The 57,671-nt window shown below is 47.0% G+C and carries 33 protein-coding genes (2 of these 33 only partly in view); 21 read left to right on the top strand and 12 right to left on the bottom strand.

All coding sequences use genetic code 11. The features are described from left to right. The 9 genes from RIG68_RS18550 to RIG68_RS18510 form a co-directional block, all read left to right on the top strand. Window positions 1-3,704: the 3' portion of an MBG domain-containing protein gene (locus RIG68_RS18550; protein ID WP_350125599.1), read on the top strand. It extends 1,723 nt beyond the left edge of the window; the window shows 3,704 of its 5,427 coding nt (coding positions 1,724-5,427); its start codon lies off the left edge, out of view; it ends in the stop codon at window positions 3,702-3,704. Between the two features lie 326 nt (window positions 3,705-4,030). Further along, window positions 4,031-4,927 (top strand): Ig-like domain-containing protein, encoded by an 897-nt coding sequence (locus RIG68_RS18545; RefSeq protein ID WP_350125596.1) that lies wholly within the window; start codon window positions 4,031-4,033, stop codon window positions 4,925-4,927. A 173-nt stretch (window positions 4,928-5,100) separates the two neighbouring features. After that, window positions 5,101-5,199, top strand: coding sequence for an MBG domain-containing protein (locus tag RIG68_RS18540; RefSeq protein ID WP_350125593.1), 99 nt, complete (start codon window positions 5,101-5,103; stop codon window positions 5,197-5,199). Between the two features lie 256 nt (window positions 5,200-5,455). Further along, window positions 5,456-7,006, top strand: a complete 1,551-nt coding sequence (locus tag RIG68_RS18535) for a tetratricopeptide repeat protein (RefSeq protein WP_350125590.1) — start codon at window positions 5,456-5,458, stop codon at window positions 7,004-7,006. A 130-nt stretch (window positions 7,007-7,136) separates the two neighbouring features. Continuing rightward, window positions 7,137-14,669: an Ig-like domain-containing protein gene (locus RIG68_RS18530; RefSeq protein ID WP_350125587.1), complete on the top strand. Its 7,533-nt coding sequence runs from the start codon at window positions 7,137-7,139 to the stop codon at window positions 14,667-14,669. 155 nt (window positions 14,670-14,824) lie between these two features. After that, a complete protein-coding gene (locus RIG68_RS18525; protein WP_350125584.1) occupies window positions 14,825-16,357 on the top strand; it encodes a tetratricopeptide repeat protein in 1,533 nt (510 codons plus the stop codon). 703 nt (window positions 16,358-17,060) lie between these two features. Further along, window positions 17,061-19,937 (top strand): hybrid sensor histidine kinase/response regulator transcription factor, encoded by a 2,877-nt coding sequence (locus RIG68_RS18520; protein WP_350125581.1) that lies wholly within the window; start codon window positions 17,061-17,063, stop codon window positions 19,935-19,937. Between the two features lie 156 nt (window positions 19,938-20,093). Further along, complete coding sequence (locus RIG68_RS18515; RefSeq protein WP_350125578.1) at window positions 20,094-25,820, top strand: putative Ig domain-containing protein; 5,727 nt, start codon at window positions 20,094-20,096, stop codon at window positions 25,818-25,820. Between the two features lie 19 nt (window positions 25,821-25,839). Next, complete coding sequence (locus RIG68_RS18510; protein WP_350125575.1) at window positions 25,840-26,892, top strand: TIGR03032 family protein; 1,053 nt, start codon at window positions 25,840-25,842, stop codon at window positions 26,890-26,892. 53 nt (window positions 26,893-26,945) lie between these two features. On the opposite strand, the gene RIG68_RS18505 is transcribed toward RIG68_RS18510, so the two are convergent. Next, entirely contained in the window at window positions 26,946-28,160 is a 1,215-nt protein-coding gene (locus RIG68_RS18505) for a cytochrome P450 (RefSeq protein WP_350125572.1), read from the bottom strand. Then, complete coding sequence (locus RIG68_RS18500; protein WP_350125570.1) at window positions 28,147-28,398, bottom strand: acyl carrier protein; 252 nt, start codon at window positions 28,396-28,398, stop codon at window positions 28,147-28,149. The genes RIG68_RS18505 and RIG68_RS18500 overlap by 14 nt, the downstream gene beginning before the upstream one ends. 236 nt (window positions 28,399-28,634) lie before the next feature. On the opposite strand from RIG68_RS18500, the gene RIG68_RS18495 reads away from it, so the two are divergent. From RIG68_RS18495 to RIG68_RS18475, 5 genes are all read left to right on the top strand, one after another. Then, entirely contained in the window at window positions 28,635-30,077 is a 1,443-nt protein-coding gene (locus RIG68_RS18495) for an MBOAT family O-acyltransferase (protein ID WP_350125567.1), read from the top strand. Beyond that, complete coding sequence (locus tag RIG68_RS18490) at window positions 30,037-31,035, top strand: hypothetical protein (protein ID WP_350125564.1); 999 nt, start codon at window positions 30,037-30,039, stop codon at window positions 31,033-31,035. Before RIG68_RS18495 ends, RIG68_RS18490 begins: the two co-directional genes overlap by 41 nt. A gap of 170 nt (window positions 31,036-31,205) precedes the next feature. Next, window positions 31,206-34,313 (top strand): PVC-type heme-binding CxxCH protein, encoded by a 3,108-nt coding sequence (locus RIG68_RS18485; protein ID WP_350125561.1) that lies wholly within the window; start codon window positions 31,206-31,208, stop codon window positions 34,311-34,313. Between the two features lie 237 nt (window positions 34,314-34,550). Next, the gene (locus RIG68_RS18480; protein ID WP_350125558.1) at window positions 34,551-35,732 is read left to right on the top strand and encodes an FG-GAP repeat domain-containing protein; all 1,182 of its coding nucleotides are present in this window, start codon (window positions 34,551-34,553) and stop codon (window positions 35,730-35,732) included. A 45-nt stretch (window positions 35,733-35,777) separates the two neighbouring features. After that, entirely contained in the window at window positions 35,778-36,137 is a 360-nt protein-coding gene (locus tag RIG68_RS18475; protein WP_350125555.1) for a hypothetical protein, read from the top strand. Between the two features lie 84 nt (window positions 36,138-36,221). On the opposite strand, the gene RIG68_RS18470 is transcribed toward RIG68_RS18475, so the two are convergent. From RIG68_RS18470 to RIG68_RS18445, 6 genes are all read right to left on the bottom strand, one after another. Then, a complete protein-coding gene (locus RIG68_RS18470) occupies window positions 36,222-36,935 on the bottom strand; it encodes a 3-keto-disaccharide hydrolase (protein ID WP_350125552.1) in 714 nt (237 codons plus the stop codon). Window positions 36,936-37,027: 92 nt separating this feature from the next. Continuing rightward, entirely contained in the window at window positions 37,028-37,804 is a 777-nt protein-coding gene (locus RIG68_RS18465; protein ID WP_350125549.1) for a 3-ketoacyl-ACP reductase, read from the bottom strand. A gap of 1 nt (window position 37,805) precedes the next feature. Beyond that, a complete protein-coding gene (locus RIG68_RS18460) occupies window positions 37,806-39,251 on the bottom strand; it encodes an oxidoreductase (RefSeq protein WP_350125546.1) in 1,446 nt (481 codons plus the stop codon). 5 nt (window positions 39,252-39,256) lie between these two features. Further along, window positions 39,257-40,618: a glycosyl hydrolase gene (locus RIG68_RS18455; protein WP_350125543.1), complete on the bottom strand. Its 1,362-nt coding sequence runs from the start codon at window positions 40,616-40,618 to the stop codon at window positions 39,257-39,259. 102 nt (window positions 40,619-40,720) lie between these two features. After that, entirely contained in the window at window positions 40,721-42,109 is a 1,389-nt protein-coding gene (locus tag RIG68_RS18450) for a sodium:solute symporter family transporter (RefSeq protein ID WP_350125540.1), read from the bottom strand. Between the two features lies 1 nt (window position 42,110). Then, on the bottom strand, window positions 42,111-42,317 hold the full coding sequence (locus tag RIG68_RS18445) for a hypothetical protein (RefSeq protein WP_350125537.1): 207 nt from the start codon (window positions 42,315-42,317) through the stop codon (window positions 42,111-42,113). Window positions 42,318-42,457: 140 nt separating this feature from the next. On the opposite strand from RIG68_RS18445, the gene RIG68_RS18440 reads away from it, so the two are divergent. Together RIG68_RS18440 and RIG68_RS18435 are read left to right on the top strand one after the other, a co-directional pair. Next, window positions 42,458-42,784: a PadR family transcriptional regulator gene (locus tag RIG68_RS18440; protein ID WP_350094585.1), complete on the top strand. Its 327-nt coding sequence runs from the start codon at window positions 42,458-42,460 to the stop codon at window positions 42,782-42,784. Between the two features lie 4 nt (window positions 42,785-42,788). Beyond that, a complete protein-coding gene (locus RIG68_RS18435) occupies window positions 42,789-45,512 on the top strand; it encodes an ABC transporter permease (protein WP_350125533.1) in 2,724 nt (907 codons plus the stop codon). Window positions 45,513-45,584: 72 nt separating this feature from the next. Here the strand turns inward: RIG68_RS18435 and RIG68_RS18430 are convergent, their stop codons facing one another. Together RIG68_RS18430 and RIG68_RS18425 are read right to left on the bottom strand one after the other, a co-directional pair. Next, the gene (locus RIG68_RS18430) at window positions 45,585-45,986 is read right to left on the bottom strand and encodes a putative toxin-antitoxin system toxin component, PIN family (RefSeq protein WP_350119875.1); all 402 of its coding nucleotides are present in this window, start codon (window positions 45,984-45,986) and stop codon (window positions 45,585-45,587) included. Then, window positions 45,987-46,196 carry a hypothetical protein gene (locus tag RIG68_RS18425; protein WP_350074412.1) on the bottom strand — a complete coding sequence of 70 codons (210 nt, stop codon included), beginning with the start codon at window positions 46,194-46,196 and terminating at the stop codon, window positions 45,987-45,989. It abuts the gene before it with no gap. A gap of 24 nt (window positions 46,197-46,220) precedes the next feature. On the opposite strand from RIG68_RS18425, the gene RIG68_RS18420 reads away from it, so the two are divergent. The 4 genes from RIG68_RS18420 to RIG68_RS18405 all read left to right on the top strand — a co-directional run bounded on the left by RIG68_RS18420 (window position 46,221) and on the right by RIG68_RS18405 (window position 53,980). Beyond that, complete coding sequence (locus RIG68_RS18420) at window positions 46,221-48,857, top strand: ABC transporter permease (protein WP_350125529.1); 2,637 nt, start codon at window positions 46,221-46,223, stop codon at window positions 48,855-48,857. A gap of 50 nt (window positions 48,858-48,907) precedes the next feature. Next, window positions 48,908-50,017 (top strand): GTP-binding protein, encoded by a 1,110-nt coding sequence (locus tag RIG68_RS18415; RefSeq protein WP_350125526.1) that lies wholly within the window; start codon window positions 48,908-48,910, stop codon window positions 50,015-50,017. Between the two features lie 281 nt (window positions 50,018-50,298). Beyond that, window positions 50,299-51,459, top strand: coding sequence for a trans-sulfuration enzyme family protein (locus RIG68_RS18410; protein ID WP_350074422.1), 1,161 nt, complete (start codon window positions 50,299-50,301; stop codon window positions 51,457-51,459). Then, window positions 51,446-53,980 (top strand): DUF5686 and carboxypeptidase regulatory-like domain-containing protein, encoded by a 2,535-nt coding sequence (locus RIG68_RS18405; RefSeq protein ID WP_350125524.1) that lies wholly within the window; start codon window positions 51,446-51,448, stop codon window positions 53,978-53,980. Before RIG68_RS18410 ends, RIG68_RS18405 begins: the two co-directional genes overlap by 14 nt. On the opposite strand, the gene RIG68_RS18400 is transcribed toward RIG68_RS18405, so the two are convergent. Both RIG68_RS18400 and RIG68_RS18395 read right to left on the bottom strand, forming a co-directional pair. Further along, a complete protein-coding gene (locus RIG68_RS18400; protein ID WP_350125521.1) occupies window positions 53,981-56,560 on the bottom strand; it encodes a T9SS type B sorting domain-containing protein in 2,580 nt (859 codons plus the stop codon). A gap of 114 nt (window positions 56,561-56,674) precedes the next feature. Beyond that, entirely contained in the window at window positions 56,675-56,899 is a 225-nt protein-coding gene (locus RIG68_RS18395; protein ID WP_151997280.1) for a hypothetical protein, read from the bottom strand. A gap of 179 nt (window positions 56,900-57,078) precedes the next feature. Here RIG68_RS18395 and RIG68_RS18390 point away from each other — a divergent pair, with 179 nt between their 5' ends. Beyond that, on the top strand, window positions 57,079-57,671 hold the beginning of the coding sequence (locus RIG68_RS18390; protein WP_350125518.1) for a S9 family peptidase. It continues 1,654 nt past the right edge of the window; only the first 593 of its 2,247 coding nucleotides appear in the window; the start codon lies at window positions 57,079-57,081; the stop codon falls past the right edge of the window.

The raw sequence follows: 57,671 nt of genomic DNA, 5'->3' as shown, positions 1-57,671 counted from the left end.
GTCTTGATCAATATTCGAGTTGTTCGATTTATACGGGAGTTTGTGAAAATTTGTACTACGAGACCGGTGGTCAAAAGGGCACATCCGTCACTGGGCTTGAGTCCGGTGACGAGGTATTAATAAGATGGTATGGCCCCAACACATTCGACTGGTCTCTCGTTTTGGAAGGTTATGAGGAAGGTGACTATTGTGAAATTGCCAAGGTAGCCGTAGACGGTACAAATGAACTTCCTGCCACAAGCAACCAATACTTTTGGTATAAATATCAGGCTCCTAGAGATGGAAAGTTGGTAATTAGTTCCAGTGTACATAAGTATGTAGATGTTTTGTCGGGTGACTGTGAAAGTTACTATTGGCTGGCCTCGGGATATGAGGACTTAACTGTTCCTGAGGTTTCTGAAGGTGATGAAATGTTTATCAGGTGGTCAGCTAATCCTGGGGGTTTTTCTTGGGATATCTCTGTCGAGGAACCGCAATTGGGAGACAAATGCGCCTTGCCTGCCACAGCTCAAATTGGCATAAATTCTATGCCTGAAATTTCGTCCTACTACTGGTATACCTTCACTGTTGAGGAGGAGGGGATGTTGTCAATTCGCTCTGAAAGTGATGACTATGTAAACGTTTTCTCAAACAATTGTAACAACCAAAATATTTTGGGATATGGATATGGAAATGTTGATGTGGAAAATGTTGAAGTTGGTGAAGAGGTATTAATAAGGTGGAATTACAATTCTGGTGGAGATTTTGACTGGACACTAAGTTACAAATCGCTAACTGACGGGGATATTTGTTCGTTGGCGGTCGAAGCCCAGGAAGGGATCAATTCGATTGCAAATACTTATTCATTTTACAAATGGTATAGTTTTACCATGCCCAGGGATGGTAAACTGACTATTGAATCAAATGCCTACGCTGACATTGCTGTGTACGCTAACTCTTGTGAGGATCTGACCTATAAGGGCAATTATTACTATGGGAAAATATCAGTTCCATCTCTAGAAGAGGGTACGCAGATTTTGCTTCGATGGTCTCTTGGTTATGAAGACGGGTTTAATTGGACACTTGCCGTTGAAGACGATGCGGCTGGGGATAGCTGTGACCTACCAGAGACTGCGATAATCGGGACAAATCACTTGCCAGAATCAAACTTAACCTATTTCTGGTACAATTATATAGCCCCTTCAGCCGGTAAGCTGAAGATATCAAGGGAGGTCTGGGGATCAGTAAATGTTTTTGCTGGTACCTGCCAAAGCCTATCCTATTATGGAGGCGGGTATGGTAACGGAGATCTGCTGGTGCCAGGGTTTAACGAAGGGGATCAGATATCTATTCAATGGTATCAGGCCTCTAATTTCGATTGGAATTTGGAATTTGCACCCTACGAAACGGGCGACTTTTGTACCGATCCACTAGATGCGGTAGAAGGAGCTAATACCACCGATTCAGCTCCTACTTGGTTCAAGTTCACCGTGCCCGCAGAAGGCGACCTCACTATCTCCTCAGTGGGCACCACAACAACCGACACCTACCTGAGGCTTTATCAATCCTGCGGGCTTGGCAGTTTTGCCTCCAACGACGATTTTGGAGGCACCTCTCAAAGTGAGATAACTGTTACCAGTCTTGCCAGAGGAGAAGAAATATGGATGCTGTGGGATGATAGCAACAGTATAGACGGGTTTGACTGGACGATTACCTTCGATTCCAATGTGGAGCCGTTTGATCAGACTATCACTTTCGACGCAATTAGCAACAAAACCTATGGAAGCCAATTCGATATATTGCCTACCAGCGACTCGGACTTGGATGTATTGGTTGAAGTCATCTCGGGCCCTGCCGTTTTGGACGGTTCGTTGCTTACTGTAACCGGGCTGGGAGAAGTTGTCATAGAAGCAAGTCAAGCCGGTGATTATTACTTCAATCCTGCTGCGCCTGTCCAAAGAAGCTTCACAGTTAACCCTGCTCCCCTGGTAGTTAAGGCAGCCAATAAAACTATTACCTATGGTGATCCTTTGCCGAATTTGACATACTCAATAAGTGGGTTTGTTAACGACGAAACGAGCGAAGTTATCACCGGGACAATCTCCATTTCAACCGATGCCAGTGGAACCCCGAATGTGGGTGCTTATGATATAGTTACCAGTGGTGGCGAAGCAGTCAATTACAATATTTCACATGTCAAGGGTACTCTTACCGTTGAAAAACCATCGCAAACACTGACATTTGACCCACTTCCTGAAAAGACATTTGGCGATGGTGTGCTTGAGTTGGTAGCCGTCGGTGGGGCATCGGGAAACCCTGTGGCCTTTTCGAGTGGCAACACTGAAGTAGCGACAGTGGAAGGCAATTTATTGACGATAGCAGGTGCGGGAACAACCACCATTACGGCGTACCAGGAAGGTGGCGATAATTATAAAGATGCCTCAGTCGAAAGGCAGTTGATAGTCAACAAAGCCAGCCAGTCCGTAGAGTTCGCCGAGCTTACCGAAAAAATATTTGGCGATGAGGCTTTTCCCCTCTCGGCGGTCTCTTCCTCAGGATTGACCGTTTCATTTTCAAGTTCGAACACGGCTGTGGCACAGATTGAAAATGGAATGCTAAGTATAAAATCTGCAGGCGAAGCTACTATTACTGCGCTTCAGCCAGGTGATGGTAATTATAACCTGGCGACAGCCACACAACTGCTTGTCATCAATAAGGCATCCCAGGCAATAACCTTTTCAGAAATTGGCCCTACCGTAGGTATATCCAATGGTGCCATAACACTTTCAGCGACAAGTTCGTCGGGATTGGGTGTTTCCTACAAGGTAATGGGCCCTGCTTCTCTTTTAGGCACAGTATTGACATTAACAGCTCCTGGCCAGGTTGAAGTGACGGCAACTCAGGGAGGGAATGTTAACTACCTGCCTGCCGAAGATGTCACGATAGGGTTCGAGGTGATTAATGATACTAATCAGAGAGCGGAGCAAACCATTTCTTTTTCTCCAATTGAAGGCAAAACCTTTAGAGATGATCCATTTGAATTAGAGGCTACGGCTTCCTCAGGCTTGGATATTGTTTTCACAATCGAAAGTGGCCCGGCTACAATTGACGGTTCTGTTGTCACATTAACAGGGGCTGGTAGCGTAACTATTGCTGCTAATCAGGCGGGGGATGAGGAATACGCTCCAGCTTCTGAAATAACCCAATCTTTCTTGGTGGGCAAGGCTACGGCAACCATTGCACTTAGCAACTTGCAGCAGAGAGCTGATGGCGCTCCTAAAACCCCAACAGTTAGTATTGACCCCCCTTTCGTTGACTACGTAATCATATTCGATGGAGGATCTGACGAGCCTGTGGAACCTGGGAGCTATGAGGTAGTAGTGGAAGTTGAGGATACAAACTATCAGGGAAGCGCCAGCGAAACTTTCGTGCTGTCGGAAGCATTGGCAGTGAAAGATGGAGACCTGGATCTAGATGTAAAAGCTTACCCTATTCCCGTTACAGATTACCTTACAGTTGAAATGGCTGGCTCAGCAAGAGCGACACAGGCTACTAACAAGGTCATCAGGCTGATGGATCTGCTGGGACGGGAATCGCACCGAAGTTCTTTTGTCGGGGATAAAACCACAATCGACCTTAAGCATCAGCCAAAGGGCATCTACCTTCTTTTCATAGAAAACGAAAAGGGTGAGGTGCTGAAGAGAGTGAAAGTATGGAAGGAGTAGTAGCTTAAAATTATTCGAATAGTTAGGTACTCGATGCCGGCCAAATCTGGACCAAAATTCTTTGGCACGATGCCGAAGTGTATGTGAGGAGTGGGAGTTTGAAGCGGTTGGGGTAATCCCGTCATCATTTCGACCGACCGACTGCGAGCTTTCCAATAGAGTCGTCTCAGAATAAGATCGTGAAAAAAATACCCGGAAGTGGGCATTGACCGGATCGTATCAATTGCAGTTATTTATAAAACATATTTTTAGATCAAGCAAGAATGATAGTTAACATGAAGAGTGGGGGCCGGTGGAATGTGTTATCGATGTTATTTATCACTTTGATGACAAGCTGTGGACCGGAGGATGGAGACGACGACCTGGATGAGGACCAGGATATAGTACCTGTTGTGCTCTCGTTTGAGCAGCAAAGCATGATTGTTCTGATGGGAGATTCCATTCAACTAGGCTACCAGGTGAAACCAGACACGGCCAATGTATCGGATATGGTATGGACTTCCTCGCATCCTGAAGTGGCTACAGTGGACGCAGGCGGGATGCTCAGAGGTCTGACCCTGGGAGATACGGAAATCAAAGTGAGCAGCGAAAAAGAGAAAGCAGAGGCCTCGCTTAATGTGTCGGTAGTGCCTGTGCCCCTTACTAATATCCTGCTTGAGCCGGATGTAATTATTGCCACGATCGGACAACCTACTACGCTGGATATAACTTTTGACCCACCTAATGCTTCTAACAGATCGGTGGTATGGAGAGTAAATGACCCACAGGTTGCCAGTGTGACGCAGGAGGGTGTTCTAACGGTCCTAAAGCATGGGTTTGTGTGGGTAAGTGCGGAGCAGGGTAACGATTTTTCTGACTACCAAACGGTGATCCCTGTGGCTTCTGGGCAAATCATGGCAGCCAGCCACGTCAACTCCAGTAAGGCAGATGGCAAGCATTATATTGATGTGTTTGTCGGAAGCCTGGCTGAGGCAGTGACTGTGAATGAGATTAAGGTGTATCTGAAGGGGAAGGAGGATCCTGCGACTACCGAGTTGCGCACTGTCATTCCTAACCTGACCTTTGCAGCAGGAGAAGCCGGGGAGATCCCCATAGAGGTAACAGCCACCGAAGCCGATCAGCTTACCTATGGCCGACATGTACGACTCGCCGTGACCACAGCAGGTAAAAGCTACTATGTATATTTGAGTTGGTTCAATGTTTATGAAGAGGTGGAAAGGTAGTAAGGACTCCTGATTACGGTAAGTGCCAGTCAGGCCGGGAATGTGAATTACATTGCAGCGACAGTTTTGATTCTAAACGTCAGTATATCAGAGCGGACGGCAGGCCCATATCGCCCCCAGTCTGACCGATCCGGCCAGACTGGGGGTAGTATTACATTAGTGGAGGGATCAAAGTGCCCTTGGCGACAGGCAGCTATGCGGTGGAGGCCACTATCAACGACGGCAACCACCAAGGTAGTGCCGTAGCCACCTTTGTGGCGTCTGAAGCTTAGGCTGTGAAGCGTGATAAAAGTACACCCAAATCCGTTAAAGATTACCTAACAGTTGAAATGACAGGCTCAGCAAGGGCAACATAGGCTGTTAACAAGGCCATCAGGCAGATACTTGGCCCTCAACGCCTGCAACCAGTAGCTTAGGTGGCGGCTCAATTGTATAGTAGCATTTCCCCAACTTTTCCCTAGTTTTATCAGGTTGACCAACTACTATTTAACTAGCTGCCGATCTCTTATGTGTAAAAAAAGACTTCTGATGCTCGCAGGAATCGCTGGCGTCGTTTGCCTTACGACGCTATTGTCGGTGGCTCAGGTTGCCAGCTTACCCGATACGATAGCAGCGAAACTGGAACGACTGGAATCTGCCGCAGAAAAAGTCACCTACCTCAATGAAGCAGCCTACCAGTTCCGAACCAGCGAACCGGCCCTGGCCCTGACTTTGGCTCGCAAAGCCAAGACACTTTCAGAAGATGACCAACTGCTTGTCGGCAAAACCAATATTACTTTGGCACAGCTGCTGTTGTACACTGGAGAAACCGATTCGGCAGAACTCTTGTTGAAGGAGGCCAGTCGGATATTTCTCACTGTTAACGATAGCGCTCAATTGGCGAAATCGTACTTTGAACTAGGCACACTTTATTATTACGAGTCGAAAGACTCGCTGGCACTGGAAAACTTCTTCAAGGCCCTGCCCATGTTGCAGACAATGAATGACCTGCGGGGTCTGGCATTTTTATACAATAACTTATCGAACCTGGTCAGTTATATGGACGATACCGAAGGTGCTATCGACTATATGCTCAAGGCGATTGACCTGAAAATGCAGCTGGGTGAGGAGGCGCTGCTAGGCACCAGCTACCATAACCTGGGGCGGCTCTATTACCGGCTCGACAATGTGGACATGGCCATCAACTACTTTCGGATGAGCCTGCGGGTGAAGAAAAAACACAATAACATCAAAGGCCTGGCCTCTACCTACAATTCCCTGGCCGGTATTCAGCTAAAGCTTAAACGAAACGACTCCGCCATCTTTTATCACCAGGAGGCAATCGCCATCGACAGGCAGCTGCAGGATATGCCAGGCTTGGCTAACGACGTACTTTCGCTGGCTGATTCTTACTTTGAGTTGGGTAATTTTAAAAAGGCGGCACAGTATAGCCTGGAAGCCCTCACCTATGCGGAGGAACCGAGGCTGATAAGGGACGCCAGGCAGGTAGTGGCTGAAAGTTACCAGAGGATGGGTGACTACCAAAAGGCACTGGAATACTACCAGCTATATATGAGCCTGCATGATTCTCTCACCAATGCCGACAGGCAAGAAAGTATTGACGAGTTAAGGGAGAAGTACGAAACCGAGGAAAAACAAAAGGAGATCATTTTGTTGGCGAGAGAAAACGAAATCGCATTGCTGGAGTTGGACAAAGCCCGTAGTCAGCTTTACCTGGCGCTGGCAGCCGTAGCATTGGTGGTGGGTGGTGCTTTTGTGTTCGTGTGGAATACACAACTGAAACGTAAACTCCTCAATGAAGAAATTACTAATCTGCGGAACCAGCTCAACCTGTTGCTGGCACCAGGAGATAGCCAGGAGGATTTATCCATCGAGGCTGTCAATAGTAAACTGACAGCCCCGCTTACCGAGCGGGAGTTTGAAATACTGCGGCTGGCCGTGTCAGATATGAACAACAAAGAGATAGCAGAGACGGTCTTTTTGTCGGTTCATACCGTTAAGTTCCATCTGAGCAAGATCTACGAAAAGCTGGGAGTGAACGACCGCCAGGCTGCCCTCAAGTTTATAGCAATAAAATAGCCATTTTTAATCACCTCATTTTCAATTACTTGAAAAAACTAGCCACCCGGCTAGTAGGTGTTTCACCCGTGGTGGGTGGGGAGGAAGGGATGGAATAAGAGAAAATTTGGTTTCACAAATCGCTGAAACCATGAAAAAATTATTACTCTTCCTTTTACTGAGCAGTGCTGTTCAAGGCTTTGCGCAAACCCCAGTTTTTAAATCCATTAGCCCACCAATACAGACGAACGGTGGTTTTATAATAATACAAAAGGGTGTGGTGGCCAGCAATGGCGACTACTACATAATCGGAACCTTTAGTGGGCCTGTCGATTTCGATCCGGGGCCTAATGTTGTTAATGCCCCTAATCCTTTTCACACAGAAGGATATTTTGACGCATTCATAGCAAAGTATAGTAGCACAGATGCATTGCTTTGGATGAAAGCGATGTGGACCAGAGGGCCTTTCATTAATCAAGGTAGTGAAAAAGATCCTCATCTAAGATTTAACGATATCACTATTGGAGCCGATGGAAATGTCTATTTTATTGGAGACATATTGGGCACAGCAGATGGGATAGGAGATCAGGTAACTGGTTTTGTTGTTGTAAATGGAGAGTTTCCAAGAGCGTTTGCAAAAGGATTGACCCCTACCGGGGATGTGATTTTTAATGCACGTAATGAACATGGCATTATTCTAAGTGCTTCAACTGGTGAGGGAATAGCAGCTGACGGATCGGGCAATGTATTTATTACAGGGTTTCAGTCTGGTGAGGTCAATGGTATAAGTTCAGGATCTCAACAGCATGCTTACTATGCAAAATTCAATAGCTCGGGAGTGCGTATCAATCAAGGATGGATGATACAAACCTCAACTACTCCCTCGGATTTTAACTCGAACAGACATTCTCGAGGAAACGCCATCGCTGTTGATGGGTCTGGCAATATATACATCACAGGTTTTTTTGGTCAAAGCGCTGACTTTGATCCTGGTGCAGGAACAAATATTATCAATTCAGTAAATCTAAAAGACGCTTTCATCGCCAAATGGACCAGCAGCAATGCCCTCTCCTGGGTAAGGACGTATAGCACGGCTTCCGAGGGAACTGAAATTGAGTTAGATGCCAATGGGAATGTATATGCAGCCGTTGGCAATAATTTTATCAAACTAACCAATGCAGGAGCAGATAGTTGGAATCGCAATTTAGGGTATGCTCATAGTTTTACCATCAATGCCAGCAACGAATTATTGGTAGCACGTACAAATACGGAATTGCGCTTTTTGAAACTTAGTGCAGCCAATGCACTACTGTATGAAATAGCTCCAACTTATGTCTCGGGAAGTTCGACAAACGCCAATAGAAGTTTTGTAGCCGAGTATGGTAATGGAGACGTTCGTTGGATAAATAACTCAGTATCCAATTATGACTATGGCAATGGCCCCAGTGGTGATCTTGCGGATGGCGCTTTCATCAGGTATGGTATAGCCAATACTGCCCCTTCTAATATTATTCTTAGTGCAGCATCCATCAATGAAAACAATGCCGTTAATGCCGTGATTGGAACACTGACCAGCACCGATGCAAACCCTGGTGACAGCCATACATACAGTTTAGTGGCAGGTACAGGAAGCACTGATAATGCAAGTTTCAATATTTCCGGCAATCAACTGAGAGCAAGCGTTGTTTTTAACTACGAAGCCAAGTCAAGCTATAGCGTTAGAGTAAGAACCTTCGACGGCACCGAATCCTACGAAAAGCCCTTCTCAATCAACATTTCCGATGCTAACGATGTGCCCTATAATCTTCTTCTTAGTGCCAATACAGTCAACGAAAATAATGCTTTAGGCACGACAATTGGAACTTTCACTGTGAGCGATACAGACGTTGGGGACACTCATACCTACGGATTGGTGGCAGGAGAGGGCGGCACTGATAATGCAAGCTTCACAATTTTTCAGGGGCAGTTGAAAGCGAATACTGTTTTTGACTACGAGTCGAAAGCCACCTACTACATCAGGGTAAGGGCAAGTGACGGGCAGGCAAGCATAGACTCACAATTTACCATCACCGTCAATGACCTGGTGGATACGGACATTGACGCCCCGGTAGTTGAAAGCCTGAGCCCTGCGGATGGCACAAGCAACGTCCCACTAGATGGTACTTTGGTGGTTACGTTTGATGAGAACATTGACTTGCAAGCAAGCGGTGGCTATGTAAGAGTAAGAAAGCTTTCCAACAATGCAGTTGTGCTTGAAGGAAGACCCCTCTTCGACACCGACATTTTCACAAAAGAAGGGAATACGCTTTCTTTTTCGCTGGCCGATTTTACAGGAACAGCGCCAGCGTATGGTACAAACTACTATGTGACCATTGACGAGCATACCATTGAAGACGAGGCGGGCAATTATTATGACGGATTTGCTGACAATTCCACCTGGGATTTTACAACATCTACCGAGCTCGAAAGTGATGTGACAGCGCCGGTTATCGTGGGGTTTGATCCAATCAGCGGGTCGAGTGATTATCCATATAACAGGGGCACGCTATCGATGACATTCTCAGAACCGGTGGTTGAAAGACCCGATGGTCAAAAGGTGTTTTACCTGAGGAATATTGTTGGCAACACGACCATAGCACAATTTGCCATTGGTACTTCTGATGTAACTATCAGCGGAAATAAGGTCACATTAAACAACGTGCCTGACCTTAATCCGGATATCACATATTGGGTTCAGTGCCCCCTGCTGGATCCTTTTACGGATCTCGCCGGCAATCATTTTGTAGGCTGGAGTGGCAATACTTCTACCTGGCAGTTTACCGCACGATCGGGTGCGGCGGTGATCAGCAGGAGCCCCGCTCATGCCAGCACGAATATACCCACTTACGCCAACGTGGAGATCGTTTTTGATCAGGAGGTTTTTCTGGCTCCGTGGGTGAACCAGTTTGCTTTCATTTCCCTGAACGGCTCGAATGCGTACAATTTCACAGCTTCAGACGAGGGAACGACATGGACAAAAAATGGAAATGCTTTGGTGCTTAATCCATGGTTTGACTTTGCAACCAATGCCACTTACAAAGTAAGGGTTTACGGCCTCGTGAACAGTGCTGGGGAGCCGGTGAAGGCCTCCGAGTATGTGGAATGGGAATTTACCACGGGTACTCAGGTGAACAATGCCCCAACAGGGATTACACTCTCTAAAGATAGAATCACCGAAGGAAATGCGATTGGTGCGGTTGTCGCCAGCCTGTCTTCCGCCGATGCCAACAGCTCCGACGTACATAGCTATAGTTTGGTGAGCGGCCAGGGGGACAGTGGAAACAGTTCATTTACAGTTCTTGGAAACCTGCTGGTGGCGGCTGAATCTTTTGACTATTCTGCACAGGATTCCTATTCGGTCAGGATCAGAACCCTGGATGATAAAGGCGGGTACTTCGAATCCTATTATGGCATTAGTATCAACACGGCGCCCAGTGATATCACTATTACAAACAGCTCAATTAATGAGAACAACTCAGTCGGTGCGATTATTGGCTACCTCGGGACTACGGATCAAAATATCGGGGATACATTTTCTTACAGTTTGGTGGAGGGCGATGGCAGCCACGACAATGGAAGCTTTACGTTAGTAGGCACTACACTGAAGGCCAACGCTGTTTTTGACTATGAGACCAAAAGCAGCTACAGCATACGTGCCCGTACGTTTGATGGTATCGCTTATTTCGAGAAAATTATCACTATCAGTATTAACTACGTAGATACACATGCGCCGACTATCACCGACCGTTGGCCAGTAGACGATGCAACCGGAGTGCCCATTGATGCGGATTTGGTGATGATTTTTAATGAGCCGGTGAAAGCAGGAAATAGCTTCATTTATTTAAAAGAAGTAGGCCAAAGTTTATCTACCCTCTATGGGTTAGTCGAAGAGGGTAGCAGCCTATTTGCGGTTGACGGAAACACGTTAACCATCCATCTGTCTCAATACAATGGCGTCGCTCCTGCTTACAGCACATCCTATTACGTTGAATTTTACTCAGGTGCTATTAAAGACCTGGCAGATAATTCTGCGCAAGGGTTTTCGGATCCTACCGTGTGGAATTTTACCACAATGCCTGAGCCAGACAATGAAGCGCCGACGAGAACGTCACTTTCTCCAACCAACGGTGCAGTTGACGTAGCTAAGAATACCAACCTTGTCATCACTTTCAACGAGGCAATAGCGCTCGGATCAGGAGAAATCAAATTGCTGGATAAATGGGATAACACCATTGAAACCTACTCAGCGTCAGCAAATTCCTCAAGATTGAACTTTTCTGGCAATCAGCTTACGATAGACCCGACAAACGAATTATTGGCCAATCAGGAGTTCTACGTGTTAATTGGTTCCAGTGCCATTGTAGACTTGTCCCAAAATCCGTACGCTGGAATCTCAAGCCAGGCGATCTGGCATTTCACAACACTGCAGGTCGGATTGGCACCGACGGATATATCACTTTCCGCCGATCATTTTGACGAGAGCATTGGCAGTGGGCAGGTAATTGCCACTTTGTCAGCGGTTGATCCGGACGCAAATACCAATACCTTTGAAATGATCTACGTTGAAGAATCAGGAACGGCCTACGACGACTTTTATATTGGAGGCAACCTGCTGTACTCAGGGTTCAACGGATTTGAGTTCACGGAAAAAAGTGAATACGCTTTAAAAATAAAAGCTGTTGATGACGACAACAATGAGTTTATTAAAGACCTGGTAATCTATGTCAACGACAACGAGCCTCCGGTGGAACTTTCCAAAGCTCCCATGGACGACGCAACGGAAGTTGTCGGCGATGCGGTGTTTGTCATTACTTTTGATGAGGCAATCACAATACCAGAAAATGACCAGGCTGTTGTCGTCTACCGGAATGGCTCCCCAGACTTCATCATGGCCAGCGACGATAGCAGGTTGACAATTGACGATAATGAGCTTACGATAGATTTGGGAATTGATCTGGATTCTGAGACAGACTATTACGTTTGGCTAAAAGGGGTGTCGGACCTAAATGACAATTACTTTACACAGTCCAGCCCGGAAACTGACTGGAACTTCACGACCGGTGACTTTCAGGCGCCGCAGATAACAACGTTGTTTCCAGCCAACAATGCCACAGCGGTAGCCATCCAACCCAATCTGCTGATAACCTTTGACGAAGACGTAGAACTGAACATTTCTGCAGCATCAGCTTATTTTCAGATCAGGACTATCTCCGGTAACAGCCTTGTGCAACAAATCAACTGGAACTCTTCTCACGTGGCGGTGGTCGACGGGAACCAAATAAGCATTACAGGCATTGAGCCGCTTCCAGCCAACACTGAGTTCTGGATAAAAGCCTATAGCCTCGACAATGTGTTTGTTACTGATGCTGTGGACAATGAGTTGAGTCCGTGGAACAACGACAATGAAGTTTGGAGGTTCACGACTGACAAACTGGAGCAGTCGATCACATTCCCGGATATAGAGGATAAGCCTTTTGGGGTAGCACCTTTTTCCCTGGGGGCTGAAGCCAGCTCCGGTTTAGAAATTACCTATAATGTGCCGACGAGCAATGCAACGATACTCAACGGTGTGCTTACCGTTGTTAGTGCCGGAGACGTGACTGTCCAGGCTATGCAGGCCGGTAATGACGAATTCAAAGCCGCTGTTACGGTCGAGCGTACCTTTACAGTGAACAAGGCAGCTCAGACAATTAGTGTAGACCAGATAGACGACAAATCCATTAGTGATGACCCTTTTGCTGTTTCAGCGACAGTAGGTTCCGGGCTTCCGTTGACCTTTGTGGTCAGCGGCCCGGCAACCAACGTGGGCAACCAGATAACACTAAGTGGCGTGACCGGTGAAGTAACGGTTACAATAAGTCAGGCAGGCAATGCAAATTATTTGGCGGCTGAAAGTGTAGTATTGACTTTCCTGGTAACCGATCCCAACAAACAGAACCAAACGATCACCTTCGCTGCCATTGGCGACAAAGCCTACGGAGACATATTCACCCTTGGTGCCTCATCGAGCAGCGGGCTGTCGGTTGCGTACGAAGTAGTTGACGGTCCGGCTACGTTGAATGGATCAGCACTAACGCTCACTGGCCTGGGAAGCGTCACAGTCAGGGCCACCCAGGCCGGTGACGATGACTATAATCCAGCGGCTCAGGTGAGCAGAAGCTTTGAGGTGGGCAAGGCTGCACTGACAGCAACAGCCGAGAACAAGCAAATGACCTACGGCGATGCCTTGCCTGATCTCACGTATGCTGTTACCGGTTTTGTGAATAGCGAAACGGCCGATGTGATTGCAGGCAATATAGAGGCAACAACGGAAGCTTCAGCGTCATCAGATGCTGGCGAGTATGCCATTACTGTAAGTGGCGGTACTGCCGAGAACTATGAGTTCAGCTACGTCGATGGAACCCTGACTATTGGAAAAGCAGACCAGTTGATCACCTTTGAAACATTGGAAACCAAAACATTTGGCGATGCTTCATTTGATCTTGTAGCCAGCAGCGATGCGGCATTGCCGGTGATTTTTACCAGTTCAAATGAAGCCGTAGCGACTATCAGCGATGCTACCGTGACCATTGTAGGAGCTGGCACCGCCACCATCACAGCGGTTCAGGCAGGCAGTATCAATTACAACGAAGCAGAAACGACGCAGGAGCTTACAGTCAGCAAGGCTGGGCAAACCATCACTTTCGAGGCTATAGGAAGCCAGGTACTGAGCACTGGTAGTATAACGCTCGCAGCAACAGCCAGCTCTGGACTGGCAGTTGGCTATGAACTAAGCGGCCCAGGGACATTGGAAGGAACAATATTGACCTTCACGGGGGCAGGAGATATCACGGTAACTGCCAGTCAGGCCGGGAATGTGAATTACATGGCAGCGGAAGCATTGCCGAGAACTTTCACAGTAACCGATGATACTCCTGTTGACCCTGTGAAAGAGGATCAGACGATTACGTTTGAAGCCATCGCCGATAAAACCTTTGGCGATGCTGCATTTGACCTGACGGCGACGGCCAGCTCAGGGTTGACTGTAAGCTACATTGTAAGCGGTGCTGCCACTATCAGCGGAAGTTCTGTTATGATCACCGGTGCAGGCGGTGTAACGATTACTGCAAGTCAGGCGGGTGATGACAGCTTCAATGCAGCTGCCGACGTAAGCCAAAGCTTCACTGTCAACAAAGCAACTGCCACCATCACCCTGTCGGATTTGGGGCAGGAAGCAGATGGCACACCCAAGACGCCGACTGTAGTAACAGACCCAAGTGGTTTGGAAGTGGTATTCACTTTCGATGGAGAGGCAATAGTTCCCGTCGTTGCCGGAAGCTACACAGTAGTGGCGACTATCAATGATGCCAATTACAAGGGAAGTGCAGAGGCCGTATTTGAATTAATTGAGGGGGTTGAGACTGGCGTGGCCGATGAACTGAGTCAGGTGTTGGTTTATCCTAACCCATTTGTGGAAACGATCAATATTGAAGGCAAAAACCTAAGTGTCATCCGTCTGCGCAATCTTAACGGACAGCTAATGTTTGAAAGAGCTGTCACTGACAAAACAGAGCTTACTACTCCTGATTTGATGCCTGGTGTTTATCTTCTTTACCTGATTGATGGCGAAGGAAGATCCAACGTTAGGAGGATGGTAAAGAAATAGTAGATCCCCACAACAACTGGATTTATTACTAGTGAGAAACCGGCTTCATCTGATGAAGCCGGTTTTCTTTTTATTAAATATCGCCGAACTGTATTCGATTAACCAAAACAATAATTATTTTCAGCTATTTGTCGGGAATTTATATCATTCAATAAATGGCTTTTAGATTTTGTTGGCTGGGAATTTGTCTGCTGATCGTCGGTACCGTTTCTGCTCAGAATAGTCAGTCGATAGCCCAGCTTAAGCAAGCAGACAAAGTTCAGAATTCGAGAGAAAGGATAACCTTTTTATTGTCCGCCGAAGGTCTCCAAACCATTTCCGATGATTCTATCAAAGCAGCCTACCTTCAAAAGCTGGGAAACGCCTACGCTCAGGCCTATTCAAACGATACGGCGCTTTATCATTTGAATGAGGCACTACAGTTGGTTGACTCCAAGCCGTATAAGTTGCTCAAAGGAGAGATTTATAATAGCCTGGGTAATACGTCCCTCACCCTGAGTGCCACCGACGATGCGATGAAGTACTACAATGCAGGTTTAGAAGAAGTGGGTGATTTGCACACAGTGGACGGCGCTTCTCTTAAATCACGGCTTCTAGGGAATATTGGAGGGATTTATAACGAGTTGGAGCAGTATTCGAAATCGCTTGAATATGCACAGGCAAGCTTTAGTGTAATTGAGGAATATAATTTAACAGAAAGGTATTTTTTTGGGCACCTTATTCTCGCATTTGCCCACAATGCCCTTGGGAATTTGGACCAATCGATGAATCATAATTTAAAAGTTTTAGAGATTATTCTTGAAAATGGCGATTCCTCCTATTTGGCATATGCCTATAAGAACATCGCATCTATCTATCATCAAAAGCAAGACTGGGAACAGGCAGAGAAGTATTATAAGAATGCTAAAGAAGTCGCCTGGATAGTGAAGGAATATGAGGTTTATGTTAGTTGTTTTTCCAATCTGGCCGAAGTTGCAGAGCAACAAGGGCAACTCAGAACAGGCATTAATTACGCCGAACAAGGGATTGAAGCAGCTAAAACGTATGGATTGCTACCCAAGCATATCGAAGCAATTAAATTTTACTATTCCCTTTTGAAGAAATCAAATCAAACTGATTTGGCTTTGTCGGTACATGAAGAATATATGTCATTGAAAGACTCTTTGTTCCGACTTGAAACAGTGGCTCAAATCGAGGAAATAGAATCTAAATATGAAAAAGAAGAGCAGCAAAAGGAAATAGCACTTTTAACGGCGCAACATGAGTTGACAGAAAGTGAATTGTCACGTAAGCAGCAAGTGCAGTTTTTTTTAATTGGCTCTTCTGTGCTATCAATAGTAATTCTCGTGCTGGTAATCTACAACCAACACCAGAAGGCTCGCTTGAGACATGAGATCCTGGAAAACCAATTGGATGAATACCGTATACGGCTAAATGAAATGCTGGGAAAATATGAAGGAGATTTTAGTATTTCAATAGAAGAGCTTAATGAGCGTTTGTCAAATCCCATTTCGGAGCGAGAATATGATGTACTAAAGATGATTTTCACTCAAAAGACCAATCAAGAGATTGCCGATGAGCTTTATTTGTCGATCAACACCGTAAAGAGCCACTTGAAGAATTTGTACGACAAACTGGGGGTCAACAATCGAGCCGATGTTGTAAAGTTGATTGCTTCACGGAAATAGTGCCAACGATGCTTCTAATTTGCTAACGACAATGGAACTCGTTTAGACAAACTTTCTGTGGCTTTTCAATTTATTCAGATATCTTATACCTGATTCAGCGTGGAACGGGTAAGAGGGGAGTTCGATACCAAACTTAATGTATGCTATTTTTTATGAGAGCTTACCTTCTACTATTGCTTTTCCTCGTATTCGTTGCATCCTGTCAGGAGACTAAAAAAGAAGAACCCTACGATCCAGACTCCTTTATCAACCCCGAGCTTTTCAAAGATCATATCAGGACGCCCGATTTTCAAACGACGGAACAGAATAGACCGGCTTCACAAAGGAGGCCGGTTTCCCCCAAAATTTTTAAGTGATACGGTGACGTCTGTAACTCACACTTAGAAATCCGATTCCTTGAAGCTTGCCAGTCGCATAACCAGCACAATTGATTTGGGTAATAGAGATCCTCAAACTGCCAGAGTAGAGGTAGATTTTTCCTTTTTCATATATTTACCTCCATATAGACTCGGATAATCAAATACTGGGCCCGAAATATCTAAGCCGATTTAACGCATAATCAATGTTAAAGCGATTTTTCCAATTCATACACGATTGCGGCACAGACCAGACCGATGACCGCAAAACAAAAAGGGACATCCGGATGCTGCCTATGGGTTTGTTTAAATATAAAAACTACACCTGTAGGATCAAAAATTATCCAATGTCCGGTTATTTCAGATTGTCCCCGATCCTTTTTACACGCCTGTGCCTTGTATTGGTGTTGATAGGCTTGTGTTTTAGCTCACACCATACCAAAGCACAAAAAAACACACTCGATAGCCTCAAACAGGCGCTGGATACCCTGCCGAAGGAAGATGAGAGGTACGTGCATACGTTATGGGAGGCGATGGAGATAGCCCGGCAAGTTGACGACGATCAGGCACGGATTTATGCCTATGAGGCTTATCAAATTTGTGAAATGAACTTTCCCGGGCTTACGGGCCGGGCCATGACTCGTCTGGCGGAGCAGCTTCATCTTCAGAGCTTACCAGACTCAGCCGAAGTATGGTTGGACAAATATCGATCAACGTATTTTGGCACACAGGATTCCACTGCATTGGGCAGGTTCTATTTGATCAGGGGGGACATAGCCCGCAGAGGGTATAAACTGGAAGAATCAGCCGCCTATTTCGATACTGCCAAATGGGTGGCTGGGGGCTTTGATAATAAGAGACTACTTGCTAAGGTTTTTCATTGGACAGGGATATTGTATGATATTCAGGCGGCCCATAATGCAGCGCTTGACTATTATGGACAGGCATTGAAATTATATAAAACACTACCGGACAGTAATGGAATGGCAAGTATATATCAAAATATAGGAGGTATCTATAGTAGCGACGATGGGGAGGAAGAAGATTATACCCTATTTAAGCAATACAGAGATAGTGCTATCTGGATATTTGAACGCCAGGGCAATATCAATAACCTGGCCCTAACATATGGCAATATGCTGTATAACATTGCCTACCTGAATAACGACATAGAAAGCGCTGAATACTACCTGAATAAACTCAATGAAATAGAACCGTATGTGGATAACATAAACCAGTTGGGCAATATGGCCAATAAGAGGGGCTTCTATTATCTTGCAAAAGGAGAATACGGGTCAGCCATTAATGCTGCCATGAAAGCCCGGGCAATGGCAAAGCAACATAAGTTTGGAGATAACACCTTAGAATTTGCATATTGGATCATTCAGGAAGCCTACGAGCGTCTTGGCAATTACCAGGACGCATACATAAACCTGAAAGAATGGAACGCCTACAAGGACTCCATCAACCAAGTAGAAGAGGATAAAACCTTTCTTGAACTGGAAACTAAATACGAAACCACCCAAAAAGAAGCCGAAAACCAGCGCCTGCAACTGGCCAATGAACAACAAGCTACCTTAAACCGCCTGCTGGGTACCGGTGGAGGCTTGCTGTTGGCCTTTCTTGGGACATTGGGATTTTTCTACTACAAGCAAACCAAACAGAAAAAAATCATTGAGACCCAAAGCGACCAGCTCCAAAAACTTAACAACCTCAAGTCCGAATTCTTCGCCAATATCAGCCATGAGCTGCGCACACCGCTTACCTTGGAGCGTGGCAATATCGAAAATGTAATGCTCTCGGGCGATCGCTTCTCACCTGACAACGATCGCCGGCTGAAGAATGCTGTCCGAAGCAACCGGCAGCTGAGCCGGATGATCGACGACCTGCTGGACCTTTCCAAACTCGAACTGGGCCAGTACCAACTCAAAACGGCGCCTGTCGCTCTGAATAAATTTGTGGGCAGGGTGGTTTCGTCTTTTGAGTCGCTGGCCGACGACCGGGGTGTGGGCTTGAAGTTTAGCACAGAGATGAGTGAGGATATTTCATCTGAATTGGATACCCGTCAGTTTGAAAAGGTGATCAATAACCTTTTTTACAACGCATTTAAATTTTCGCCGTCAGGTACTACAGTGCTGGTCCGACTTTCAGTGCAGCACGGTATGGCTCTGATCAGCGTGAAGGATGAGGGGGCTGGTATACCGGAGGCTGACCTTACGAGGATATTCGATAGATTCTACCGGGTTCGCAATCAGGAGGCTGAAGGGTCGGGGCTCGGGCTGGCCATTGCTAAGGAAATAGTCGTTATGCATGGAGGTTCTATTGCCGTAAGTAGCATAGTAGATGTGGGTACGGAATTTCTCATCAGGCTGCCGGTGGTAGAGGCGGCGGATGAGACGGTAGAGCAGGATGAACCGCCGGCTGAGGAAGATGTGGTAGATGACAAGCTTCGGAGCTTTGTTTCAGAGCGCCCCGAAGTGCTGGTGGTGGAAGATAATATCGAGATGCAGGACTATATAAAGGAAATACTTTCCCGCTATTTTTCAGTAACAGCCAAAGCTAATGGCAGACAGTGCCTTGAATGGCTGGAAACCCGTAGTCCGGCACTTATCATTTCAGACGTAATGATGCCCGAATTGGATGGTTTTGAGTTGCTGGAAAAACTCAAACGCTCACCTATTTACCACCGAATCCCAGTAATACTTCTTACTGCCCGATCGGCAAGCGATGACAGTCTTCGTGGCTTGAGGCTTGGCGTCGACGATTACATCACCAAGCCCTTTGACAGGGACGAGCTGCAAATTAAGGCCGTTAACCTGGTCAATAACCTGCAACGACGTGTGAAGTGGGTAAAAGAAATGGGTGGGGAAGGTGCGCCGGCCGGTGCTGAGGAAGCAACCGAAGAGGATGAAAAAGTCATTGCGACACTTGAGTCTTACATAAGAGGTCGGATAACCGATCAGAAAATTGCAGTTTCAGACGTGGCAAAGGCAGTATCGATGAGCGAGCGACAGCTGTACAGAAAACTCGCAACGGTAAACGGGATGAGCCCGGGAGAGCTGATCATTGAGGTGAGACTTCAGTATGCCCGGATGCTGCTTCTTCAGGGAGGTATTGTGAAACTTTCTCAGCTGGCTATGGAGGTGGGTATAGGTACTCCTGCGTACCTGTCGAAGATGTTTTACGAACGATTTGGCAAGCGGCCTACCGAATTCATTCAATAATAAGTTGCTATAAATCAATTATTTACGGTTAAATGGCAGGCCTGTCAACTATGTTGGCAGGCCTGTTTACTTCAAAGAAAGCTGAAAATTCTTTCTAGTGAATTGATGAGGATAGCTTAGGAATAGTCTAAGCCAACAATCCGAAACCACATCAATATGAGAAAGAGTTACGCACATTGGATCAAAACCCAAAGAAAATACCGAAAGGCACAGCGAAAACTTCAGGCACTGACTTCACAAGGGTCGGGTGAAAGGTTTGTACTTATAAGAAAACTGGACATCCTGCGCAGAAGGCTTCAAGCACTTAATAGCAAATGGCGACTGGGCATAGCCGCCTCGGTTCTCACTGCGTGGCTGGCCACCTCTTCGGCTGGTACGGCGTATGCACAGCTCCCTGCTGCTATACAGGCCAATGATCTCAATAGCTACAATGGCTTGATTATAAACGGCTTGGCAAGCAACGACCGGATGGGATACTCAGTCGGTAGAGCCGGGGATATCAATGGCGATGGCATAGATGACATGATTATTGGGGACGAAAACGCTGACCCAAATGGAAAGGCGCAAGCGGGGGCTACCTATATCATTTTTGGTACGGCTTCCGGTGTAGAAGCTGATCTGGCTAGTCTCGATGGATCCAATGGCTTCACCATTAATGGAGCAAACACCAATGATTTTTTCGGCGGTTCGGTCAGTGCCGCCGGAGATGTGAATGGAGACGGGATCGATGACGTGATCGTTGGGGCAACCTCCGCAGATCCAGGAGGAAACTCCGCAGCCGGATCTTCTTACGTTATTTTTGGTTCGGCAAGTGGGTTTCCTGCAGCGCTGGAGTTATCCGCATTGGATGGATCTAATGGATTCACGATTAACGGTATCAGCAACTTTGACGGCCTGGGCTATTCAGTAAGTGGTGCAGGGGATGTAAATGGGGACGGCTTAGATGATGTGATTGTTGGTGCTCCACGTGTAAATGTTGGTTTTACCGCCGATGCAGGGGCCAGTTATGTAATATTTGGTAGGGATACAGGTTTTTCGGCCACTCTTTCCGTTTCGTCACTGGACGGCAGCAATGGCTTTGTCATTAATGGTATTAATAATTTCGATCTGGCAGGTTATTCGGTAAGTGGTGCAGGCGATGTAAATGGTGATGGCATCGATGATGTGATCATCGGGGCGACCGAACAAGGCTCTGGCGGGATGAGTGGTACCGGATCAGCTTATGTGGTCTTTGGCAGGAATACGGCATTTTCAGCAAGCATAGATTTATCCTCCCTTGATGGTGCCATGGGCTTTGTGATCACGGGTACTAATGCCGATGACAAACTGGGAGTAGCCGTCAGTGCCGCCGGAGATGTGAATGGAGACGGCATCGATGATGTGATCATAGGGGCCGATTCAGCAGATCCGGGCGGTAAATCCAACGCAGGTTCCACCTATGTGATATTTGGAAAAAATTCAGGATTTGCAGCCAGCCTGGCTGTGTCGACATTGGATGGGAGCAACGGGTTTACGCTCAATGGCTTAGGTAGTTTCGACAATTTGGGCCGGTCAGTGAGTGCCGCAGGAGATTTCAATGGAGACGGCATGGACGATTTGGTCATTGGAGCCAGTGGAGCAGACCCGAATGGCAACTATAACATTGGCGCTGCTTATGTCATATTAGGTAGTAACTCAGGCTTTGATGCCACCTTTGATTTGTCATCACTCGATGGCACCAACGGCCTGGGAATCAACGGGCTGGCAGGTAGCTCTTCATTCGGTTTTTCTGTGAGTGGTGCTGGAGATATGAATGCCGATGGTTCGGATGATCTTATCATTGGGTCGCCTTCTGCTTTAAATGACGGGGCCGGGAAATCCTTCATCGTCTACGGCATAGGTCCCACACTCAGACAAGATAAAGCGATCGAGCCTTTGAAGGCTCTTGAAGACAATCTTTTTGAGTATGTCATCCCTTCAAAATTAGTGGTTTCGAGTAGCGAGACAGTGGCAGGTTACCATGCTACCCTGGCAAGCGGTGATCCGCTTCCTGAGTGGCTTACCTTGACAGGCAACACTTTTAGCGGCACTCCGCCCAATCAGGCCGTTGGCACCCTTGAACTAACGCTGGCAATAACCGGCACACTAGGGACGGAGATCAGCATTCCATTCAGCATTCAGATTGCTGATGCCCAGACTTCCCCACCGCAAATCAGTGCCTCAGATTTGAATGGGCTCAATGGCTTTTTGGTCAATGGCATTAATGATTTAGGCCGGACCGGTTATTCCGTAGATGGTGTCGGTGATGTAAACGGAGACGGTATTGACGATGTAATCATAGGTGCCCCTGGTGAGGGCTCAGCCGGATCAACCTACGTTATTTTTGGTAACAATTCAGGCTTTGCCTCAGCTATAGAACTCTCCACTCTGGACGGCACTAACGGGTTTGTAATCAGTGGTGTCAATGAACATGATGGTTTAGGGGCATCAGCGGCTAACGCAGGTGATGTGAATGGCGATGGGTTGGATGATATGATCCTGGGAGCGCCCAGTATTGGGAAGAGCTACATCATCTTTGGAAGCAACGCAGGCTTTCCTTCATTACTGGAGGTGTCGTCCCTGGATGGCACCAATGGCTTTGCAATTAATGGCGCTAGTGCAAACGACAGGTTCGGGGTTTCAGTGAGCGAGGCGGGAGATATCAATGGGGATGGGTTTGACGATGTGATCATCGGGGCGGATAATGTCAGCTCGAACGGGCTCGTCTTCAACGGGGCGAGCTACGTCTTTTTTGGAGAAAATACAGCCTTTCCTGCCACTTTAGAAGTATCCACACTTGATGGGACCAACGGATTTACCATGAATGGATTGAGCGACTTTGGTTTATTAGGTGGCTCAGTAAGCGGGGCAGGGGATGTCAACGGAGACGGGATTGATGACGTCATCATCGGGGCATATTATGCGAGCTCAAACGGGCTCTATTACAACGGGTCGAGCTACATTGTTTTTGGAAAAAGTACTGGTTTTGCCTCCGAGTTAGATCTGTCAACGCTCGATGGAAGTAATGGATTCAGGGTAGATGGGCTAAATGACGATGATGAATTAGGGGGGGCGGTAAGCAGTGCCGGCGATGTGAACGGCGATGGGATAGAAGATATGATCGTAGGTGCCATAGGGGCAAACAGTAATAGCGGTTCCGCTTATGTGGTATTTGGAAAAAACACGGGCTTTGCAGCCACGCTTGCCCCTTCTTCCCTGGATGGAACCAACGGATTCGCCATAAACGGGCTGGAGTCAGGTGACCGTTTTGGATCGGCCGTAGGCGGTGCAGGTGATGTGAATGGCGATGGAATGGATGACGTGGTAGTAGGAGCACGATATGCCGAGGATGCCTATGTAATATTTGGAAGCAATGCTCCCTTTGCAGCCACCCTGGATCTGTCATCACTGAACGGGAGCAATGGATGGCTGTTTGACGGGGGTGGGGTAGGTCAGGCCGTGGGCGGTGCAGGAGACATCAACGGTGACGGGGTGGAAGACCTGATTTTGGGAGCAAAAGATGCCGCACCTGATGGTCTGTTAAAAACTGGATCAACTTACGTCATTTTCGGTATTCTTCCCGCAGTGGCTCCCACGTTGGCTAATCCCATCGCTGACCAACAGGTCAATGAGGATGAATTGTTCGAATTCACCATCCCCACCAATACATTTGAGGACCGAAACCAGAATGATATACAGACCCTCTCCGCCACACTGGCAGGTGGAGGAGCACTACCCTCCTGGCTCACATTCGATCCGACAGTCGGCACTTTTTCTGGTACGCCTACCGAAGAATCAGATATAGGGGTCTTTTCCATCGAAGTAACCAATACCGACGAAGATGGACTCAGTGCGACCGACCAGTTTGACCTGGAGGTTGTCAGTGTCAACGATGCACCCGTCCTAGCGGCTATCGGGAACCACGACGGAGATGAAGGTACCAATGTCACCTTCACAGCGACTGCTACAGATACAGACCTGCCCGCCAACACGCTGACCTTTAGCCTGGATGTGACATCCTCAGGCAAAGGCATGACCATAGACGGGTCAACCGGAGCGTTCTCCTGGACGCCGTCGGAAGATCAGGGCGGAAGCCATGAAGTAACGGTTACAGTAAGCGATGGCGAATTGACCGACAGTGAAACCATCATCATCACCGTGAATGAGGTGAATAGTGCGCCTGTCCTTGCGGCCCTGGGCAACATAAGCGTTAACGAAGGGGCGGTGCTGGCTTTTACAGCCACGGCATCTGACGAAGACTTGCCAGCGCAAACATTGACTTTTTCGATTGACGAGGCAGCGATCGCAAAAGGCATGACTATCAACGCAGAGACCGGGGTGTTTACCTGGACGCCCGGCGAAGCGCAGGATGGAAGCCATGAAGTAATGGTTACAGTCAGCGATGGCGAGTTAACCGACAGTGAAACCATCACCATCACCGTGAATGAGGTGAATAGTGCGCCGGTGCTGTCAGCCATTGGCAACAAAAGCGTTGACGAAGGGGTGGAACTGACTTTTACAGCCACAGTATCTGACGCAGACTTGCCAGCGCAAACATTGACTTTTTCGATTGACGAGGCAGCGATCGCAAAAGGCATGACTATCAATGGAGCGACCGGGGCTTTCAGCTGGAAGCCCGGCGAAGCGCAGGATGGAAGCTATGAAGTGACTGTTACAGTGAGTGATGGAGAACTGGTTGATAGCGAAACGCTTTTGATAACTGTAAATGAAGTCAACCAGGCTCCCGCATTAATAGCAGAAAATCAAACTGTCGATGAAGGCAGTGAGCTGATTTTTTCTGCCCTCGCTACAGATCAGGACGTGCCCCAACAAATGTTGACTTTCGAAGTCGATGATGCCTCTGTTGCCAGGGGCTTGTCCATTGAGTCGGCAACAGGAAAAATAAGCTGGACTCCTGGTGAAGCGCAGGATGGCACCCATGACGTAATGATCACAACTAGCGATGGAGTAGTATCTGTCAGCAAAACAATTACCATCACGGTGAATGAGGTGAATAGTGCACCGGTGCTGGCAGCCATTGGCAATAGAAGCGTAAATGAAGGGACGGAGCTGTCTTTCACAGCCACAACAACAGATTCGGACATTCCGTCCCAAACGCTTACTTATAGCCTCGACGACCTGTCGGTCGCTAGTGGGATGCAAGTTGGTTCGTCCACCGGGGAGTTTTCCTGGACACCTTCAGCAGGTCAGGCTGGAGATTACTTTGTTACGCTGGCCATTAGTGATGGGGTGGTGGCTGTAAGTGAAACATTCACCATAACAGTCAGCAGCAACGTAGAAAACCGAGCGCCAGTGGTGGCGGAGCCAATAGCAGACCAATCTGTTACTGAAGGTTTTTCATCACTCCAAATTGATTTGGCCACTGTGTTTGTTGACGAGGACGGAGACCAGTTGACCATTTCCGCTGAGTCAGCAAACGAAGGTGTGGCAACCATTTTGATCTCCGGGCAAACACTTACTATTTCAGAAGTTGGCACTGGTGCCACCACGGTCACTGTAACTGCCGGGGATGGCGGAGGCGGTAGCGTGAGCGATAGTTTTGACGTAGAAGTTTTGCCGGCTAGTGTTGCCGGTGTGGGAGGAGACGCTAACCTGCTGATGGCAATATACCCCAATCCAACGGAGGGAATGTTGTCAGTCAACGTGACGGGCTCGCTAAAGGGAGTACTTACTGCAGGGGTTCACGACCTTTCTGGTCAACAGCTTTCGCAGGCAACAGTGACTGGCAATTCGGAAAGGCTGACTGCTGAACTTGACCTGACAGGACTGGCACCCGGAGTCTATTTGCTCAGCATTTCTTTAGATGGAAAGCCTATTGCTACGAGAAGAATCATTAAAAAATAGCCATTAGAAATTTAAGATCATGGAACAAGTAGTGGAAGAAAAACCAAAATTCGAATTGTCGACCTCCAGGCAGTTTCCAGGGTGGTTAGCAGGGCAGCAATCGTGCATCATATTTTCTACCTATCAGATAGGAAAGGTGTTCATGCTGGGAAGCAACCAAGACGGCTCTCTGCACGTGACGGAGCGCAGCTTTCCCCGATGCATGGGGCTGGGCACGTCATCAGGCAACAACACGTTCTGGATGAGCTCGCTGTGGCAGCTATGGCGATTCGAAAACTCACTCACTACCGGTAAGTTCAACGAATACGACAAGGTATACCTTCCTCAGGTAGCCTACACCACCGGTGATCTCGACATCCATGATATCATCGTTGGTCAGGATGGCCGACCCGTATTTGTTAATACGCTGTTCAGCTGCCTGGCTACAACCAGCGAAACACACAGTTTCAGGCCTGTTTGGAAGCCGCCGTTCATCAGCAAAATGGTGCCCGAAGACAGGTGCCATTTGAACGGGCTGGCTGAAAAGGACGGAAAACCCGGATACGTCACCCTGGTAGGCAGGAGTGATGTGTCAGATGGGTGGAGAGAGCACAGGGCCAATGGCGGCCTGGTTATGGACGTGCAAACCAATGAAGTAGTTTGTGAAGGCCTTTCCATGCCGCATTCACCACGGTGGTATGAGGGCAGCCTCTATTTGCTGGAGGCCGGATCCGGCTATTTTGGAAAGGTCAATCTTGAAACCAAAACTTTTGAGAAGATAGCCTTTTGTCCGGGTTTCCTCAGGGGGCTCGACTTTGTCGGTAACTATGCAGTAGTGGGGATGTCCTCAGTTCGGAAAAACAAGACCTTTAGCGGCTTACCCCTTGACAATAACCTCAAAGAAGTCAATACATCGCCAAGATGTGGCATACAAATCATCAACCTTGAAACCGGCGCCACAGAAAACTGGATCCGTCTGGAGGGAATAGTTGAAGAACTGTATGACGTAAAAGTATTGAGGGGTGTATCGAAGCCGTTACTGATTGGAACAAAGAAGGAGGATATTCGGACGATGATCTCAGTGGAGGCATAGAGGAAATCAGACATAATGAATCAGCTTCCCCCTCTCAGTGCGCCTGATAAGTGCTATGTTGTTGTCGAAAGAACGGTGTTGATGCTTAGTTCCATGGAAAGCAGCCTCCTGATCATTAGCCTGTTCTCCCAAACTGGTTTGCCAACAATACTGGTACGCTCTAGTTTCGGTAGGAAAGCTTTGATCACAGACGCAGCCTCAACCACTGCCATTTGACTTCCCAGACAATGATGCATGCCATACCCAAAGGAAAGGTGATCATTCACCTTTCTGTCGATAATTAGTTGATCGGGGTTTTCAAAATGACCTGGGTCACGATTGGCAGATCCAATGCAAAGAGTAATGGTGCTATTGGCAGGTATTTCAACTCCGGAAAGAACTATAGGTTCTGGGTTTAATCTTCCCGTTATCTGCACAGGTGAGTATAACCGCAATATTTCTCGGACAAAGCGCTCAATGCTAGCGTCGTCATCAAGTTGGTCAAGTAGTGCTTTGTCCGCAATTAATGTTTGCAAGCAAATGCTTATCAGGCTGGAGGTTGTTTCAAAAGCAGCAATGAAAAGAAAAATAATGAGCGATACCGGATCGGTATTAAATTCAGGGTTGTCGTCTGCAGTTTTTTTGACTGCCGCTGCCAATCCGGCCGACTCCTTATCAAGACTGCCGTAGTAAAGATCGAAAGATGCCCGAAGATTTGTTGAGGCGACCTGGATATTCTTTAAATCTTTAAAAGTCAAATAGGGATCGAGGAGTTGAACTAGTTTGAATCCATCTGCCTGAAGCTCTTCTCCTAAATTTCTAGGCATGCCAAGCACATCACAAACCATCCATACTGGTAGCTTCTTGGCAATAAAAGAGACCAAGTCAAATGACGGCGGCATATCTACCAGGATTTCATCACAAATCTCAGAAGACTTCTTCGAAAGAAAAGACTTAGAGGGCCAGTTTTTAGCAAGAACGGAACGAATAGAACCATGTATTGGTGGATTCTGTTGTATTGGCATTCCAGCTACTGCCTGCTGAATCGAGCTAAAATCTATGTTTCTGCCCGTAGCATACTGAGTCATTTTGTAAATCCATTCCGCCCTGGCGCCGGTTTGATAATTTTTATCGAAAAGCACATGCTTCACGCCATCATAGTTCATTACTACAAAGTCTCCAGTAGGTGATTGGAATACAGGCGCATGTGCCAATATTTGGGAGTACACCGGATATGGGTTAGTGATAAACCCTGGATTCGATGGTTGCCAAAGTTTAGTTACGTCCATTTATCAATTTATAAACGTGCTCAGTAAAGGAAGAAACTGTGGGGTTGTTGTAGAGACTCAAAGGGTCGATGTCAATTTTATAGTGCTCCTCAACATCTCCGAGTAAGAAAATTGAATTCACTGAATCAAGGCCCAGGTCATTAAATGCAACCGCATCATCTATTGTGGCGACTTCTTTTTTAATTTCCTTCGCAATAAGATTTTTAATGAAATCAGCAATTTCAGATTGGCTTGTCATACCAGGAAGTCATGAATAGGTGTAAGGTCAATTGTAAAAACTGTAATTGTGGAATCATAGGGCGTTTCATGACGCAAGTCGTCATAGGATATTTGAATTTATAAGTATTTATGGAGATTCAATAACAGCGAAACTAAAAACCAACTAATTTAACCCAAAAGTGTTGAAATATCTGCCAAGCTTGCTCTCCACAAAGCGGATAATTGACATTACGGTTGTTGATTTACTTGTATTGAATGCTTTTTAATAGTAGCGACTACGGGGTCTTTCTGGTTCTGTTACTTGTGTTATATTACTTTACTCCAAAATCCTGGAGGTGGATACTGCTTTTAGGTGCAAGCGTATACTTTTACACTACCTGGAATTCATTCTTTCTTATTGTAGTAGGAGTATCAATTCTGATAGATTACATTTGTGGGCTTGCGATCTACAACTCAAAGCTACAGTGGCAAAGAAAAGCCTTATTTTGGTCAAGCATAGTTTCCAACATTGGCCTCCTTTTCTTTTTCAAATACCACAATTTCTTTGCTGAGAATATAAATACTGTATTCGGTGCATTGAACATAGCAATTTTGATTCCCAAAAATTCACTTCCTTTTCCCATAGGTATAAGCTTTTATACCTTTCAGACTCTCAGCCACACAATTGATGTTTACAAAGGCTTCAGAAAACCGGAGCGAAATTTAGGAGTGTTTTCTCTCTACGTATTGTTTTTCCCACAGATTTTAGCGGGCCCAATCGAAAGATCGAAGAATCTTTTGCCACAATTGAATACCCTAAGTCTTTTAAACTCTGAGAACGTCACCGCTGGCGCACGGCTTATCCTTTGGGGGCTATTTAAAAAAATGGTAGTTGGAGACCGGATCGGGGAGCTGGTGGATTTGGTTTATGGGAGCCCTGAAACGTACAAAGGGTTGCCGCTTATGATCGGCTCCTGTCTTTTTACCGTTCAGATTTTTTGCGACTTCTCTGGCTATAGCGACATGGCAATTGGCTCGGCCAGGCTTTTTGGAGTTAAGCTTTCGAAGAACTTTGACAATCGAGTGTATTTCGCCAACTCTAAAGCAAATTTTTGGAAGGGGTGGCATATTACGCTTAGTGACTGGTTTAGAGATTATCTTTTCTTTGCTGTTTTGGGAAAAGGAAGGACGCAAATTCGCTTTTACCTGAGCCTGCTTTTCGTATTTTTTATCACCGGGTTGTGGCACGGAGCAAATTGGGGCTTCGTGATTTGGGGAACGCTGAACGGCGTATGGATAGCAACTGAACGCCTCACCTACAAATGGCGATTTAAACAATTTGATAGATTTGGATTGCTTCGGTTTCCAGGAGTGTTCAACTTCTTCTGTATAGCTTTCATTTTTTTGACTACTTCTTTTACAGCCATGTGGTTTAAATCCGAGTCGTGGGAGGCTGGTGTTAAAATATTGCGATATAGCCTGGATTGGAGCAATATTGGAAAAAGTCCACTTACGATCAAGGAGGTTCAAGAAATTGGATTTTGTGTGGCTGCCTTTGTTTTAATGGACATTATTAATGTGAGCATGAAGCTGAATGATTTTGGCGAATGGGTTGCCAAAAAGTCCTTTCTTCTTCGATGGGCAATTTACATTGTGCTTGTTGAGGCAATACTCAACTTTGGGATTGTCAGCAACGAGTTTTATTATTTTAAATTTTAGAATGAAAAAGGCCGTTCTTAAAGCGCTTCTGTTTGTAGTAATTTTGGTTGTGATACGGCAAGTCATAAGTACCTTGTTCCCTTTGGAGGACCGGCAATCGGCACTCAATGGAAAAAGGACATTACTGAGTACAAACAAGAGCTTTAACACCGTCATTCTGGGCTCAAGCAGAGTTGAGAGAGGTGTTGACCCTTTCATAGTCGACTCCATGACGGCCCGCCATCATTTGAAATCTTTAAACCTTGGATTTCAAAGCCTTACTTTTCCTTATATCAACGATATTTCAAATCAGATTGTGACAGAGAGAGGAGCCGATTATTTACTGGTGGAGCTGACGGGCCCAGGCCTGGACTTTGGAAATATGGGCCCTTGGTTTGAGTTGATGAGATCGAATACCACGGAAAATTCATTTTCTGATATTTTATTCTTGGCGCAACAGATGGCAACAAGTTTGAAAGGGGTACTGAGTACTCGCCTGAACATAGTCAATTTTGCAGGCAGATATCATTCACATAAAGGGCTACGACAAAACGGATACTTACCATACCCCGATAACCTGAGGGACGAGGAGAAACTGCCAAATCTTATAAACTCCAGGTTGACATTAGATGTGCATTCGGGGAATTATGCGCAGCGGAAGTTGCAAAGCAAATACCATTTGGAAGAAACAATCGACAAGGCAAATGACAACGGAATTAGAATTATTTATATTCTACCACCATTAATCAAAGATGAAGACGAGGCGACTTTTATATATGAGGCTTTCTATGAGCTCCCGGAGGAGTGTAGACTGAATGTTTATTCAGCAGAGTTTATCGAATTGATAATGGACAGCACCAAAAGAAAAAATTATTTTCACCTTAACAACGAAGGAGCTGTTCTATATTCTCAAATCCTTGGAGAAAAACTTAACGAGCACCTCTCTAAATGGCCGGATGATAAAAAGCGTGGCAATTAGCAACCGGTTCTGGTGATATGAAATTTTGGACAGCTTTTCTGCCTTGGTTTCTATTGTTCCAACCGCCTCACAAAAACCCACTTGAGTTTTCAACTAATTCAAATATCTTATACCTGATTTTGTGACGTTGGGCGGAGGCGATTGTACCAAACTTAACCTACTCAGCTTTTATGAGAGCTTGCCTACTATTGCTGCTAAGTGTTCTTTTTGTGGCTTCCTGTGGTGAAACTAAAAAAGAAGAACCCTACGATCCTGATTCCTTCATCAACCCAGAGCTTTTCAAGGACCATATCCGAACCACCGATTTCCAAACTGCCGAGGAAGAAATAAAAGGCTTCCACCTTCCGCCCGGGTTTGAAATCAATCTTTATGCCTCCGAGCCAGACATAACCAAACCCATCAACATGGAGTTTGATGACCAGGGCCGGCTGTGGGTAACCCATTCCATCGAGTATCCTAACGAGGCCTCTACAGGTTCCGGGCAAGACAAGATCACTATTCTTGAAGATACCAATGGCGACGGGAAGGCAGATAAATTCACAGATTTCGCCAGCGACCTGAACATACCCATTGGCATTATGCCTGTGAAAGGCGGAGCCATTGCCTATAGCATTCCAAACATTTACTACTTCGAAGACAAAGACGGAGATGATAAGTACGACGAAAAAAGAGTCCTTGTAGGCCCGTTCGATCACGTGGATACCCATGGCATGATCAACAATTTCATGAGGGGGCTGGATGGCTGGATTCACTCGGACCATGGTTTCAGGAATGACTCAAGAGTATCGGGTGCCGACAAAGACTCAATCAGTATGACCTCCGGCAATACGTTTCGGTTTCGGATCGATGGTAGCCGGGTAGAACAAACCACGTTTGGTCGGGTGAACCCCTTCGGTTATGCAGTAGATGACTTTGGATACTTGTACTCTGCTGACTGTCACACCATGCCGATCTATCAGATCATCAGTCAGGGTGACTATCCACACTTTGGTAAAAAAGCCCCAGGACTGGGCTTTGGCCCACAAATGATGAACTACCAAATTGGCTCGACGGCACTTTCCGGCTTGGACTACTATAACGGTGACGCATTTCCTGAAGAATACAGAAACAGCTTTTATTCTGGTGATGTGGTGGCTTGTAGAGTGAGTAGGAATACCATTTCTTACAATGGATCGACGCCAGTGGCTACTCTTCAAAAAGACTTTTTGGTGAGTGAAGACCCATGGTTCCGCCCGGTGGATGTAAAAATTGGGCCGGATGGCGCCTTGTATATTGCGGATTTTTATAATCGCATCATTGGCCATTACGAAGTGCCGCTTGATCACCCTGGCCGGGACAGGAAGAGTGGTCGCATCTGGCGCATTACTTACAAAGGCGAGGCCACCAAGCCAGTCGACTGGTCGAAAGCCAGCGTCGACAAACTGATCGAAGGCCTTGGTCAGAGTACTTTCACTCAACGCATGATGGCCTCTAACAGGCTTGTGGACTACAAGGCGAGAGAGGCTGTTGAACCACTGAAGTCGCTGCTTGCCGACAGCAAGGCCTCTTCCAAACAAAAAGCACATGCTATGTGGGTGCTGCAAAGGCTGGGAGCTTTATCAGATGATGAATTGAAAGGAGCTGCCACAGGACCCGACCAGGAAGTACGGGTGCATGCCTACCGTATACTGACAGAATATGCATCGTTGAGTGACGATATGAGAGGGCTGGCTTTGGAAGGTCTGAAGCATAATGATCCACATACGCAAAGGGCGTCAGCAGATGTTTTTGTAAGACATCGCCATTCTGCCAATATCAAACCTCTGGTAACCGCTGCTCTGGCAGTGCCTGCGACCGATACACACCTCCATTACACCCTGATGATTGGCCTTCGTGATCATTTGAAAAACTCTGAGATCCTGGCTGCTACTGTATCACAAACCTGGAGCGAAGCGGAAACAAAAGTACTGATGGACGCCATGACCGACGTGCCTTCTGCCACCGCCTCCAGTTTCATCTACGACAACATTAAAAAATACGACGCCCCACACGATCGCATGGTAGTGTATCTACAGCATGTGGGCCGTTTCATTCCTGAGGCCCAGCTCACCTCGGCGATCGATTTCATCAGAGAGAAATTCAAAGGGGATGCCGCAGGGCAATATACGTTGTACAATACGATCCAAACGGGTATTGGTCAGCGGGGTGGTTCTGCCAATGCCAAACAAATGACTGACTGGGCGGCCAGCTTTGCCGGCGACTTCCTGAAAAGTCTGGAGACAAAGCCACAGCTGGTAGCAGATCAACCGTCTGCACATGCTGATGAGGAATACGAATACTTTGAAGAGATTTCTCAGCGCCAGGTGTTTGCTGCGAACATTGCCAGCCAAAATAAACTGACAAGCTACGAGCAAGGGCTTCGTGATCTGTTGAATGCTTCCTGGGCGAAGAGCAGACCAAGAGCCGCCGCCGCAAAAGCTTTGCTCGATATCAATGGTAAAGGCAATATCGATTTGGTTGAAGCAAAACTGACCAGCATAGACGAGGAGCCTGCTTTCAGAGAGGAGCTGGCCAGAACCATCGGAACATCTTCTTATAGTGGAGTGGCAACGCTGCTCAATAAATCTTTGAAAGATGCACCCAGCGGCTTGCAGGTGGCCATCGCTTCGGTATTTGTAAATTCTGCCGAAGGCCGTGCAAGTCTTTTGAAAGCAGCAAAGGATGGTTTCATTCCGCCCCGCACACTGATGGACAGAAGAGTGAATGAGCAGCTGCTATCAAAGCTCACTGTTGCTCAGAAGAAAGAATACGATGCGCTGACTTCCGGACTTGAGTCGGTACTGGAGGAAAGACAAAAGCTGATTGATACAAGATTGGCTCGGTTCGACCCAAAGCCTGATGCAGAGTTGGGTAAAGCAGTATTTATGAACAACTGTAACGTCTGCCACCAAATCAACAACGATGGTGGGGTAATTGGACCGCAGCTCGATGGCATTGGTAACTGGGGTCGAAGGGCCCTGGCTGAAAAGATCCTCGACCCGAACCGGAACATTTCGCAGGCTTTCAAAACATATAGTATTACATTGAATGATGGCAAGGTGTTGAGCGGCTTATTCAGAAGAGATGAAGGAGAGCTGGAGGTATATGCCAACAACGCCGGCCAGGAATTTACGGTGAGCAAGAAAGACATCAAAGAGAAAAAGGCATCACAATACACCCTAATGCCCGACACTTTCGGCGAGTCCATTAGCGAAACAGACTTTGACGCTTTGCTTGGTTATTTGCTCAGTCAGAAGTAGGTGCCGGTCTGTCAGGTGACAGCCCTGGGGATTTTTGATTGATCGGTGATTTTGTGACAGATTTTCGTTTCGAGCAGCGCCCGCCCGGGAGGGTAGGGGGAAGAATTGGTGGGCGGATGAGCATAAAGGCCAGTGCGTTTAATTCTTCAACGACTTTTGCTTACTTTTTGTCTGTAAAAAGTAAGAGCCCACCCGGCTTGAGGGTGATCATCCTTATAGAATGAAACTATTGATAATATGAAGCCATTTAAAAGAGTTGCGATTCCTTTCTTCGTTTTATTAGTATCGGCACAATCTTACGCCCAACTCATGAAAAACCACGTCGTCGCCGACGACATCCCCTTCAAAAAAACTATCCTCTTTGACAAATTTGTCTCTGAAGGGGTAGCCGTCGGCGATGTCAACAACGACGGCCTCACCGACATCATGGCTGGGCCCTTCTGGTTCGAAGCACCCAACTGGACCCGTCACGAAATCTACGAGCCCAAGCTCTATGTGGCCGAGAAGGAATGGAGCAACTCTATGCTCAACTTCTCTCTCGACGTGAATCAGGACGGCTGGATTGATTTCATTCGGGTCGATTTCCCTGGAAAGGCGGTGTACTGGCACGAAAATCCTCAAGGCAAGGAAGGCTACTGGAAAGAATACATGATCCACGAAACTGTGGGCAACGAATCACCTGGGTTTTATGACATGGATGGCGACGGCCGAAAGGACATCCTATGCGGCGATGTGACCAACAAACAAATGATCTGGCTAAAGTCGCCCAGCAAAAAAGGTGATACTCAGTGGAAGAAATATACGATCAGCTTGCCCGGCACGCCCGGTTCTGAAAACTTCTCTCATGGTCTTGGCCATGCCGACGTGAATGGAGACGGTCGCAAAGACGTGGTCATCAGAGAAGGTTGGTGGGAAGCGCCCAGCGATGTTACGCAGGCAGCCTGGTTTTGGCATCCATCCAATCTTGGAGAGCCTTGTTCCCATATGTATACTTATGACTTTACGCAAGATGGTCACTTGGATGTTTTCTCTGCTTCTGCCCACGAAAGAGGGGTCTGGTGGTATGAGAATGAAGGGGATGGTAGCAATCAGAAGTTCACCCGACATCTGATTACTGACGAGATGTCGGAGACCCACGCTGTGGCATTTGTAGATGTGAATGGTGACGGCAAAAAGGACTTTGTTACCGGCAAACGCTACTACGCCCACATGCGCCAGGGCACAGGCGCTTTGGAACCTGCTTACCTTTACTGGTTCGAGTATGTGCCAGGCGAAGAGCCCAAATGGATTGCCCATCAAATCGACGACAACTCAGGTGTGGGCCTGAACGTGGTAGCCGAAGACATCAACAAAGACGGCCTGACGGACGTGGTGATTGCGAATAAGAAGGGGATTTTTGTATTTGAGCAGGGGAAATAGCGATGCGTTCTGAATGTTGATTCTTTTATCTAGCTACTTTGGTTAATGAATATTGCTACTGGCTTTGCAATAATTGTGATAATGGCTCTTGCGGTAGGGTTACTCTATTGGGCGACAAGACAACAACTTAGGCTAAGTAGAAGAATTGATCAGCATATTATCGATCAGGCGGCATCCAGGGGATTGGTAGTTGAGGACTTTCGATATGCTGGCGGTTCAGATTGGAAAGACTCCCCTTTTCCAGACAGAATCCGCATTGGCATAGTTGGATTCTATGGCGTTCCTAGTCGAGAAGAGTATGTCAGAATACTTGATTGTAAAACTCCTATTGGGAAGAAGACTTTTTGGGTGAAAGCTATTAAGAAAAGTAGAAGTGATTTTGCCTATGAATGGAGTGAGGTTTAATAAGCCTTGCTATAATCTCCAAAGGATTATGGTGCTCACTCTTACTGCGGCTACCACCATCTCTCAATGGGGCCAACTTTTAAACTACAGCCTCTTCACCCTAATATTCTTATAATAGACCCTTTGCCCATGGTGCTGAAACATGATATGGCCTTCTTTGTCTGAGCCATAACCAGGGTTGTTTGAAAACTTACTTTCCGCCAGCAGCTTTGTCATTTCAGGGCTTCCGATTTCAAACTCCAGCACTTTGGCACCGTTGAGCCAGTGCTCCACATGTCCGTTGTTGTGGATGAGTCTTGCCTGGTTGAAGTCACCGATGGGCTTAAGTTTTTTATTTGTGGGCTTAATCAGGTCGTAAAGCGATCCGGCCGATCTTACCGCTGCGGTATCGTTGAAATAGATGTCGTCCAATACCTGAATTTCAAAGTTATCCAGCCAGTTGGGGCTGTTGCCATTGCCAGCTTCCATGCTTAGGTTCTCCTGCATATGAAAGAAGACACCTGAGTTGGCTGCGGTGTCCACCGCCCATTCGTATTCAAGCTCAAAGTTTCTGTAGCGGCCTTTGGTTAGCAGGTCACGGTTAGCCGTGTCTGGATTGGTGACCAGCATACCATTTTCAACCAGCCAGACACCTTCCGGAAATACATCTATTCCATAACCTCTCAACGAATCAGTCGATGTTCCATCAAAAAGAACCGCCCATTCATTTTCTGAGGCTTCGTTTTGTTCTGCTTTTTTGGGTTCAGTACAAGCTGCAATTAGAATGGCAGGCAATAGAAAAAGGAATAATTTCTTCATGATGGTTCTAAATTAAGGACAAGCTTTCTTAAAGATAACTACTTTTTCGGGCATTTGGCCCACCTTGGCCTGTCCCCTGACAGGCCTACGTCTTATAGCCTCCTCAGCGTCAACCCACCATCTGCCACAATCACTTGTCCGGTAGCATAGGGAATGCCTCCCGTTGCTAGCGAGGCCACAATCCTACCAATGTCTTCAGGCTGGCCCAGCCTTTTCTCTACTGTCAAGCCATTGGCAATGAGCTCTTCATATTTGCCTTTCACTTTACTGATCATGTCAGTTTCGATCACGCCAGGGCGTACTTCGTACACAGGAATCCCAGCTTCCCCCAGACGGGTAGCCAGCAGTTTGGTCATCATGCCCAGCCCCGCTTTGGCCATGCAATATTCCCCCCGGTTAATAGAGGCCACTTCCGCTGAAATGGAGGAGATGGTAATGATGCTTCCCTCAAATGTTGCTGATGCCGCCTTTTCTTTCAGCATTTGATTAGCAACCAGCTGCGAAAGAAAGAACGTACCCTTCAGGTTGATATCGAGCATGTAGTCGTAGTCTTCCTCGTCGATCTTAAGCACATCTTTGCGTACCCTTGGCGCCACACCGGCATTGTTGACCAATAGGTTCAGCTTGCGGAATCGGGTCAGGGTTTGAAAGACCATTTTTTCCCGGTCTTCTTTCACTCCCAAATTGCTCTGAACATAGGCCACTTTCGCTCCGAGCTTTTCCAGCTCCTGTACAACCGGCTGAATATCCGCTTCTGGCCGCATTCCATTCAGCATCAGGTCGTAGCCAGCTGCCGCCAGGGCTTTTCCTATACCAAGGCCAATGCCCCTTGTTCCGCCGGTAATCAATGCTACTTTTCTGTCGGCCATATCACAGTTCTTTCTTGATTTCTTTGATCAGCTTGGCTTCTTCCATTTGCTTGTAGTAAGGATCCAAGGGGAAGCATCCTGAGATCATGCCATTGCGAGGCCCGGTAGTGCAGTCGGAGAAAGTGCGGCAGATTTTCGCCCTTTTCATCCCCTCACCTGACAATACATCTGCCGGCATTTCCGGGTAGGAGATTACCATGCGTCCAATGCCGACAAAATCTACATCTCCATTTTTCAGGACGGCTTGCCCTACGTTGGGCAGCCATTCCTGTAGGTAGGAATACCCTGACCCAACTATAGCGAGGTTGGGAAAATCCTTTTTCAGCGCCGCAACTACCTCCAGGTGACGAGCAACGCCTACCAAAGGATCTTCTGGCGGTAGGTACCCGTCGGAAGGAGGGAAAAGAGCAGGCCTGGTTACGTGGGGATTGTAATAAGGGCTGCCAGCAGTGATGCAAAGCAGTTCGATGTCGAGCTCCTCCAGCAAATGCAGAAACTTTTTGGTTTCTGTCAGGTCGTAGCTAAGGCCCGATTTCTCACCGCCAAAGGCATAGTTATAGTTGCCTGTTACTTCGTAAGGCTCGCCCACTTTGTCTTCGGCTTGTGTAAAGGGCAACAAATCAATAGCGCTCAATCTCACGCCAATTTCTAACCCGGGAGCTGCTTTTCTGATGCCTTCTACAATCGAGGTAAGAAAGCGGGTTCTGTTTTCGAAGGAGCCGCCGTATTTGCCTCCCCTGTCAATGGCGCTTAGAAACTCGTGACCTAAATAGCCATGACAATGTTTGATGTCTACAAAATGGAACCCCGCCTTTTGTGCCAGCACAGCCGCCTGGATAAAGTCCTCAATGAGGCTGTCAATGTCCTCGTCGCTCATTACCGGATAATCGTCGCCAAGTCCGAATTTCTTGTTCAGAACTGGGTGGGCGTAGAGTATTTTTGGCTGTAGCTTTTTCTTGTCGAAAGGTTTGCAAAACCTGCCAGAGTGGGTCAGCTGCAGGCCGATAACCAGGTCGTCGGCGCTGCCAAACTGCTCCTGATGATCTTTGACCAACGACTCGTAAAGGCCGACGAACTCTGGAAAGGTATCCTCGTTGATCATCAACTGATTGGGGTTGGCCCTGCCTTCAGGGTGCACAGCCACCGCCTCGCAGCCCCATAGGAGTTTAGCACCACTGATGGCGAAATGATGCCAGCGTCGTTTGGTGTGCTCCGAAGGCCTTCCGTCTGTAGTGCCATCCCAGCCTTCCATGGGCAGGATGCAAAAGCGGTTGCCGATGGTTCTCCCCGAATTCAGCGAATAGGGTTGGCCGTATGGAGAATTGGTAGTGGCCAATTCGGCATCAAATGGAATGTATGCGCCAATTTCTCCCAGGTAGTTGGCAAGGTCTTCGGCAGTTTTGAGCTGCGCTACTCTTTTAAATACCGGTCTGCTTTTCGTAGCCATTGATCTTAAGCCATTAATCCATTAAAAAACGTGTAATACTCTTCACCTTTCAGCTGTTTGGTCAGGTACAGGGCCAATTCCCTGGCATGATAATCCCCCCACATGCTCGACTCGCCACAAGGCACCTTTTGTCCTGTTGGCACGTGATCCCAATTATTAGGGCGATGGTAAACTGAGTGAAGTGTCAAGCCCTGATGGGCTGGATCAGTTGAAAGATACGGCTCACTCAACAGCGAGTGGGCGGCGGTAAGTCCCGCCTGGGTATATTTTGGTTCGTTCAGGTACTTGCCAAGCCTCAGGAGCCCTTGTGCGCCAATGGCGGCTGCGGAGCTGTCTACCGGCTCGTGGGCATTAAAAGGATCGGTAGGTTTTGACAGGTAATCGCCCATGTGTACCAGGCCAGGTGCTCCGGTATCCCAGTAAGGAATGCCATCCGTACATGAATTCTCAATATAGAAATCGCAGGTGGCTTTGGCTGCCTTTAGCATCAAATCCATCAAATCCTTTTTAGATATAACTCCTTCCAGTGCCGACTCGGGTACTTTTTCAAAGAATTCAATCTCTTCTGGAAAACCGCACATAGCCCAGGCCAGTCCACGTGTCCAGGTGCTCATGCCGGTGTAGCCTTGCTGTGTGCTCACGCTGCGGAAATTACCGTCGTTGGTATTGAAAATACTTTCGTGGGCCGTGCGTCCCCAAAGGTCATACAAGTCACGACCTTCGCCATAAAACACAGAATAGTTGGCGGTGGAGATCAGGTGCTGTACGGTCCTCTTAAGCAAGCTGATTTTCTCATCGTTTTCCGCCATCAGCGAATGACCCAGTGCGTGGCTCATCATCAGTATCCGGCACGAACGAACTGTATCGACGAATAATGAGTGTGGCCCATTAAAAGAATAAATAAAGCCCCCATTTTTGGTGTTGGTCCATCGCATGGCCTGCACAGCCCCGCTTACTTTGATGGCCAGCTCATAGAAGTTCTTTTCCCACTCATTGTGGTTGGTTTTCCCTTCGTGCATCAGCCTGAGCAGGTTGCCGTAGGTGCTGATGTTATTAAAACCGTGGTCGTGTACGCCTTTATGGGTAAGGTGTGGCGCCATTTTTTCCACCGTATTTTTTCTGCCTATTTCCAGAAATTGCTTTTCGCCAGTAGCATCAAACTGTAGCAACGCCGATCCAAACTGGAAGCCCTGCGTCCATTCCGTCCAGCCACGGGTGGTGTATTTGCCTTCTACCGTAAAAACTGGTGTACCAGCTTGCCCATCATACTGTTTTTCAATCGCCAGGATTTTCTGACCTGACAAGTCCCAAAATTGATTCAGGCTTTTCTCCAAGTGTTCAACCTTCAGTTGGTTGTCTATTTTCATTTTGTTCGTGTATGTTTATTTAAAACGAAGCGCTGTTCAGTCTTTTCGCTCCCTAACGAAGATCCACTAATAGCGTGAGTGCACTTTCCTGCTGTGGCCTGCTTATTTTTTGTGCAAAGCCATTATCAAGACGCTCAAACCGCCATGCACCATGTACAGCACGATGTCGAAATTGAATCCGCCGATTTGTGCTGGTATCACTGAAACGATAGAAAGGATCACTGCCAGTAAAGCAAGCCCGCAAGTTGCCATGAGAATCTTTGGCGGGTTTTCAAAGATCACAGCGGCCAGTACCAGTGGTGCCATCACGGAAGTGCCGGTAAAACTTAGCCTGGCCAGCAACACGAGTTGGTCACTCATATAAATAGAGAAAACCAGCACTACTAATGAGAATACCAGCAGCGAGATTTTCGTATACCGCATCACTGTTTTGTCTTCTCCGGAAAGCAAAGACCGGAGCTCCGAGCCGAGTGCAAATATCTGTGCGTTGGTGGTCGACAGGCAGGCAGCGAACAGCCCAACCACTGCCAGGGCAGCTACAGGGTTAGCCTGGTCGAACAGCAGGGCCGACGAGAGAAACTCTGAAGTAGAAACGTCAGGGTATTTTAGTGCGCCATATAAGCCAATGAACGCCGTGGGAAGAATCACCAGAATAGCAAACAACCCGACGGCATATGTCATTTTGTGTACCGACTTCAGGTCTTTCATCACGATAAGTCTGGTAGTGAGTTGAGGTTGTGTCACGGGTATCATCACAATGGCTATAGCAGAGCCTATGAGAAACTGAGTGCTGAACAGACCCTTTGGGCCGGGTAGGGTAAGCAGGTCAGGATTCTGCGTGCCTACATTCGCCATCATTTGGCCAAGTCCTCCCGACATTTCCAGGCAGGCTAATCCAATGATCCAAATCACAACCAATAGCAAAATGCCTTGAATGGCATCGCTATAGACGATGGCTTTGAGGCCACCAATTTCTGCGTAGATCAGCATAATCACCACTGTACCTGCCGACCAGCCCCAGGAGGGAATGGCATCGGGAAAGGCGGCGTTGAGAAAGATAGAAATACCTCTGATTTGAATGGCCACATACGGAATAAGGAAAAGAAAGGCGGTTAGGAAGAATAGGTAGCCTGCCCAGGGAGAATGGTAGCACTTAACCAGAAGACCGGCAATGCCCTTGAAACCCTTGGTTTTGGCTAGTTTTCTCAGCTTGTAGCCAAACCAGATGATAAAGAAGACCATCACCGCATCCGAAAAAGCCAGGAAGATCCAGGCGCCTACCCCGTGGTTACGGAAAAAGTCGGGCATGCCCATGAACGTGAAGGCGCTGAAAAGGGCAGCGGCAAAGGTCATGAAACCCAGAAATGCGCCTATGGCAGAACCGGCCAGCATGAATTCGTCGGAAGTTCGGTTCTTTTGATAGGATTTAACAGAGGCCAGCACCAGCAGTCCAATGAAAATAATGAAGAAAATAATCAGCCAGGTGGTCATATCAGTCTTCTTTATGAGGGAAAACCCTGGTTCCAATAAATGTAAGAGCTACCAGCAGCGCTGTAATAAGGATGCTACTCCAGAATACGTAAGGCAGGGAGAGAAAAAACGGGTCGGCATAGCCGGGTTTGAAGACTACGCCAAAGCTCAGAAGAACAAGCAAAATGGCTGCGGCGACAACGACTCGCCAGGGGGTAAATGATTTCATCTGATAATAAGTAGGTTTAAAGCGGATGAAGATTGGCAAATAAAGGGGCTTTTGCAATTTGTACCGGGACAAAATTAAATTGACATTTCTTTTACAATTTATATAGAAATGATTTTATTTGTTTTACAATTCATATACTAATGGGTAAATCATACATAGGGGAATTTGAAGAACTGGTGCTGACCATTGTGGCCATCCTTCAGGAAGAGGCATACGGCAATGCCATCGTCACTGAAATAAAAAGCAAGGTGGGCAGGGAGGTGAACCTAAGTGCGGTGCACGTCACCCTGTACCGGCTGGAGGACAAGGGCTATGTGAAATCCGACATGGGAGGTGCCACCAACGAGAGAGGTGGTCGCCGTAAACGAATCTTTACTATCACAAATGCAGGTCTGGCTATTCTCAAAGACATGAAAGAGTCGAGAATGGATCTTTGGAAGTTGATACCACAATTGAATTTTGGATAAAAGAATGCCGGACAAGCAATCACATAAAGGTTTTGTAACTCGGTGGCTTCGCTTCCTTCGTCGGTTCTGTCCGCCTGACCTCTACGAAGGGATAGAAGGGGATTTACTGGAGCGGTTCGAAGCGGACCTTGAGTCGGTAGGGCCAAAGAGAGCCGGGTGGAGGTTGAAATGGAATGTGCTGCGGTTTTTCAGGCCGAGGATTTTGATGAGGAATAGTTTCACAAGCCGACTAAATAGTACTGGCATGATGGGCAACCACCTAAAGGTTTCTTACCGACAGTTGGTCAAAAGCAAAGCGTTCACTGTCGTTAACGTTTTAGGGCTGGCCCTCGGCATGTCAGCCGCTTTCATCATTTTTCAGTATGTCATCTACGAAAAGAGCTACGAAAGCCTGCATGGCAATAAGGATCAGATTTACCGGGTAACAACGGTCTGGAACCAGCAAATTGTGGATGGGGATGCTCGGGCAACCACAGTTCCGTGGTCGGGCCCCTCAGTAAAAGACGCTTTTCCTGAAGTGCTGGAGTATACTCGGTTTGCCCCTTTGAGCGTGTTTATTGGTGAATATTGGGCTGTTTATAATGATGTGAGCCTGGCGGATTTGGAGGTGTTTTTTACTGATCCCGGCTTCCTCAAAATGTTTTCTTTCAAGTTGCTTCAGGGCAATGAAGATTTGGCGCTGAATGACCCGTTTTCGATTGTTATTACTGCCTCAATGGCAACAAAGTTTTTTAAGAACGAAAGCCCAATGGGTAAACTCATTCGGATCGATTCACATGGGAACCTTGGCCCGGCCACCTTTGGAGAAAGCAATTTTAAGGTGACAGGCGTCATTCAGGATTCTCCTGATAATTCTCACATGAATTTCGACTTCCTCATTTCGTACAGCACAATTTTTCCCGGGCTGAGCAACGGGAGCACTTACTGGCACTGGGACTACACTTACACCTATCTGTTGATTCAGGAGGGAAGTAAAATTGCTGAACTCGAAAACAAAATATCGAAGCTTAGGGTGGCTCAGCATGGAGACGAAATGACCTATTTCAGCGATGCCATTGACTTCAGGTTGCAGCCCATCAGTGACATCCATTTGCATTCTGCTTTGAAAAATGAGCTCAAAGTCAATGGTGACGGCAATGGGGTTTTTCTCTTGCAGCTGGTAATGATAGGCATCCTACTTAGCGCCTATATCAACTATGTTAACTTGTCTACGGTAAAGGCTATCGAAAGGAGCCGTGAGATTGGCGTGAGGAAAATTATTGGTTCAACTCGTCGTCAATTGGTGGGCCAACTGTTGGTAGAATCTGCGTTGCTGAGTTTACTCGCCATCCTTGTGGCTATTCTCATTTCCGCAAGCAGTATCCTTTTTATAGACAATGCTTTTGGACTGAAGTGGCCTGCCTGGCAGAATGGCATTGTTACACCCTCATTGATCGTGTCTGCAATAGCCATTGTAGTAGCAGGCATATTGCTCTCGGTGGTATACCCTGTTTTGATTGTTACCCGCATCAAGGCGATAGAAGCCCTGAAAGGGGGTAGACAAGGTGCGGCAGGTTTAGGGAGAAAAATTGAGTTGAGAAAAGCGCTTATTGTGGTGCAATTTGTCTTCTGCGTTGCTTTTACTACTGGTACGTGGTCACTTTATCAGCAGCTTCGCTTCATGAAGGAGTATGATCTTGGCATGAACATGGATCAGGTGATCGTCGTAAAGGGATATGGCTTCCAGTCGCCAAAGGTTTATGAGAACTTCAAATCCAACCTGAAGGGGGTAAGCTTCATTGAGTCCGTCGGCTTTTCCTCGGCTGCCCCTGGCGACGAGATTAACTTGCTGGGCCTGAAAGCCAATGTAACTGTTGGCGATCAGACAGAGCCAAAGGAGCTAAAAATCGTCAGTATTGACGAGGATTTTTTTAACACCCTGGAGATTTCACTGCTGGCAGGTCGTTCATTTGATCCTGCGAACGTTGCAGACCAAAAGCCGGCCATTGTCAACGAATCAGCAGCCCGTTTTCTGGGTTTTGGAGACCCGATCGAAATCGTAGACAAGCCTTTGCACAATTTGCAGGAAGTAGACAGCAGAATTGTGGGGGTGATCAAAAATTACAACCAACTTTCTCTAAAAAACTCCTATGAGCCTATAGTGTATGTACCCTACAAAGAGTGGGACAGAACATGGAACAACAGGTTTTTCTTTGTAAAAATCCAGGGAGGTGCAACAGGCAATCGCTACCAGGAAGCTCTGGCTGAAATTGAAGCCGCATGGAAAGAAGCTGCACCAGAGCAACCCTTTCAATACTTCTTTCTCGACAGTCATTTTGAGAATAAGTACCAAGCCGAAACAGTATTCACCTCGCTGTTTCTTTTCTTCTCGCTCTTTGCAATCATCATCGCATGCCTGGGGCTATTTGGTCTGGTGGCTTACAGCACTATCCAGCGAACAAAAGAGATCGGGATCAGAAAGGTGCTTGGAGCGACAGTGGAGAATATTCTTGCTCTGCTTTCCAAAGACTTCTTTCGACTAATTTTGGTGGCTGCAGTGCTGGCTGTGCCAATAGTATGGCTCGGAATTGAGTCATGGCTTAATACTTATGCCTTTCGCATTGACGTTGACTTTTGGCTTTTCGTTGCTCCATTGCTGAGCGTTTTCGGGCTAGCCTTAGCGACAGTAGTTCTCCGGTCGTGGCGGGTAGCAGTTGATAACCCTGTAAACAGCCTCAGGCATGAATAACCCCTCTCCCACCTGGCTCCGCTTCCTCCACTGGTATTGCTCGGAACCCCTGGTAAAAGATGTTAAAAGTAGTCAGCCCTTTTCTAAAAATTCTCTTGGCGAGATAATGGGAATGTTTTTAAACGGACTAAGAACCTGTAAATCCGGATCGCCGGTAACAATACAATCTGCCTTTCCGGAAAGGGCGAGCTCGAGGTACATATCGTCTTTGGGGTCTCGGCAGACTTTTACTTTATGCGTTACAGGAAGTAAAGTAGCTAGCGACTCATATTCCTTTGTGAACTCAAGCCTTACCTCTATACTGGCATATTTATCGAATTTAGGCCGCATAGCTACGTTGATCAGTTCTGCAAGGACTGGGGTTGAGAGAAGGATGACATCGGATTGTTTGGCTTTGAGTAAAGCCTGTCCAGAAGTGGAGGTGTTATTTAAAAGTGCGCTGATTAACACATTGCAATCAAAAACGACCCTCATCTATTTTTCGTTGAGCAGCTGTTCAAGTATTTCAGGAGTCAGCCCATTTTTGCGTGCTTGTTCGCTCGCATCTTTCATGATTTCCTCCAGGCTTCTCTTTTTCCCAACAATAATATCCAGCGTTTCAGCAATAGCTTTTTTTTCAGCAACTGTCATTTGCTCCAGTTTTTCAGCCGTTGGGTCGCTTACCTCCAATGTTATTGTTTTCATGTGACAAATATACGTAAATCAAGCATGACAGACGTGAAAAAATCATTCTCTCTCCGCTTTCTCCGCTGGTTCTGTCCGTCTGATCTCTACGAAGGGATAGAAGGCGACTTGCTGGAGCAGTTTGAAACGGATATTGAGTCGGTAGGGCCAAAGAGAGCGGGGTGGAGGTTGAAATGGAATGTACTCCGGTTTTTCCGGCCGGGGATTTTGATGAGAAATACTTTTGAAAACAGACTAACGAACACTGGTATGCTAAGAAACTATATGACTATCGCATGGAGGAATATCATTCGATATCCAGGCCACACTACGCTGAATGTCCTGGGCTTGGCCCTCGGACTGGCTAGCTGTTTTCTGATTGGTCTATATGTTAGGTACGAGTTAAGCTTTGACGACTTTCACGTGAAGGGTGAGCATATATACAGGTATATTCCGCAGTTCGCAAAAGATGGAGAAATGACGCTTCAGGTACAGACTGCTGCCGGCATAGCCCCTCACCTCCAGGCTACGGTTCCCGAAGTTGAGCAAGCGGTTAGGTACACTGAATGGGAGGAGCAACCCTTCTTAAAATGGAAGGAAAAAGAACTCCCCGCAGCAACTCTATCTCTTGCAGACAGCAACTTCTTCCACATGTTTTCATTCCGGCTACAGGAGGGGAATTCGGCTGATATGTTGACTCGTCCCATGACCGTAGTCATCTCCAAAACTATTGCTAAAACTATTTTTGGAGGTGAATCTCCCATTGGACAGTTGATTACCTATGACAATAACCTGGAATTGGAAGTTACGGGCGTTTTCGAAGATGTTCCAGCCAATAGCCATCTTCAGTTTTCTTATCTGGTGTCTGTGGCATCACTGCCAAAACTTTACGGAGCTGACCAGACTGTGCTTTCCAGCATGGACAACTGGAATTTCTCCACCTACTTGTATGCGCCGTCGATTGTTGACTTGCCTGGTTTTGATCAGAGGGTAACAGAAGCAATGGTCACCAAAATGAAGGCACTGGGTACGTTTGGAGATGGTGAGGCCGCAGCTGCGCATTGGCTTCAACCGCTTACCGACATTCACTTCACTCAAGGAATAAGGGGAGATGGCCCTACATCAAATACCAGCCAAGTTTACATTTTCTCGGCTGTAGCCATTTTCATCATTCTCATTGCGTGTTTCAACTTCATGAACCTTTCCACGACCAGGGCGATAGGCCGGGCTAAGGAAGTGGGGATTAGAAAAGTAATGGGTGCAGTGAGGAGGCAGCTTATATTTCAGTTTTTGAGTGAGGCTTTTTTCATCGTCTTAATAGCTGGTGTCCTGAGCCTGCTTCTTTTCTGGCTGGCCGTTCCCTGGTTCAATGAAGCCCTGGGCTTGCGACTTACTTTTGAGATAGGCAATGACTGGCAATTTGTTGCCCAACTTCTGGGTATCATCGTTGCTACAGCGTTTGTGGCGGGCAGCTATCCATCTTTTTTCTTGTCGTCGTTCACTCCTTCTGCCACTCTTAGAGGAGGAAACCCAAAAGGTGGCAAGGCTGGCTTTCGAAACATATTGACTGTTATCCAATTTAGTATCTCAGTATTTCTGCTTATCGGAACGCTGGTTATCAGCAGCCAGCTGTCTTATATGAAAGAAGCTAAAATGGGCTACGAAAAGGATCTGGTGGTTCATTTTCAACTAACGGATGATTTGGAGGGAGAGAAATTTGAAAGCTTTAAGAATGCACTATTAAATCATCATGGAATTGCTGCTGTTAGCAGAGGAAGTGATGTGCCTGGAAATATCACTGGCCATAATATTTTTGAAGTTCAGGTGGGGGAAGAAAAACGAATCAAAGCATTTACTTACATCACGGCCGACTATGGTTACCTCGATGCTCTCGGAATCGAGGTAGTTGAAGGCAGGCAATTTTCCAGAGAGTTCCCAACAGACGAAACTCAGGGCTATTTGGTCAATGAGACCCTGGTTAAATTTTTAGGGCTCGACAAACAGCCTGGCAGGGTCGCTGGCACTCCCATGCGCTGGTTGTATTCCAACTCCCAGGAGGGCAATATAATCGGGGTCGTCAAAGACTTTCATGCCCGGTCGCTCCAAAACAAGATTGAGCCGATGGCGATATGGTTTAGCGAAGGAGGATCTATCGGCGTATTGAAGCTCAATGGCAACGACGTTTCAGGTGCTTTGGCTGCTTTGGAACAGGAGTGGGGCAGGTCGGCTTCAGGCTATCCGCTGAATTATACTTTTCTCGACGAGTCGTTGGGCAGGATGTATTTGGCTGAAGAGAAATCCATGACGCTAGCAGGGGCTTTCTCTATTTTGGCCATCTTTATTTCTTGTATGGGCCTCATTGGTCTGGTGTCGTATGTGGCCGAACAGCGGAAGAAAGAAATTGGTATTCGTAAGGTGCTTGGTGCATCAATGGTCGGCATTGTCACCCTTTTTTCGTGGCGGTTTATTCGACTTGTTGTGGTGGCTGCGGCCGTCACGGTTCCTCTGTCCGTATTGGCCGTGGACGAGTGGCTGGCCAACTTTGCCTATGCGGCGCAGCTTCAGTTGTGGGTGTATGGTATTCCCATATTGATTGTGTTGCTAATTACTGTTGCTGTCGCTGCAGGCTTCACGATAAAGGCCGCCAAAGCAAACCCGGTTGATTGCCTGCGGAACGAATAACAGAGCATTCTGGCTATTTTTGTTAAATTCAGATTCAATACGATTGAATTATGAAAATCCATCTGGTCGGAGGCTTTCTGGGAAGCGGTAAAACGACCGCAATTGCAGTCGCTTGTCAGCACCTCAAGCAGCAAGGCCTAAAAGTCGGCGTGATCACCAACGATCAGGGTCAATACCTGGTGGATAGTGAGTTTCTGGAAGCAGAAGGCATTTCGTCGGCACAGGTAACAGGTGGCTGCTTTTGCTGCAACTACGATCAGCTCGATGAGCAGATTCAGCTAATGAAAGCCGCTGCTTCACCTGATATCATTTTCGCTGAGTCGGTGGGTTCCTGCACTGACCTTGTTGCTACCGTACTCAAGCCTCTGTTGAAGTTTCGTCAGGGAGAAATGGAAATGCTGACCCTTTCCTGCTTCGTCGATGCAAGAATGTTGTTGATGCATGTGGAAGGCAAAAGGCTGCCATTTAGCAAGGACACAAGCTATATCTGGGAGAAGCAAATCGAAGAAGCCAGTTTAATTGTTGTTAACAAAATTGACCTAATTAGTGCTGCCGACCTTCCGGCTTTCAAGCTAGCGCTGGCTGGTAAATACCCTGACAGAAAGTTTCTTTTCCAAAACTCGCTTGAGTTGGATTCGGTTCTTCGTTGGCTGACTGCATTGGACGTAAAACAGGATTCCAGTGGGATTGTATCACTTGATATCGACTATGCAAAGTATGCTAATGGGGAAGCAGAACTGGCCTGGTTGGATGAGCAGATCACGATGGAGACAACTGATGGAAGTGCACCCAAAAGAGCCCTGGATTTAGTTCGCCGTTTTGTTGCCAGGCTCAGTCAGTCAGGTGCTTCCATCGGACATGTGAAAGTGATGGTGAGCGCCAACGGCCTCCAAAAGAAACTGAGTTTTACAACGCTGGCCACAAATGATGCAAGCGTTGAAGAGTTGTTAACCTCATTTGGCGCCCAGAATTTGGCCCAACTCACCATGAATGCCAGGGTCCAAACCTCTCCGGAAATGCTTAGAGCAATGCTGGTGAAAGAATTGGCTCACCAGAAGCAGGCAGGGGACGTAGTTGTTTCGGAACAGCACGTGTCTTTTTTTAAACCTGGCTTTCCAACGCCCATTCATAGATTTGAGGTTGACTATAAGGCTACTTGATATAGGGTGTTAAGGTTGCTCATATCGCTCTTTAAACCACGGCAATGTTTTTAATGTAGGGTTTAGCCATCATTGATGCCAAAAAGTCAAGCTAATGTCGTTTATATCAGACAAATCTCAGTTCTATAACCTGCATTTGTACCAAATATTAGGACAGTTGCTGCCCTAATATTTGCTGCATGGAGGCACACAGAATTAAGTGATGGCGTTTATTTTCACGCTTGTAATTTCCCTTTCCAACACCGCCTCCTTTTCCTATCTTCAGCCCAAAATTAAGCTCCATGGATTTATCATACATCATCAACGAACTAGGCGAGGACAGAGAAAACTACTACCGCTCCGTGTCGCCACCCATCATGATGTCGTCCAACTTTTGTTTCGACAACATCAAAGACATGCAGGAAAGCCTGGAGTTTGAACACGAAATTCCATTTTATACCCGTGGGGTAAATCCAACCACTGCCATTCTGCAAAAGAAAATAGCAGCACTGGAAAAGACAGAGGACGCACTCATCTTCGCCAGCGGAAGCGCTGCCATTGGAGCTGCTGTGATGGCTAACTTGAGTCAGGGCGACCATGTGGTGTGTGTCGAAAAGCCTTACAGCTGGACAAACAAATTGCTCAACCAGTTGCTTCCCCGATTTGGGGTGACGGCTACCATGGTAGATGGCACCGACCCGAAGAATTACGAAAGGGCCATCAGGCCTTCCACGAAAATTCTTTATCTCGAAAGCCCCAATTCCTGGACATTCGAACTGCAAGACATAGAGGCAGTGGTGAAAATTGCCAAGAAACATGGGCTGCTGACCATTATCGACAACAGCTATGCTTCGCCAATCAATATGAACCCTGCTGAAATGGGTGTCGACATCGTTACTCACTCTGCGTCCAAATACCTCAATGGCCACAGCGACCTGGTAGCAGGCGTACTTTGTGCCACCAAGGAAATGACGACCAGGATATTCAAGTCAGAGTTTATGACGCTTGGAGGGATCATTTCGCCAATGAATGCATGGCTGATGCTGCGTGGGCTGCGCACTTTGCCGATACGTATGGAGAGGGCAGAAAAATCAACAGCGACCATCATCGACTTTCTTGCCAATCACGAAAAGGTAGGCAAAATCTACTATCCGTTCCACCCTAGCCACCCACAGTATGAGCTGGCTAAAAGGCAAATGAAGCGGGGGACTGGCCAATTTACTATTCAACTAAAAACTGAAAAGCCTGATGAGATCATTCGTTTTTGCGACTCTTTGAAGACTTTCTACCTTGCGTGTTCATGGGGAGGGCATGAATCATTGATCTTTCCGGCCGTTGCCATGGTCGAGTCAATGAATTACAAGAATGCCACAACACCGTTGAACATGATTCGTTTCTATGTCGGCCTGGAAGAAACTGATTATCTTATAGCTGACCTAAAACAAGCGTTTGACAAAATTTAATGTTCTGACATTCCTAATTGCAGGAATCAATCTTCTGATTGGCGGGGCATCGTATGCCCAAAGCATTAAGGGAATTGTCATCGACGAGAAAGGTGAGCCACTGCCTTTTACTACCATTTATGTGGGAGGCACTTCTACAGGTGTTTCTACCAATCAGGACGGAGACTACGAGCTTTCTCTGGATCCTGGCCCCTACGATATCGTTTTTCAGTATGTTGGCTACAAGCGCCAGGTGCAGGAGGTCGTTGTCATTCCTGGTAAGACCTACATGTTGAATGTGCAGCTTCTTCCGGAAGCCTATCAACTGCGGGAGGTGGTGGTTAATTCTAAAGACAAGGATCCTGCTTATGCAGTGATAAGGGAGGCTATCAGAAAACGCAAGTACCATCTTACTGAAGTCAACGCATTTTCGTGCAGGGTCTATATCAAAGGCAATCAGCACCTTGATGACATACCCAACAGCGTGCTGGGCTACACAGTACCTCTGGACACTGGTATCGTCTATCTGTCCGAGTCCGTCTCGGATCTGTCTTACATATATCCCGACAAATATAGTGAGCGCATGATCTCCTCCCGGGTAAGCGGGCAAAGCAAGGCCTTCAGCTTCAATATGGCCTCCGAAATGTATGTCAACTTCTACAACAACCTGCTCGGAATGGAGGGCCTTACCGAAAGAGGTTTTGTTTCGCCCATTGCCAACAACGCTTTTTTCTTTTATGACTATAAACTTCGGGGCGCTTTTCAGGAGGGAGATTATCTCATCAATAAGATCGAGGTAATACCGAAGAGGGCGAATGACCCTGTTTTCAGTGGTTTTATTTATATAGTTGAAGGTAGCTGGAGCATCCATAGTCTGGATCTGGTGCTGCCGCAGAAGAAACAGATCGAATTTGTGGACAGCCTTCGCATCCGTCAGCAGTATGCCCCTCTGGATCAGGGCATCTGGATGATGCTCTCTCAAAGATTTGACTTTAGAATTGGGGCATTCGGTTTTCATGGCAACGGATATTTTGTTGGTGTATACTCCAACTATAAGATAGAGCCAAGGTACAAGCTGGACGCAGTAAATAAATTGACCGGCCCAACAGTCGAACAGGTTGATACGCTTCCGAAAAATGATGTAAAGCTGTTCCCTAAGCCAAAAAAGAGTTTCGGCAAGGAGGTGCTCGTAATCGAAGAAGATGCTAACAAGAGAGAGGACGTGTATTGGGAGAAAATTCGGCCGATACCAATCAACGACTACGAAAGGAGGGACTATAGAATCAAGGACAGCTTGCTGGTGATAAAAGAGTCAAAGCCATTTAAGGACTCTATGGATGACAAAAGGAACAACTTCAATCTTGTTAAGCTTTTTGTTTCAGGCTATCGATACAACAGAAGCTATAAGAGAGATTTTCTTTCATTTGATCCGCTGATCAAAGCTATCCAGTACAACACTGTGGAAGGTGTGGTGGCCAATCTGGATGTGAACTATACCAGATACTATGAGAACAACAAGTTTTACCGAATCACTCCGGCCCTCAGGTATGGATTTGGCTCAGGAACGCTCTACGGACGACTGGGGGCTACCTACTATTACGATCCAAAGAAGTTTTCGAGCGCACAAGTAGATTTCGGACAGTTTGTCTATCAATTTAATCAGGCCGACCCAATAGTTTCTTATGTAAATACCGCCGAGACATTGGTAGGTGGCCGGAATCTGATAAAGCTATTTGAAAAGACTTATGTAAGCACGAGATACCGTACAGAGTTGTGGAATGGCGTTTTGTTTACTGGCCGGTTTAGTTGGGAAAAGAGGGTGCAGTTGTACAACACCTCGTTCCTTTCCATTTTGAAAGAGGAGAACCGTATTTTTACTCCGAATGCTCCTAAAAATTTGGAACTGGCCGATACAAGTTTCCCTACGCATGAGGCAGCCATTGTCGATTTGTCCATCATTTATCACCCGGGCCAGCGATATATTTCACGACCCGACCAAAAAGTATTGCTGGTCAACAAATGGCCATCTTTCACTTTCCATTATGTGAAGGGTTTGAATGGATTACTGGGATCGGAAGTCGACTACGACAGGGTGTCAGCCAAAATCAGCGATGAGATTTCACAGGGCTTGTTTGGCATGGGGAGATTGACACTCGAATCGGGCTTTTTCCCCGGTAAAAAAGTAGCCTACTTCATGGACTACAGGCAATTCAACGGCAACGCAACACTCTATGCCAGGTTTGAACCCGGCAACTTCCAACTACTTGATTACTATCTCTACAGCTCGCTAAAGCCGTACTTTATGGGGCAGTATGAACACCACTTTGATGGCTTCATTGTCAATAAATTACCTCTTCTGCGTAAAACGAAACTACAAGCCGTAGGCTCGGTCAATTACCTTCGTGCCGGCACGGTCGACCACTACACCGAAATCGGCATCGGGCTTGAGCATATTCTTAAAATTCTTAGGGTAGACTTCTACACTTCTTTTATTGGAAGGCAACACCAGGCCATCGGGTTCAAAGGGGGGCTTGGTTTTTGATCAGCGTTCGATAGACAGTACACCATTGAAGGATCGCTGCGAATACTTTACCATATAATAGTAAACGCCACTCGGTAGCTTGTCGCCGTTCCAAACAAAATCCCTTTGCCTCGTCATATATACGTTGGTTCCTTCCCTTGTCAACACCCTGAAAAACTGAAACTGGTCATCGCAGTTGTCAACCGGTAAATCAGGGATGGAGTAGGTGTCGTTAATGCCATCGCCATTCGGGGTGAAGATATTGGCCGGGAGAAATTCGCTGGGACTTTCACGGTCAATCAGGTCTATAAAAATCGACAATGTATCAAATTTTGGGTTTGGGCATCGGGTGTCCCAGGAGAGGAAGGAAACCTTGTAGGAAAGCTCCCTGGCTTCATCAAATAAAAAGCACTCTGGCGCCCAACGGAGAAAGCCTTTGGCCTGGCCCTGCCCTTCCACACGGTTGAATTCAAAAGTTTCTGATGGCGGCAAAGGCACACCATCGAGAAGATCGATGGAAAGAAAGTCATTGTCGGGGTCAGTGGAGGTCACCTCCAGTTCAATGGACTCCAGGCTGTTGATGGTGACCCTATCGTTTTCGACACCAGCGACTGTAATCACTGGCGATTCGTTGGTTGCCTGAAATACATTGATCTTGAGACTAATGACATCGGTTTCGGTTTGCAGGCAAAAATCATTGTCGGCAGCAACAAAGTTTACTTCAAAGTAGTCCTGCACCTCCGTGTCGATCAGGTCGCAGCCCAGGTTCCAACTGAAGGTAGTATTCACCTCGCCTGGTCCGGACACCGGGGTGAAGTTGATCAGGTAGTCCTCGAAGCTGAAGTTCACAGGTACCGCTATCAGGTCGATCACATCCCCATCTGCGTCGGTGGCGGTCACTGGAAAGGATAAATTGGTTCCGACGGGAATCCGTAAGTCGTAAGAGCCAAGTGTGGTTGAGAGCTTGGGCGGGTTGTTGACAGGTAAATTGACAGTAAGCGACACCTGAATTTCATCCCGGGCGTTGTCCATGCAGAAGTCATTGTCCGAGAGCCGAAGTGTGAAATCAAACTGATTTTTCACACCGAAAGGAAAGCTTCCACAGCCAGTGTCCCAGTCAAAAGTTGCTTCAATAGAGCCTGCTTCATCTTTATCAATAGCGAGTTGCATGCCCCACTCTTCAGGGTCAAAATCACTTGCAACAATGTCAAGCACCATCGTCTCATCGTCCAGGTCAATCCCCTCCAATGGCAGGCTGTAGCTAATGCCCTCATCAAGTGTCAGGTTGATAATTTTGCTGGTCAGGTTGACGTAGCGGGGTGCCTGGTTGGGTGGCGGCTCCACAATCACCGCCAGTCTCACGGTGTCCATTTGCGGCAGCGGACAGGCATCGTCGGCAGCAATCAGATCAATCAAGTATGGGCCGTCACTCACATAAGGACACTTTGAAAGGCATACTTGAAGATTGAGAATATCCTCAGAAGTAGCGAGGTAGCCTTCTTTAATGGTGAATATGCCCTCTACCTCACCGTCAAAATTCACTCCTACGGCTCTCATTTTTATATTTTTATCTCCAACAGGGTCGGTCACCTGTATGTCAAAGCATTTGTTGTCGCCCGCCTGGAATACCAGCGTATCTCTAATCACGGAATTAAAACTCAAGGACCCAGGCACACGGACTTTAAGGTTTGGTGGGGGTTCTGGATTGCAGCCATCCACCACCAGCATCTGAAAATCCCTTCTTACCTCACCTATTTTCTCCCCTTTTCTAAACTCCTGACACAAGACGGAGAATACGTACAAGCCAATTTTCTCTGGCTTCACAGTGATGAATCCCTTGTTGGTAATTCTCAGCGATGGGCTGCCAGGTATCACATGCTCAATATCTATGTTCTGTGCCCATATGACCTCAGGGTGAGGCGTCGGTTGGGGGATCGGCAAAGCCTGTAAAGCAGAACTGTTCAACGGAGTCACAAGGGTGTAGGCCAATGAGTCCCCGTCCAGATCAACACCAGCAAAATCGGTGTAATACAATTGGTTAACGCATGCGTAATCGCTCAACGGTGGAAAAAGGGACGGTGAGGAATTGACAAAGGGTCGGCCATTTTTTACCACAGGCGGGAACTCCAGGTAGTAGGTTTGCCCAGCCCCAATGGAGTTGACGATGTTGACAATTCCCGCATTCCGGCAACATCTTTCCCACACAACATAGTAGCCTTCCGGGTCGCTGAAGTTTTCCGGCAACAGCTCTATTTCTCTCGTGTAGAATGCCCGAAGGGTTTTCAGTTCATCCAGCGAACACTCAATATTGGTGTAGGGCACAGTGGCTCGGTCAGTGAGGAAGAGTGTGTCTCTTCTCATGAAAGCGTTGTCCGACTTTCTGTAGATATAAGCCAGCAGTCCTGGCTCGGGCCCTGGATTAGCACTTTGTGCCTGATCAAAGTACTGGATCAGATTGAGGTTGTACCTAAAGCCCTGCACGTGAACCAACTCCAACTCGCCGCCGACGATGTGGTTGGCTAAAGACGTCCCGCCACCCAGCCACCAAAGAAGTGTAAAAAGAACTGTTGCGAATTTTACTGTGCGGTAACGTTTAATCATTAGTTGCTAAACAATCTACTCTTCGAATCCCCTGTACCTAAAATTAGATGAAAGACCACAAATAATGACCAATAGTTGAAGAAAGCTTTTTGCTCGCTCTGTGATGAGCAGTCACTATCGATCCTGAGCGTTCTCTTCCATTGCCTTCTTTTTGCTAAACAACCGCTTTCTGTTTTTGATACCAATAACGATTACTGCTAGCAAGGGGAAGACGAGAAAGTACTCATTTCTCCAGTTTCCGGACGAATACAGGTATGTGCCTGCACTGATGATGATTGTCCATTTGAGAACGACGTAGCCCACCATGAGAAGTACGGTGTTACGGGAAAGATTCTTCATTGCCTTCATTTTGTTTGCGTTATTTAAAGTATTTACGAGCGGGATATTATTTTGTTTAGTTTTAGCTAATATTTTATTTAGATGTAACTAAAATAAAATGAATGAATGCTATTGTTACATCATCGGCATTTGCTGTTGGTCGAATATTTATACTTTTGGAGCCATAAAATGGAATTGCTATGAAGAAGCTAGTAGGTGCTATTTTTCACTCAATGCTCCTGGTGATAGGGTTTACTGCAAAGGCTCAGGACTCTGGGACGCTCACCCTCGAAAGGATATTTAGTTCTAATGAATTCAGAGGTGAGTGGTTTGGGCAGCTCGCTTGGTTTGAGGAGGGAAACGCTTATACCACGCTGGAGCAGTCAGAAACGGTTTCTGGAGGATATGAGATAGTCAAAAATAACACAGCAACTGGCGAAAGGTTGGTGCTGGTAAAAGCATCTGATTTGGTGCCTGCGGGAAGTCAGCAAGCACTCGAAGTGGAAGACTATACCTGGTCTGACGATAAAAGCAAACTGCTTATTTACACCAATTCTGCCAGGGTGTGGAGGCTCAACACCAAAGGCGATTACTGGGTGCTTGACCTTGCCAGTAAAAAATTGACGAGGCTCGGTGGGAAAGACGCAAAGCCTTCGACTCTCATGTTTGCCAAGTTCTCTCCCGATGGAAGCAAAGTGGGTTATGTGAGAGAGCATAATGTGTATGTGGAGTCGCTGGCGGATGGCAAAATTACTGCACTTACTACCGATGGCACTGACCGCATTATCAATGG

Source organism: Imperialibacter sp., assembly GCF_040222385.1.
Taxonomy (GTDB): Bacteria; Bacteroidota; Bacteroidia; order Cytophagales; family Cyclobacteriaceae; genus Imperialibacter.
The sequence above is the reverse complement of the archived record's forward strand: the minus strand, read 5'-3'. Positions and strand labels throughout refer to the sequence as shown.

What these genes read in the sequence shown, in the direction of transcription:
- RIG68_RS18545 (WP_350125596.1), top strand. Translation starts at nt 4,031, where the DNA reads ATGACAAGCTGTGGACCGGAGGATGGAGACGACGACCTGGATGAGGAC.
- RIG68_RS18535 (WP_350125590.1), top strand. Translation starts at nt 5,456, where the DNA reads ATGCTCGCAGGAATCGCTGGCGTCGTTTGCCTTACGACGCTATTGTCG.
- RIG68_RS18530 (WP_350125587.1), top strand. Translation starts at nt 7,137, where the DNA reads ATGAAAAAATTATTACTCTTCCTTTTACTGAGCAGTGCTGTTCAAGGC.
- RIG68_RS18525 (WP_350125584.1), top strand. Translation starts at nt 14,825, where the DNA reads ATGGCTTTTAGATTTTGTTGGCTGGGAATTTGTCTGCTGATCGTCGGT.
- RIG68_RS18520 (WP_350125581.1), top strand. Translation starts at nt 17,061, where the DNA reads ATGTCCGGTTATTTCAGATTGTCCCCGATCCTTTTTACACGCCTGTGC.
- RIG68_RS18515 (WP_350125578.1), top strand. Translation starts at nt 20,094, where the DNA reads ATGAGAAAGAGTTACGCACATTGGATCAAAACCCAAAGAAAATACCGA.
- RIG68_RS18510 (WP_350125575.1), top strand. Translation starts at nt 25,840, where the DNA reads ATGGAACAAGTAGTGGAAGAAAAACCAAAATTCGAATTGTCGACCTCC.
- RIG68_RS18505 (WP_350125572.1), bottom strand. Translation starts at nt 28,160, where the DNA reads ATGGACGTAACTAAACTTTGGCAACCATCGAATCCAGGGTTTATCACT.
- RIG68_RS18500 (WP_350125570.1), bottom strand. Translation starts at nt 28,398, where the DNA reads ATGACAAGCCAATCTGAAATTGCTGATTTCATTAAAAATCTTATTGCG.
- RIG68_RS18495 (WP_350125567.1), top strand. Translation starts at nt 28,635, where the DNA reads ATGCTTTTTAATAGTAGCGACTACGGGGTCTTTCTGGTTCTGTTACTT.
- RIG68_RS18485 (WP_350125561.1), top strand. Translation starts at nt 31,206, where the DNA reads ATGAGAGCTTGCCTACTATTGCTGCTAAGTGTTCTTTTTGTGGCTTCC.
- RIG68_RS18480 (WP_350125558.1), top strand. Translation starts at nt 34,551, where the DNA reads ATGAAGCCATTTAAAAGAGTTGCGATTCCTTTCTTCGTTTTATTAGTA.
- RIG68_RS18475 (WP_350125555.1), top strand. Translation starts at nt 35,778, where the DNA reads ATGAATATTGCTACTGGCTTTGCAATAATTGTGATAATGGCTCTTGCG.
- RIG68_RS18470 (WP_350125552.1), bottom strand. Translation starts at nt 36,935, where the DNA reads ATGAAGAAATTATTCCTTTTTCTATTGCCTGCCATTCTAATTGCAGCT.
- RIG68_RS18465 (WP_350125549.1), bottom strand. Translation starts at nt 37,804, where the DNA reads ATGGCCGACAGAAAAGTAGCATTGATTACCGGCGGAACAAGGGGCATT.
- RIG68_RS18460 (WP_350125546.1), bottom strand. Translation starts at nt 39,251, where the DNA reads ATGGCTACGAAAAGCAGACCGGTATTTAAAAGAGTAGCGCAGCTCAAA.
- RIG68_RS18455 (WP_350125543.1), bottom strand. Translation starts at nt 40,618, where the DNA reads ATGAAAATAGACAACCAACTGAAGGTTGAACACTTGGAGAAAAGCCTG.
- RIG68_RS18450 (WP_350125540.1), bottom strand. Translation starts at nt 42,109, where the DNA reads ATGACCACCTGGCTGATTATTTTCTTCATTATTTTCATTGGACTGCTG.
- RIG68_RS18445 (WP_350125537.1), bottom strand. Translation starts at nt 42,317, where the DNA reads ATGAAATCATTTACCCCCTGGCGAGTCGTTGTCGCCGCAGCCATTTTG.
- RIG68_RS18440 (WP_350094585.1), top strand. Translation starts at nt 42,458, where the DNA reads ATGGGTAAATCATACATAGGGGAATTTGAAGAACTGGTGCTGACCATT.
- RIG68_RS18435 (WP_350125533.1), top strand. Translation starts at nt 42,789, where the DNA reads ATGCCGGACAAGCAATCACATAAAGGTTTTGTAACTCGGTGGCTTCGC.
- RIG68_RS18430 (WP_350119875.1), bottom strand. Translation starts at nt 45,986, where the DNA reads ATGAGGGTCGTTTTTGATTGCAATGTGTTAATCAGCGCACTTTTAAAT.
- RIG68_RS18425 (WP_350074412.1), bottom strand. Translation starts at nt 46,196, where the DNA reads ATGAAAACAATAACATTGGAGGTAAGCGACCCAACGGCTGAAAAACTG.
- RIG68_RS18420 (WP_350125529.1), top strand. Translation starts at nt 46,221, where the DNA reads ATGACAGACGTGAAAAAATCATTCTCTCTCCGCTTTCTCCGCTGGTTC.
- RIG68_RS18415 (WP_350125526.1), top strand. Translation starts at nt 48,908, where the DNA reads ATGAAAATCCATCTGGTCGGAGGCTTTCTGGGAAGCGGTAAAACGACC.
- RIG68_RS18410 (WP_350074422.1), top strand. Translation starts at nt 50,299, where the DNA reads ATGGATTTATCATACATCATCAACGAACTAGGCGAGGACAGAGAAAAC.
- RIG68_RS18400 (WP_350125521.1), bottom strand. Translation starts at nt 56,560, where the DNA reads ATGATTAAACGTTACCGCACAGTAAAATTCGCAACAGTTCTTTTTACA.
- RIG68_RS18395 (WP_151997280.1), bottom strand. Translation starts at nt 56,899, where the DNA reads ATGAAGAATCTTTCCCGTAACACCGTACTTCTCATGGTGGGCTACGTC.